The sequence below is a fragment of the Maribacter sp. genome (genome assembly GCF_039968975.1).
Classification (GTDB): Bacteria; Bacteroidota; Bacteroidia; order Flavobacteriales; family Flavobacteriaceae; genus Maribacter.
Window position 1 is genome coordinate 1 of record NZ_JBDVOT010000058.1, and the last position, 43,906, is coordinate 43,906.

Below are 43,906 nucleotides of genomic sequence, written 5' to 3' on the forward strand. Positions count from 1 at the left end.
GTAAACATTTCAGTCCTTGAAACCTTAAAAGCTTTGTTTGGAACAGCTACTGAAAATTCTACTTATTACATTGTTCGGGAATATAGACTGCCAAAAGCAATAACCGCAATTTTAGTCGGTGGCGGATTGTCCTTGAGCGGATTACTAATGCAGACATTATTCAGAAACCCCTTGGCAGGTCCTTACGTACTTGGTATTAGTTCTGGCGCAAGTTTAGGTGCAGCGCTCTTAATCATGGGAACATCGCTATTTTCCGGTGCGTTCACTTTTTCTACATTTAATGATATTACACTAGCTATAGCATCTAGCCTTGGTTCTTTTTTGGTATTATCTTTAGTTCTTGTTGTAGCAGCAAGAGTAAAAGACACCATGGCACTACTGATTATAGGGCTCATGTTCGGGAGTATTACTGCTGCCATTGTAAGTGTACTTTCTTATTTTTCTAAGGCTGAAAAATTACAACAGTATATATTTTGGTCTTTTGGCAGCTTAGGTAATTTATCTTGGGTGCAATTACTTATAGTCGCTATATGCACAATAACAGGTGTTTTTCTTAGCATCATATCCATTAAACCATTAAACGCTTTTTTACTTGGTGAAAATTACGCCAAGAGTTTAGGCATTGGTCTACAAAAATCGCGGTACTTTATTATAGTCGCCACTGGTCTACTTGCGGGATCTATAACTGCATTTGCCGGTCCAATAGCCTTTGTTGGCCTAGCTGTGCCGCATATTACCAAACAACTATTTCATACCACAGATCATAAAGTTCAAATTCCCGCAGTACTTTGCTGTGGTGCCATTTTAATGCTGCTCTGTGACACTATTGCGCAATTGCCAGGCTCAGTTAGTGTCTTACCAATAAATGCCATTACTAGTATTTTTGGAGCTCCGGTCGTAATTTGGCTATTGGTTCGTAAAAGAAAAATGATATTTTAATTTTAAACTGACATCATCACTAAAAACATAGCACATAGCACCCTTTCTATTAACAATTTATCCGTTGGGTATGATGATAAAATTGTTGTGTCTAATATTTCGTTTGAATTAAATAAAGGAGAACTTGCGGCTATTGTTGGTATTAACGGAATAGGAAAATCTACATTGTTAAAAACCTTAGGTAATTTTCAGCCAAAAATTTCTGGCTCAATAACAATTGAAGGAAAAGAATTATCTACCTATAACGAATTACAAATAGCATCTAAAATTAGTGTTGTTCTTACAGAACCAATTGCATCTAAAAATTTATCTGTTTATGAGCTACTGGCTCTAGGCAGACAACCATACACAAATTGGCTAGGTAAATTAGCCGATAAAGATATTTCTATCATAAATAATAGTATTGACATTTTAGAATTGAAACCTTTCTTAGATAAAAAGTGTTTTCAGTTGAGTGATGGACAATTACAACGGGTACTTGTAGCAAGAGCTTTAATTCAAGATACCGATATCATATTATTAGATGAACCAACCACTCACTTAGACCTGTACCATAAGGTTCAGATTTTAAAACTACTGAAATCTATTGCGCGCAAAACAAATAAAGTGATATTGTTCACTAGTCATGAAATTGAACTTGCTATTCAGCTATGTGATAAGATACTTATTTTAGACGGAAAAGAGAATGCATTCAATGAGCCATGTAAATTAATCGAGAACAATAATTTTGACACCCTCTTCCCTGCCGACACCATTTCTTTTGATGCCAAGACAGGCTCTTTTAGAATAAATAAATAGATATTTCTACATTTATAAGATATTCAATTAGGTATGTTAATTAAAAACAGACCGGCTCATTTAAACTTTACTACCCAATCAAGTATCTTTACCAGATTACTCTAATTCAATAATGAACGAAATTTATATTTATTTGATCATTGCTATCCTTTGTCTTGCCATTGGATATTTTTTGGGTAACTATATTCAGCTTCTAAAAACAAAATCTCGTCAAAGCACTTTAGAAGAAAGAGAGCAGCAAATGCTTAATAATCTTTCTGTTTTTCAAGATCGATTAAAAGCGAGTGAGAATCATAAATCACAGCTACAGTCAGATAAAGAACAATTAGGCAATCAGATTGTTCGCTACCAAGCAGACTTAGAAAATTTACAGCAAAAGAATAGAGAACAGAAAGAAGAAGTAGAAAAGCTTCAAGAAAAATTCACGAAAGAGTTTGAAAATCTTGCCAATAAAATATTAGAAGAAAAAAGTTTAAAATTTACCGAACGTAATGAGAAGAACATTAAAAATATTCTTACTCCGTTAAATGAAAAAATACTTCTTTTTGAAAAGAAAGTTGAAGAAAGTCAGAAAGAAAACATTAGCATTCATTCGGCTTTAAAAGAACAATTATTAAATCTACAAACCCAAAATATAAAAATTACCCAAGAGGCAGAAAATTTAACAAAAGCCCTAAAAGGTGATAGTAAAATGCAGGGTAATTGGGGCGAGCTGGTTTTGGAGCGCGTATTAGAAAAATCAGGTTTAGAGAAAGATAGAGAATACACCGTTCAGCAAAGTTTTACTCGTGAAGATGGTAGCCGAGTACTACCAGATGTTATCATAAACTTACCTGATGGTAAAAAAATGGTAGTTGACTCTAAGGTTTCTTTAACCGATTACGAACGTTATGTAAATGCCGAAGATGAACTTAGAGAAAAGTTTATAAAAGACCATATTAACTCGTTAAGAAGACACGTAGATCAATTATCTGCCAAGAAGTATGAAGATTTGTATGAAATGGAGAGTCCTGATTTTGTTTTAATGTTCGTTCCTATTGAACCTGCTTTTGCAATTGCTATAAATCAAGACAACTCTTTGTACAATAAAGCTTTTGAGCAAAATATTATTATTGTTACTCCTTCAACTCTTCTTGCTACCTTACGCACCATTGATAGCATGTGGAATAACGAAAAACAACAAAGAAATGCCATTGAAATAGCACGACAAGCAGGTGCACTTTATGATAAGTTTGAAGGCTTTGTTAGCGACCTCATGAAAGTAGGTAAAAAAATGGACGACGCTAAAGATGAATACCGTGGCGCAATGAACAAACTAGTTGAGGGTCGTGGAAATATTATCACTAGTATTGAAAAACTTAAAAAAATGGGTGCGAAAGCGAAAAAATCAATCCCTGAATCACTTATAAACAGAGCACTTGATGATGATGATTTTGAAGAAGAACCTAAATTAAAATTGTAAAACCAACCATTAAATATTAAACTAAACACATGAAAAAAATAATATCATTACTGTTATTAAGCGTAGTCGTTATTGGCGCGCTTTATTATGCCTTCATTTATTTTGTTACTTTTAGTAAAGGCGTTAGATCAGGAGAACTTATAAAAATAAGCCACAAGGGCGTAATAGTAAAAACTTGGGAAGGAGAAATAAGTCAAGGTATTTCAGGTGCTCAAATATTCTCTTTCTCAGTATTGGATAAAGACCAAGAAGTCATTGATAAATTACAGGAATATCAAGGTCAGTACGTGAAAGTGAGTTATGTAGAACGCTACACCACCTTCTTTTGGCTGGGTGACACTAAATACTTTGTAACTGAGGTACACGCAGAAAAATCACCACATTTTAGAAATTAAAAAAGAAACACAAAGACTATGGAAAAATTTAAAAGTGTAAGGGAGTCTAGAGTTTCCATTACTGAGTTGATGCTACCTTCTCACTCAAACTTTGGAGGAAAAGTGCATGGTGGTCATATATTAAACTTAATGGATCAAATTGCTTTTGCATGTGCATCTAAACACTCTCAACAATATTGCGTAACAGCATCGGTTAACCGTGTAAACTTTCTAAATCCTATTGAAGTTGGCGAACTAGTGACCTTAAAAGCAAGTATAAACTATACAGGTAGAACTTCTATGGTAGTTGGTGTTCGTGTTGAATCAGAGAATATTACATCTGGCACTAAAAAACACTGTAACTCATCTTACTTTACCATGGTGGCTAAGGGAACAGATGGTAAAAATGTTCCCGTACCAGGTTTAATTATTTCTGACGACCAAGGTATTAGAAGATTTGCACGTAGCAAATACCGCAAATTAGAGGCTCAAGAAAGAGACACTAAATTTGAATCCAAAACCTTTAATTCAGAAGAATACATTAAAGAATTGCAATCTGAAAATATTAAGATTGAAATGAAGTAAGAAGCTTTGCTGCGGCAGCATCTAAAAACCAGACCAAGTCTTTTGTTTTAGGTGCTACGTGACTTGCAGGATATTCTAAATATCCTTCTTCCCTATCCACTATTATTTTCACTTTTTCTGCCTTAGTCTCACCTGTTACCAAGAAAGCAACAGTTTTGGCATTATTTATTATTCTACCCGTAAGCGAAACACGTCTTTGACCCGATTCTGGGTGTATAGCAACCTCACAATTATCTGGAGAAACCCAAAGATTAATTTCATGAGGAAAAATTGATGCCGTGTGCCCATCATCTCCCATACCAAGTATCACTAAATCAAATTGAGGTAAACCTAATTCTTTTGGCAACTCTTTATCTAGCAACTCACCATAACGTTTGGCTTCGGTTTTTGGGTCATCTTCACCTTTAATTCTATGAATATTCTCTTCTGGTATATCTACTTTAGAAATTAGGTGTTCTACCGTCATTTTATAGTTACTCTCATCATCGGTAGGTGCTACACATCTTTCATCTCCCCAGTATAAATGGATGTTTTTCCAATCTACATCACCAGAAAATTCCTTTGCGAGGACATCAAATACAATTTTAGGGGTACTACCGCCAGACAAGGCTATATGAAAAGCTTTTTGAGTACCTGATTTTTCAATTAAATACTTAGAAAACTCTTCTGCAACCTTTACTTTATTTTGATAAACTTTTAATTCCATTCTTACTTTTACTTTAATTGTAACGACTACTAATTAGCAAATAACACAATAGCCAGATTCATCTGCCAAGTTTTCACTAGGGTTTCTCCATTCCCCAACACCTTCAATAAGCTCATTGGCATTTTCTGGACCCCAAACACCGGCTGCATAACCGTACATTTTAACATCTTTGCTACTATTCCAATATTCAAGAATTGGATCTACAAAAGCCCATGCCGCTTCAACTTCGTCTGCTCTTGCATATAATGTAGCATCACCTTGCATTGCATCTAATAATAGACGCTCATAGGCTTCCATAACATTTGTCTCTGATAAACTAGAGTAATAGAAATCCATATTTGCACGTTCTACCTCAAATCCTTGTCCCGGTACTTTTACACCAAATTTGATTAGAATACCTTCATCTGGCTGAATTCGAATAACTAATTTGTTATCCTTGTTATTAATTCCAGATTCCTTAAAAATTTGATGATGCGGAGTTTTAAAATGTATAACTACCTCTGTTACTTTTGTAGGCATACGTTTTGCCGTTCTCACGTAAAAAGGAACATCTGCCCAACGCCAGTTATCAACAAAGAATTTAACTGCAGCAAAGGTTTCTGTTGTTGAGTTTTTATCAACCCCCTCCTCTTCTCTATATCCTTTTACTTCTTGCCCGTCAATTTTAGAAGATACATATTGTGCTCTGATTGTATTTTCAAAAAGTGTTTTCTCGTCATTCATAATTCTAAGCGACTTCAATGCTTTCAGCTTTTCATTACGAATTTCTTCTGCATCTGCACTTAAAGGAGGCTCCATTACAATTAACGCAACTATCTGTAGCAAATGACTCTGAAACATATCTCTCAATGCTCCAGATTTATCATAATACCCACCTCTTTTTTCAACACCAACACTTTCTGCATTGGTAATCTCTACATGATGAATATAGTTCCTGTTCCAAAGTGGCTCAAAAATACTATTGGCAAAACGTGTTACCAATAAATTCTGAACTGTTTCCTTACCTAAGTAATGATCTATTCTGAATATTTGACCTTCTTTAAAATAAGTATGTAAACCGTCATTTAATTCTTTGGCAGAATCTAGACTATAACCAAATGGCTTCTCAACAATCAACCTTCTCCAACCATTTTTTTCATTATTTAAACCTTGGTCAGATAAATTTTTTGCAATTGGCTGATATAGACTTGGCGGTGTAGATAAGTAGAACATATGGTTGCCGTCCGTACCGTATTTCTGATCTAAATCTGAAATACGCTTTTCTAAACGCTCATATGATGTATCATAATCAGAACCTAAATCTTCGTAAAAAAGTTTATTTGCGAACTTTTCAATGAAATCATTATCAAACTCTTCTCGTTCTTTCTCTAAATAAGGGCTTTCTAAAACTACCTTACTTCTAAATTGTAAATCGCCTAAATCACTCCTACTCACACCCAACACCACAAAATTATCAGGTAACTCATTTCCCTTATATAAATTGAATATAGCTGGTATAAGTTTTCTTGCCGTTAAATCTCCAGATGCCCCAAAAATTACGAGCATTTGATTTTCTGTCTTTTTCATTATAGGTTGATATTCTTTATTCTTCAAATATCTTAAAAACTAAGCCATTATCGGGCGTTATTAAGATACAATTTGGATTTAAAGTCAATATTTTAAATTATTTTTGATTCACATTATGTTACAAACAATAAATAATTAAAAATTGTAACATTATAATGTATTCTAATTATAAAACATTCAATTTATGTACGATTTTGGTTTAGTAGGTCTTGGAGTAATGGGACAAAATTTTATCCTTAATGTAGCCGATAACGGATTTTCTGCCTATGGATATGATTTAGATGACGAAAAAGTAGAGGCTTTAAAGACTTTAGGAGGAGATTTAGATAAAGTAAGTGCCTCTAGCAACATAAAAACGTTTGTAAAAAACCTTAAGCAACCACGTAAAATTATGCTTTTGGTTCCTGCTGGTAAAATTGTAGATGGCGTAATAGAATCCTTATTACCACATATTGATGAAGGGGATATAATTATTGATGGAGGAAACTCTTTCTTTACAGATACTGACAGAAGAGAAGCTTATTTACAAGAGAAAGGTATCAACTTTTTTGGCGCAGGTGTTTCTGGTGGCGCTAAAGGTGCACGTAAAGGACCTAGCATTATGCCGGGTGGATCAAAATCTGCCTACGAACATATTAAACCAATTTTCGAAGCTGTATCGGCTAAATATAAAGGCGAACCTTGTGTTGCATATTTAGGTCCAAAATCTGCCGGAAACTACGTGAAAATGGTTCATAACGGTATAGAATATGGATTAATGCAATTAACTTCTGAAATCTATGATGTTCTTAAAAAAGGAGGAGATTATGATAATGATGAGTTACACAGCACTTTTGCAAAATGGAACTCAGGAAGGTTACAATCTTTTTTAGTTGAAATAACTTCTGAAATTTTTGAACAAGAAGATGATTTGGTAAAAGGGAGATTAGTTGATCAAATCTTAGATAAGGCAAAACAAAAAGGTACCGGTAAATGGACAAGTCAAAATGCGATGGATTTAGGTATTCCTGTTCCTTCTATAGATGTTGCCGTGAGTATGCGTGAACTTTCTGCACTAAAAGACGAAAGAATTAAAGCCGATGCCCTATATGATAGACCAACAGTAGCCCATATGGACAAAGAGAAGCTAGAAGCCTTAACGGAAAAGGCATTGTACTTCTCATTTATAATTACATACTCTCAAGGTTTACATCAATTAGCAGATGCCTCTAGGGAATATGGTTACGACTTAGACATTTCTGAAATTGCCAAAATATGGAGAGCAGGCTGTATTATTCGTGCTGGCTTATTAGCAGATATTACTGAGGCTTTCAAAGCTGAACCAACACTACCTAATCTGTTGCTTTCACCAAATTTTGTAGATAAAGTAAAAGAAACTGTTGATGCGGCAAGAGAGCTAGTAGCATTTGGTGCGAAAAATGGAATTCCGTTACCTGGTTTATCCAATTCACTTACTTATTTTGATGCCTATACTTCTAGCAAATTGCCTTTGAACCTTATTCAAGCGCAAAGAGATTACTTTGGTTCTCATACGTATGAGCGTTTAGACCGTGAAGGTATTTTTCATACAGAATGGGAAGATTAAACAATATCAATTGAGAAAATTAAATATATCTTTTAGTAGCATTTGCCTTATAGCTGTTTTCGCCACTACAATACTATCTTGTAAGCAAACATCTAAAGAAGAAGTTCCTGTAGAAATACTTGATAACCACACTTTAGACAGAAAGGCAAATGCTACTTTAAACGATTCTCTTACCAGAGAGGTATATGTTCCTATATATTCTGATATCTATAATCAGACAAGAGATTCAAGAACTCTACTTACCGCTACTTTGAGCATTAGAAATACCAGCTTAAAAGATAGTTTATTCGTTAGTAAAATTGATTATTACAATACGGAAGGCGACTTGGTCAGAAGCTATATAGACTCCCCTATTTACCTTACCCCAATGGAATCTATTGATTATGTTATTGAACAACAAGATACCTCTGGTGGTAGTGGTGCTAATTTCTTAATTGACTGGTACTCCAAAAAACAATTAAAACCGTTGTTTCAAGCAGTGATGGTTGGTGGCTTAGGTGCGCAAGCTTTTTCTTTTACCACAGAAGGAATTGAGATTACCGAAGAATAGCCTAAATCAATAAAAATATATTAAAGTCTATTTTTCATACTGCTTCATATGTATTCTATTTACGTTATTGAATTATCTAAAAAAGTGTTTTCCGAGAACAGAAAATTTCGGGAAGCTAACCCACAATTCAATGGAGTATTGGAATGCCTATATGTTGGTATGACCAGCAAAACACCAAAGGAACGTTTTGATCAGCATAAGAACGGCACATTAAGTAAAAAAGGACATAAACTTTCTTCTACAATTGTACAGAAATACGGTTTATATTTACGTGGCAGTCTTTTCAATCATATAGACCCTATTAAATCAAGAACAGAAGCTCTAAAAATGGAAGAGCAGTTAGCACTTGAACTTAGACGTAAAAAGTATGCGGTCTGGTTTAATTAATAACCAATCAACTATTTCGGCACAGGCGTTACAGCATCTAAAAGTTCATCTTCCATACCGTAGTATTTTAATGCAAATCCAAATGCAATAACTGATAATATTACACCTATAATAAATACTGTATACGTCCAGCGTAACAACCTATACTTCTCTTGCAATACTTTACCTAGATAGTATAAATCCATACTTAAAGAGTCATAGATAGATTCTTTGCTTTTTATAATATCTCTTAATTTGGATTTAAAGTCACCCAACTCCATAGCATGAAAATTTCCAAAGAATAAGAAATTGGTATCCTTCTTCTTAATGTCTTCTTCTACCACATCTGTATTATCCACTTTTGGTCTTGTTGCCAGCACCGACATAATCATTGAAGCTATACTAAAGAGAACAAAAATTACCGTTGGATAAATAAGATATGAATTTGATGGTGTATCTAATTTTGGTATAAGATTAGCTAACAATAACGAAATAATTATTGCATTGACCGACAATAGAATGTTTGCTTTGGTATCTGCTATATCACTCAATTTAATATGATTTCTAAGCTCTATACGGTATAAGGATTGAATAGCCCGTTGCGGACTCTCATCTTTTAATTTAGCTTTTAATATTTCTTTCTTTTCTGTCTTTTCAGCTTTCTGTAACCTCGATATTAGCTTTAGAATATTTTCCTCTTTATGCTCTTGCCAATTTCCCTTGGCAAAGTCAGTATAATATCGATGCTCTATTCTAAGTTTTTCAAGATAGTTTAGCCTCCATGTATCTAAATCAGGATTGGTTTCATTGAAATTTTCTAACTCTAACCGCAATAACTGAAGCATTTCTTCAAAATCTTCTGATGAATAAAACCACGTACAAACATCTTTTACAATGGCTTCTGCCTCATTTTTAGGCTTATCGTTTTTCCATGCACTCTCTATTAATTGAACTACAAAAGTAATTTTATCCTGTGGACAATTATTTTCTTGTAAAAAGCTTGTGGCCAAATACACACTCTCTTGAACATGATTATCATAATCTATTGAAAACCCAGCATAAAGAAACCATGAAGCTAATAGCACGCTATTGATATCAATATCTTCATTTGTTGATGATTCTAGTACCTCGTTTGCTTTTGTTACAGTTTTACTAGCATAACTTTGACTATGAAATAGAAAGTTTTTGTTCATCTGTTCCGATAACAAGTTCTTTATATATTTTTCTGCTTTTATTACTGTAATATCCATCATAACTTTAAGTTTATTGATTATAAAATGCTAAGCGTAGACTAATCTATCACACAATTAAAACATGCCATTTGCGCTTTGGTCATTTTCACATCTTCAGACCCTTTTAAAGCTTTGGTCAATTTTTTACTTTTAACCAATTCTTGTTGATACAGTTTTGCATAGTTTACTAGATTATTTCTTCTGCTTTTGATTTTGGTAATAAGCTCTTCTCCATCCAGTTCAAATATATCTTCAGGCCAAACAGAGAAAGATGATTCAATAACTTCATCAGTTAATAATTGCTGTAATTTCTTCGCTTCTTGTTCAAATACAGATGGCGGAATATCTCGCATAAAATAAACATCAAATGGGGAAATGAGACCTGATAAAAAATCAATTTCCTTTTCAAATGATTGCACTTCCGGAAGAAATGCATTGTTAGAAATTATAGTAGGCAAAACACCTTCTAGATTAAAAAAAGCATTATCTCTATCACATGGTAATGGAATTGCATTTATAGAATCGCCAATATTCTCAATTGCCCACCCCCATTGTTTGGCATGACGATCCCAATCACCTATCAACAAATCAAATAAACGTGCTTTAACTAGAGACTTTTCATCAATACCAATCTTGCTAGTATTGTTTATTTTCAGTTCTTGCAAATTATCAGTGTCCACTAATGAATCTACATTTTTAAGTCCTAACCACTTTGCATTACCCTTTGTTTCATACTCCAAAAGAAATAGTCTATTCCCATATTTGTCATTATAACTAGATAACTGCTTATGTTTTGGTACGAATACGACCTTGGGTCTGGTATTAAGGATTTTTACTTTCTCAGATAGTTTTGCTACTACCAATGCCGCATAAGGATGTTGAGCAGAAATACCGTCGACAATTATATTTTCTATACCCAATGTCTTAGCCACTTTTGGCACTAAAGGCGAGGGATCTTTAGAAACACTACGTAAAGTCATTAAAGTACCATCACCTCTCTGAACTTTTAAAGAATGTGTCTGTTTTCCGCCCCCTTCTTCCAACACCTTTACATCATCGTCAATATCAATTAAGTATAAAATAGGAACTTTTACAGGTGTAGACCATGCTTTTCTATACTGCTCTCCCTGCATTACATTTTTTAAACTATTACCCTCATATAAAGTACTTGCAGCAACCAATACCGAATCATACGATTTAAAATCTATTTCCTCTACATCAGAAAGTCCAATAATCTCACAGGTATCAAAAGTTTTATCAGTGCTAGATAATGACCAATACGTCAACCCTAAAAACACCAACATTAATAAAATCACTACTAATAGTACTCTTTTCAATCTCTTATAATTTATTTTTCAACTAAGCAAGTTTACTGATAAACACTAGTCTTGAATTATCTAATAAAATTATTTTTTAATCTTAAAAAAGTATCCATCACATTATCAACTAACTATAACCAATTCACATTTTATAATGTTAAAATTGTGATGAATTCTCATTTTAAATTCATTAAATTTAATGGTCAAACAATTATTATAACTTAAAAGTGTGTTTTTATGAATGGATTAATAATGGATTACCCACTAACCACGACTACCATATTAAATTATGCAAGAAGTGCTTTTCCTGACAAAAAACTAATCTCTTACTTACCAGATGGTAGTAGGCATGAATATAACTACGGTCAATTATACAAAAGATGTTGTCAATTAGCGAATGCCTTAAGAAACAAGCTTGGTATTACTAAAGGTGATATGGTAGGTACCTTTGCATGGAACCATTATCAGCATGTAGAACTATATTATGGAATACCTGGTATTGGAGCGGTATGCCACACTATAAATATTAGATTATCATCTCAACAGACAGAATTTATAATTAACCATTCTGAGGATAAAGTCATCTTTGTAGATGCCACCCTAGTCCCTCTATTGGAAAAAATTGCCCCAAAATTAGAGACCGTAGAAAAGTATATTATCATCAACGCACCTAAAGGTTTCACTACTTCTTTACCAAATACAATACATTATGAAGACTTAATAGGAGAGCAATTAGAAACTATTGAATGGCCTGAGCTAAATGAGAATGATGCAAGTGGTATGTGCTATACCAGTGGTACTACAGGTATGCCCAAAGGTGTATTATACTCACACAGGTCTACATATTTGCATGCTATGACCATTCTCACCCCTAATGCAGGCAATTATAGCAATAAAGACATTGTTTTACTCATTGTACCACAGTTTCATGTTATGGCTTGGGGTTTTCCATACATGTGCCTTTTAACGGGTTCAGATATGGTAATGCCTTCTTTACACCTGAGACCAGATGCTATTATTAGAATTCTGGAAAGCGAGAATATAAATAAAGCTAACGGGGTACCTTCTATTTGGAGAGGTGTTTATGAGGAAATGAAACAAAATCCGCCAAAGAAAAAATTAGCATTAGAAGAATATTTAGTTGGCGGTTCTGCATTATCTGCAAGTCTTATAGAAAATTTTGAAAAGGATTTTGGTATAAAAGGTGTTCAAGCTTGGGGTATGACAGAAACATCTCCACTTGGCACAGCCAGTAGGCTTCAGAAAAAACACGAAAGCCTTAGTAACAAAGAGCAAATTAAAATACGTGCCAAGCAGGGAATCGAGTTTCCAGGCATAGAAATGCGTATTGTCGGCGATGATGGAAAGGTTGCTCCACGCGATGGCAAAACCATGGGAGAATTACAGGTAAAAGGGGCTTGGGTAATAAAGTCTTATTTTAAGACCAATAGTCGTGATAACTTTACAAAAGACGGTTGGTTTAGAACTGGTGATGTGAGTACAATTGATGAAAATGGATACATGGAAATCACAGATCGCACTAAAGACTTAATTAAAAGTGGCGGTGAATGGATTTCTAGTGTAGCTTTGGAATTGGCACTAATGTCACACCCAAAGATTAGAGAGGCTGCGGTAATTGCCATACCTGATAAAAAATGGTCGGAAAGACCTTTGGCTACATTGGTCTTGGCCGATAGCAATAATCATGTTTCTGTTGAAGAATTGAAAGAATACTTAAGTAAAGATTTTGCCAACTATCAAATTCCAGAAAATTATAAGTTCATTGAGGAAGTGCCAAAAACAAGTGTTGGTAAATTTGACAAGAAAGAAATAAGAAGATTATACGCAGAAGGGAAACTCTAAAATAATCAAAGTTTCCCTTCCACCTATAACATAAGTCCTGTTATTGGACTATTTGCTTAAATACATTTTACGTCTAGCATAAAGATTATAAAAATCATCATCTTTTAGGCTATCAATAAATAAAATGCTTTCGCCCGTACTTTTCATTTCAGGACCTAAATTCTTATTTACATTAGGGAATTTATTAAAAGAAAATACAGGCTGCTTAATTGCAAAACCATCCAATTGAGGATTGAAATTAAAATCTTTAACCTTCTTCTCTCCTAACATTACTTTAGTTGCATAATTTACATAAGGTTCTTTATACGCTTTTGCTATAAAAGGAACTGTACGAGATGCTCTAGGGTTGGCTTCAATAATGTATACGATATCATCTTTAACAGCGAACTGTATATTGATAAGACCAACCGTATTTAGAGCCAAAGCAATTTTATTAGTATGATCTTTAATCTGTTGCATTACAAACTCGCCTAAATTAAATGGTGGCAAAGTTGCATTAGAATCTCCGGAATGTATACCACAAGGCTCAATATGCTCCATTATACCAATAATATACACATCTTCTCCGTCGCAAATAGCATCTGCTTCAGCTTCAATAGCTCCATCTAGATAATGATCTAATAGTAATTTATTATTCGGAATTTTTCTAAGAAGATCAACAACGTGTTCTTCCAACTCTTCTTTATTGATAACAATCTTCATTCCCTGACCTCCTAAAACATATGAAGGTCTAACCAATAACGGAAAATCTAACTTATCTGCCAATTCAGAAGCTTCATCTGCAGTTTCTGCAATACCGTATTTTGGAAAAGGAATATTATTCTCTAATAGCATATTTGAGAACCTACCTCTATCTTCCGCTAAGTCTAAAGCATCAAAACTAGTTCCAATAATCTTTACACCATATTTAGATAATTTTTCGGCTAGTTTAAGAGCCGTTTGACCACCTAGTTGAACAATTACTCCCTCTGGTTTTTCATGACGAATAATATCATAAATATGCTCCCAGAATACTGGTTCAAAATACAATTTATCTGCTGTATCAAAATCTGTAGAAACCGTTTCTGGATTACAGTTAATCATAATAGTCTCATAACCACACTCGGCGGCAGCTAAAACACCATGTACACAGCAATAGTCAAATTCAATACCTTGCCCAATTCTGTTTGGTCCAGAGCCAAGAACAACAATTTTCTTTTTGTCGGTTACCACACTATCATTTTCTACATATCGGGTACCATCGGGTTTCTCTATTTCTGCTTCAAAAGTTGAATAATAGTACGGTGTCATTGCCTTAAACTCTGCAGCACAAGTATCCACCAATTTATAAACCCTATTAATATTTAGTTCGGTACGCTTGTTATACACTTCACTTTCATAACAATCCACCATATGGGCTATTTGTCTATCAGCAAAACCTTTTTGTTTCGCTTCTAACAATAAATCTTTTGAAAGTGTGGCAATCGTATACTTAGAAATCTCTTTTTCTAAAAAGTAAAGCTCTTCATATTGCTTTAAGAACCACATATCTATTTTTGTAATCTCATGAATGCGACTTAACGGAATACCCAATTGTATTGCATCGTAAATTACAAACACACGATCCCAACTAGGAATAGTAAGCTTACTAATAATTTGCTCGTAATTACGGTACCCTTTTCCATCAGCCCCTAGACCATTACGCTTTATCTCTAAAGATTGCGTTGCCTTATGAAGCGCTTCTTGAAAAGAACGCCCTATTCCCATTACTTCACCTACAGATTTCATCTGAAGACCTAAAGTACGATCAGAACCTTCAAATTTATCAAAATTCCAACGTGGTATTTTTACAATTACGTAATCCAAAGTAGGCTCGAACAATGCCGATGTAGATTTAGTAATTTGATTATCTAATTCATCAAGTGTATAACCAATAGCTAATTTGGTAGCCACTTTAGCGATAGGGTAACCAGTAGCTTTAGAAGCTAATGCAGAAGACCTAGATACTCTTGGGTTTATTTCAATTGCTATAATTTCCTCTTCTTCGTCAGGACTAACAGCAAACTGTACGTTACAACCACCTTCGAAATCACCAATACTACGCATCATATGTATTGCCATATCACGCATTTTCTGGTAAATTCTATCTGAAAGTGTCATTGCTGGCGCTACAGTTATAGAATCACCGGTATGTATACCCATTGGATCCATATTCTCAATAGCACATATGATAACAACATTGTCGTTTTTATCCCTAAGTAGCTCTAACTCATATTCTTTCCAACCCATAAGGGCTTTATCGATCATCACCTCATGAATAGGCGAAATCTCTAGACCATAACTTAACTGTTCGTCAAAATCTTCTGGCTTATAAACAATTGATGCTCCCGCACCACCTAATGTATAAGAAGCTCGTATTACTAATGGAAAACCAAATTCTTGAGCAATCTCCTTACCCTTTAAAAAAGATGTTGCCGTTGCTTGCGGTGCCATGCCAACACCAATTTTCAACATTAGTTCCCTAAACTGCTCTCTATCTTCAGTAATATTAATAGCATCGATATCAACACCTATTAACTCTACTCCAAAATCTTCCCAAATTCCTTTTTTATCTGCTTCGATACAGAGGTTTAATGCCGTCTGTCCTCCCATGGTTGGTAAAACCGCGTCTATTTGAGGATGAGCCTTCAAAATCTCTAATATTGATTTTGTAGTCAAAGGTTTTAAATACACATGATCCGCCATTGAAGGATCTGTCATAATTGTTGCAGGGTTACTATTTATCAAAATAGTTTCTATACCATCTTCACGTAAGGAACGTAGAGACTGACTACCTGCATAATCAAATTCACATGCTTGACCGATAACTATAGGACCTGATCCTATTAGCAAAATGGAGTTTAAATCTTTTCTTTTTGGCATTTTATAACAATTTAATATGGGAATTGGACAAAAAAAAGGTGCTACTTTCAGAAAAGTAACACCTAAATATTTTTAAAACAATGAAATCATTATTTTTTATGGCTTGGTTCAGAGGAAACAGTTAATTTCTTTCTTCCTTTTGCTCTTCTTCTTGCAAGAACTTTTCTTCCATTAACGGAAGCCATACGCTCACGAAAACCGTGTTTGTTCTTTCTTTTTCTCTTTGATGGTTGAAACGTTCTCTTGCTCATCGCCTATATAATTAAATGCTTTGTATTAATTTTGAAATTTGCCCCTTTCATTTGGACGGGTAAAACTGGGCGCAAATATACAAAGAGTTTTTGCTTTAGCAAGGGTTATGAAAAAAAATATTTTTATAAATCCGTACGTCACAAAACCAAGCTTTTGATTAATTTTGCCCGGATTGAAATTTAGCGCTGTAATCGCTTTATTTTAATAGGGTTTCAATAAAAACTAAAAAACCTTTTTAACCATCAACTAGATTAATAAACTCAAAATATGTTCAATAAAAATTTAAAATTAATCATAGCCGGACTAATAATCGCCTATTCTGTGTATCAATTTATAGAAGGTAATATTGGAAATGGCATATTTCTAATATTGTTATCCTTAATTTTTATCTTTCTTTATTTTAGAAACGAAATTATTCTTTTGGCATTTTTAAGAATGCGAAAACAAGATTTAACCGGAACTAAAAACTGGTTAGATAAAATTAAAAATCCTGAAGCTGCATTGACTGTTAAACAACAAGGCTACTATAATTACTTACACGGTATCATTTTTTCTCAAACCAATTTAACCCAAGCAGAGAAGTACTTTAAGAAAGCACTAAAGCTTGGATTAACTATGGATTATGATGTTGCTATGGCAAAATTAAGCTTAGCTGGCATATCTATGCAGAAACGCCGTAAAAGAGAAGCAACAATGCTACTTAACGAGGCTAAGAAATTAGATAAAAATAATATGTTGACTGATCAAATAAAAATGATGCAACAACAAATGAAGAAAATCTAATACTATTCAGCTTCTCTATAATATCCTTTATTAGGAATTTCTATAGTATATTTTTTACGAGAACTATTATTTAAATGCGCCTCTCTCAACCAAGGATTGTGGCGCTTTAATATTTTGTAGTTGATTTCATATTCTTGTGCAAAATCAGCAAAATCACTTACCGGTTTATCTATTTCAACATTAAAAGTAGGTACAGCCTCGTACATATCTTCTTTCTCGATATGAAAACCATACTTTTCTGGATTAGACAGAATTTCTTTGATAGCCATAATTCTAAATACATACCTACCAGTTTCACTACCTAACAAAAGATCCCAATAATTATCTACCTGCTGAATGCCCATGTACTTATTTATAGCACCAGGACCTGCATTGTAAGCCGCAGCAGTCAAAGCCCAGCTACCATACTTATTCTTCCATCTATTTAAATATTTACAAGCAACCTCTGTTGACTTTTCTAAATGGTAACGTTCATCTACATTTGAGTTCACTTCTAAGCCATACTCCCTACCCGTTTCTCTCATTATTTGCCAGAACCCGGTTGCTCCTGCTGGAGAAACCACATTGGTTAAACCACTTTCTGCCACCGCTAGATATTTAAAATCATCAGGAATGCCATTTTTAGCCAAAATTGGTTCTATAATGGGAAAAAACTTATTCGCCCTTTTTATCAATAATACTGCATTTGATTGCCAATAGGTATTTACCAAAAATTCACGGTCTATACGCTCCAATATCTCCGGATCTGACTGTGGCACCACCTCTCCTGCAAAATTTAAGTTCTCAGGTATATCTATAGATGAAATTTTATAAGATTTAGATACATTTTTCTGAACACTGTCATTAACAACAACCTTATCATTACCTACTACAACACTTTCTGTATTTCCTACAGCAAATATCAATGTACCTGCAACGAATAACACACCCAACAACATCAATATATTTTTAATAGCCTTCATGTATTTTATCTTTATTTTATTTCTTTAAATTTTCTTTCCTTCCAAAGGTATATATAGAACTATTTTATTCCAAAATAATTGTTGGCAAGTTCTCGTTAAACCACTTTGCCCTGTGTATTATCATTGTATGTGTTCCATTAGGTACAGAAATACAGTTCCTAATATTTTCTATTGGAAAAACAGCATCTTTTTCACCTTGTATATGAACTAATTTATCACACGGTACCTCTTGCCTCCAATTTACCAACTCATTTATGGACCAATCTATATAGCTTTTATCTCTTACGGATAAATACTTTTCATATAAAGAAAGTCGTTTGACTACACTTTCTCCAAAAGCATACTTAGCAAGTAATTCTACATTGTTGACCAAACCTGTGGGAAGTAGTTTATGCACGCTGGTATATCTTGCAAATAACATACGTTTTGGCAACTCATATCTTGTTTTTACACTAGAAATAATTATTACTTTTCTAACATCGATAAATTTGGTCATTTCTTGAACTAGAAGTCCACCTAAAGACACCCCAAGCAACACTATATCTTCATGCTGTATTTTACTACACATATTTTTAGCATATTCTTTAAATGAAATACCTTTTCCAGCAATATTCCATTCTAACAAATGAAGCTCAAAACTTTCTTTTGGTAGTTTAATATACTCAAAAATAGCAGGACTTGCCGCCATGCCAGGCATACAATAGATATGAATCATAACGGCTAGTATAGACACGAAACGTAGTAAAAACTAGGAAATTAAGTAATATTTAACTACTTTTATAGGATAATGCGAAAAACACATTAAATTTCATGTGTTATATTTTGTACAGCATTTATTAAAGACTAATTACGATATGAGAACGTCGTAATTTTTTTGTCTAATAACAACACTAAAATTACCTATATGAACGATGTTATCATTAATGACAATTCTTTTCTGCGTCAATTCGAAACTACCGTAGATGGACATTTAGCCAGAATTGAATATTCTTCTCAAGAGCGAAAAGTGTTCCTTACTAAATTAGTGGTTCCAGAAGAAATTACAGATGAAGATTTCAAAGAAAACTTCATCAAAGCCGTTCTAAGTATTATTCAAGAAAGAAATCTTAGAGTTGTTCCAACAAGTCCTCATATAGCAGGATTTCTTCGAAAGAACAGAAGACAGTACAAAGAGATGTTACCTATCGGTATTCGAATCTAAAAAATTTAAAAGCCTTTCATTTGAAAGGCTTTTTTTATGCTTCTACTTTCTCGTTCACAAAATTAAAACGAACCAGACCATCCTTATCAATCTCGGTCAGCCTTACTTTGTGCAGCGTATTTACTAATTCAGGATTCCAAGGAGATTTTACTTTTACGTAATTCTCGGTAAACCCATGAATATAACCTTCTTTGTTTTCACCTTCAAACAATACAGTCAACTCATTCTCTAGCTGACTCTCATAAAACGCACGTCTTTTCTTAACTGATAGTCCACGTAACATTTTACTTCTTTTGCTTCTTACTTTATTAGGTACTACGCCATCCATAGTAGCTGCGGGTGTGTTATCTCTTTCTGAATAAGTAAAAACATGGAGATATGAAATATCCAAATCATTTAAAAAATGATATGTCTCAAGAAAATGTTCTTCGGTTTCTCCTGGAAATCCTACTATCACATCTACACCAATACAGCAGTTTGGCATCACCTCTCTAATCTTTTCTACTCGTTCCTTATAAAGATTCGTCATATAACGACGCTTCATTAATTTTAGAAGATCATCACTACCACTTTGTAAAGGAATATGAAAATGGGGTACAAACGATTTACTTTGAGAAACAAACTCTATTGTCTCGTTTTTTAAAAGATTAGGCTCTATTGATGAAATTCGTAAACGATGAATACCATCCACATCATCTAATGCCTCAACTAATTCTAAAAAAGTATGTTCGTGTTTTTTATTACCGAACTCGCCTTTACCATAGTCGCCTATATTTACGCCGGTTAAAACAATTTCTTTAATTCCTTGTGCAGATATATCTGCCGCATTCTTTAGTACATTTTCTAAAGTATCACTTCTAGATATACCACGCGCTAAAGGAATGGTACAATAAGTGCATTTATAATCACAACCGTCTTGAACTTTCAAGAAAGCCCTTGTTCTATCGCCAATAGCGTAGCTACCTACGTAAAAATCAGCATCGGCTATTTCACAAGAATGAACCTTACCATGATCATTCTTGGTTAAATCATTTATATAATCCGTAATCTTGAATTTCTCGGTAGCACCTAAAACCAAATCTACACCGTCTACATTAGCTAATTCTTCAGGTTTCAGCTGAGCATAACAACCAACAGCTGCAACAAAAGCATCAGGATTTATCTTTTGTGCTTTTTTTACTATAGTTTTAAATTTCTTATCGGCATTATCGGTTACAGAACATGTATTGATTACATACATATCTGCTTCTTCTGAAAAATCTACCCTATCAAACCCTTCGTCCGCAAAACTACGAGCTATAGTAGAGGTTTCTGAAAAATTCAACTTACACCCCAAAGTGTAAAAAGCCACCTTCTTCTTCATCTAAATAATCTATTTGAGTGCGCAAAAATACTTAAACTAATCTCAGCCATAAAATTCCAATTAGCTGAATTTCAGACTTAACTACTTAATACTTTCTCCATTTTTTTGTTAATTCGAAAACGTGGGTAAGGATATCTGCTTCAACTTCGTTAAACTCCACTCCCCTTCTTGCCATCATTACTTTTGCCGCATCAAATGCCTTTGCCGGCTGATACGCAGTAAACCCAGACGCTCCGCCCCAACTAAAACTTGGAACAAAATTTCTAGGAAATCCTGGAACATATATATTAGAATTCACCCCAATTACGGTACCCGTATTAAACATGGTATTAATAGCCGTTTTACTGTGATCACCCATCATTAGTCCACAAAACTGTAATCCTGTTTGCTCAAAACGCTCTGTTGCGTAGTCCCACAAACGAACTTTTGCATAATTATTTTTTAGGTTAGAGTTATTGGAATCTGCACCAATATTACACCACTCCCCTAGTACGGCATTACCTAAGTAACCTTCATGTCCTTTACTTGAATACCCAAATATTACCGAGTTACTGACTTCTCCACAAACTTTACTAAAAGGACCAATAGTCGTTGCTCCGTAAAGCTTACCTCCCATTTTAATAATAGCATTATCACATAGCGCCAAAGCACCACGCACAAGGCTACCCTCCCAAATTTCAGAATTCTTCCCTAAGTAAATAGGTCCGTCAGTAGCATTTAAAATACTAAACTCAACCTTTGCCCCTTCTTCAAGAAATATACGCTCTGGATGTATTAATTGATTCGTATCTGAAATGGGTTGACTTTCTCGTCCTTTGGTTATAAAATCGAAATCGGACTGTAAGATATCTGCATTTTTGTCGAAAATATCCCAAGTGTTATTGATTTGCACCAAATCACTTTTGAATTCTATAGTATTAAAACTACTTAACTCATCAGAATTTTTAACCGACGGGCTTGAATAAGCTACAACTAAATCACCTGACTTTACAACTTCACCCTCTTTTAAAGCATTGACCGTTTTTATTAAACTATCAGATGGCAAAATAGATGCATCTATAAATATATTGGAGCCCTCTAATTTAACAGGATACTTAACACTCAAATACTCTTCTGTCAAAGAAGTTACAGAAACCTTTAAATAAGCCTCCCATCGTTCTTTCAAGGTCATTATACCTACACGAATTTCAGAAACGGGACGCGTAAATGTAAAAGGTAATAGATGATTCCTACGTGGACCATCAAAAAGTATAAAGTTCATACAAGATGATTTTTTTTCAAAATTAACAATTATCCACAGAGCATCTATACATAATAGATAACTTCCTTATTTTAAAAGTTAAATACAAAAAGAAACGCCTTCGAAAATTTCGAAGGCGCTATATTTATTAGAAGAAATAAAAATACTATTCTTCTTTTTTCTCTTCTTTAACAAACTTCTTGTACTTGTTCTTGAACTTGTCAATACGTCCTGCTGTATCCAACAATTTCGATTTACCTGTGTAAAAAGGGTGAGAAGTTCTTGAAATTTCTAATTTTACTAATGGATATTCAACTCCATCAACTTCTAAAGTTTCTTTAGTATTGGCTGTTGATTTTGTTAAAAAAACTTCTTCATTAGACATGTCCTTAAAGGCCACGATTCTATAATTTTCTGGGTGTATGTCTTTTTTCATTTTAAAAACTTTAACGCACCCATTCCGACGGGCACTCATTTTAAGGCTGCAAAAATAGTGAAATTCTACTAACAGACTATTACAAAATCAAAAAAAATATTAAAAATAAATTTTACCACTTTTGTAACAATATATATTTATACCATACTAATATACAAAACAACCTATAATCACTATATATAATGGAAGAAAATCAACCAAAAACAGGAAAATTTGCATTGAATTACGGATTACTCACCGGATTAGTTGGTGTGGTATTTGGAGTAATGCTTTTTGTAATGGAAATGCACTATGAGCAAAGTGCTGCTATTCAAATTACCCAGACCTTAATTTTAGCCGCAGGTATCATTGTTGCTATAATTCAATTTAAAAAAGCAGGTGGCGGATTTTTAACTCTTTCCAATGCTTTAAAAGTAGGTGCTGGCGTAGCATTGATAGCCGGCATAGTCGGTCTACTATATTTCTTCATTTTATCTAATGTAATTGAACCTGGTTATTTAGATAAGGTATATGAGATTGGAAAAATAAAAGCAATGGCAGAAAATCCTAGTCTTACTGAAGAACAAGTTGACCAAGGTATAGAAATGCAAAAAGGATTTGCTTGGATTATGTATCCTGTTGGCATCGTAATCAATGTGCTTATCGGTTTATTCTTTTCTTTAATCACCGGTTTAATCTTGAAAAAAGAAGAAGCTGCTTATTAATGCTAAGTAATTGTAGTATTTTTGGAGACAATACCAGAAGTCGCGCATGCAATTATCAATAGTAATTCCTTTACTTAACGAAGAAGAGTCACTTAAAGAACTTCATGATTGGATTGTGTCTGTAATGCAATCCAATCATTATACATATGAAATACTATTCGTTGATGATGGCAGTACAGACAATTCTTGGAAGATAATTTCAGAATTATCCAATCAAAATCCTTCAGTAAAAGGTATTCACTTTTTACGCAACTTCGGTAAATCACAAGCACTACATGCTGGGTTTAAAGCTGTAAGTGGTGATGTCATCATTACTATGGATGCCGATTTACAAGATAACCCTGAGGAAATTTCGGAATTATATAATATGATTACCAATGAAGGTTATGAATTGGTTTCTGGCTGGAAAAAGAAACGCTACGATTCTATTATCTTTAAAAACACACCATCTAAATTATTTAATTGGGCAGCAAGACGTACATCTGGTGTTAGTCTTCATGACTTTAACTGTGGCTTAAAAGCATACGCAAAAGATGTTGTAAAAAATATTGAAGTATCTGGCGAAATGCATAGATACATACCTGTACTTGCCAAAAATGCAGGCTTTTCAAAAATTGGCGAAAAAGTCGTACAACACCAAGCTCGTAAATATGGTAAAACAAAATTCGGAATGGAGCGTTTCATTAATGGATTTCTAGATTTATTGACCATTTGGTTTGTATCTAGATTTGGTAAACGACCTATGCACTTATTTGGTGCATTGGGCGTTTTAATGTTTTTTATCGGTTTTGGGTTTGCTATCTATTTAGGTATAGATAAACTATTCATCAACAAGCATGGAAGACTAATTACAGACCGTCCACAATTTTATATTTCACTGATAGCAATGGTCATAGGAACACAGTTGTTCTTAGCCGGTTTTATTGGGGAAATATTAATACGTTCTAAGAAAGAAGAAAAAAGATATATCGTTTCAGAAGAAATAAACACAGCACTTTTAGAATAGTAAAATTCTTACTAACTTAATTGCACATAAAACTATAAACCAAATGGATAACATCCTTGATACTGCTAAAACCTGGTTAACCGATTTTTTCGACCCAGCTGTAAAAAAAGAAATTGAACATCTTATTGCTAACGATAAAGAAGAACTGAACGACCGTTTCTACAAGAATATGGAATTCGGCACTGGAGGTATGAGAGGCGTTATGGGCGTTGGCACCAACCGTATTAATAAATATACCTTGGGCAAAAGTACACAAGGTCTAAGCAACTATTTAAACAAAGTTTACAAGGGCGAAGAAATTAAAGTAGTAATCGCTTTTGATTGCCGTCATAATAGTGACACGCTTGCAAGAACTGTTGCAGAAGTATTTTCTGCCAACAATATAAAAGTATACTTATTTTCAGATTTGCGAACTACTCCGGAGCTTTCGTTCGCGGTAAGGCATTTAAATTGTCATGCCGGTATCGTATTAACGGCATCACACAACCCGCCAGAATATAATGGTTATAAAGTGTATTGGACCGATGGCGGACAAATTGTACCACCACAAGACGGAGAGATTATTTCTGAAATAAACTCCCTTGATTTTGAAGATATAAAATTCACCCCAAACGATAGTTTAATTGAAGTAATAGATAAAGAAGTCGATGAGGCTTTTATTTCACAATCTGTAGCTGCAGGTAATTTTAATGCTGCAGGAAAAGATGACTTCAAAATTGTTTTCACTTCTCTACATGGAACATCTATCACGGCTATTCCAGAAGTATTGAAACGAGGAGGGTATGAAAATGTGACTATTATAGAAGAGCAAGCTAAACCAGATGGAAATTTCCCAACGGTAAAGTCTCCTAATCCAGAAGAATCCGAAGCACTTTCTATGGCCGTAAAAAAATCCGAAGAAATAGGTGCGGATATGGTTGTGGGTACAGATCCTGATAGCGACCGTTTAGGTATTGCCGTTCGTAATCTTGATGGAGAAATGGAAATTGTAAACGGAAACCAAGCTATGGTTCTGATGACAAAGTTTCTTCTTGAAAAAAGAAAAGAAAAAGGATTTAAAGGCAATGAATTTATTGCGACAACAATAGTATCTACCCCAATGATGGAGGCTATGGCTAAGGCATACGGAGTAGAATTTAAAACATCCCTTACCGGATTTAAATGGATCGGTAAAATGATCAAAGATTTCCCAGAATCTGACTTTATTGGTGGTGGTGAAGAGAGCTTTGGTTACATGGTTGGTGATTTTGTTCGCGATAAAGATGCGGTTACCTCTACCCTATTGGCTTGTGAAATTGCTAGCCAAGCAAAAGCTAACGGCAGCTCTTTCTATAAAGATTTAATTCAATGTTATGTTGATTATGGTTTCTATAAGGAACATTTAGTCTCTATTACTAAAAAAGGTATTAGTGGTGCCGAAGAAATTAAGCAAATGTTGAAGGATTTCAAGGAAAACCCTGTAGAATCCGTTGCTGGCTCTAAAGTGAAGTGGATTGAAGATTATAATACTTCTATTGCCAAAAATGTATTGACAGGTGAAGAAAAAACAATTGATATTCCAAAATCTAACGTTTTAATCTATGAGACTGAAGATGGTACAAGAATAGCCGCAAGACCAAGTGGAACTGAACCTAAGGTAAAGTTTTACATTAGCACCAATACAAAATTGGAAAAAACTGAAGATTATAAAAAAGTGGCAGCAGAGCTTGACAATAAAGTCAAAAGTATTCTTGCTGAGCTTAATTTAGCTTAATGAACTATTTCAAAAAGATTCTTCGCTTTGCGAAGCCTTACAAGATATATGCAATTTTAAACATTATATCTAACATCTTTTACGCACTGTTTTCAACATTGGCAATGATTTCATTATTTCCAATGTTAACAGTGTTATTTGACAAAACAGAAGAAGTATACACTAAACCGAAATGGAAAGGTTTTTTTGAATTAAAGGATTATGGTATAGATTATCTAAACTATTTCGTAACGGAAAAAAGTAAAGATAATGATCCCGGCGAAATACTAATGTTTATGGTTATTTTAATCATATCCATGTTCTTACTTAAAAATTTATTTAATTATCTAGCCATGTATTTCATTACATTTTTACGTAATGGCGTACTCAAAGACTTACGTAATGAACTTTATGACAAAACCGTAGAGCTACCCATTTCCTATTATTCTGAAAAAAGAAAAGGAGATACCATTGCACGTATAACCTCAGATGTTTTAGAAATTCAACATTCATTTTTATCCATTTTAGAATTAATTGTACGAGAACCGTTGACCATAATTTTTACAATTATTGCCATGCTCTCTATTAGCCCTAAATTAACCCTGTTTGTATTTCTATTTCTTCCTCTTTCCGGATTTTTAATTTCATTGATTGGTAAATCATTAAAACGCAAATCTGATAAAGTTCAAAATGAGCAAGGTTACTTTTTATCTATTTTAGAAGAAACTTTAGGGGGATTACGAGTTATTAAAGCTTTTAATTCTGAATCTGTATTTTCCAAGAAATTTCAAGCTTCCACTAAACGTTTTTTTAATTTTTCTAACAGCCTGCTCAACCGACAAAATCTAGCATCCCCTACAAGTGAATTTTTTGGTATTGCAGCTATTGGCGTTATTCTATGGTATGGCGGACAAATGGTTTTAGTGGAAAAAACTCTTGAAAGCGGTTTGTTTATAACTTACATGACATTGTCATATCAAATATTAACTCCCGCAAAGGCTATTAGCAAAGCCTCCTATAGCGTTAAAAAAGGAAATGCTGCGGCAGAACGTGTTATGGAGATTTTGGAAACTAAGAACCCTATTGCCGAAATAGAAAATCCAATTCATCAAAAATCATTCAATACTGCCGTCAACATTAATAATATCTCATTTAAATATGAAGATGATTATGTGCTGAAGGATTTCAACTTAACCGTTGAAAAAGGTAAAACAGTTGCGCTAGTAGGTCAATCTGGTAGTGGAAAAAGTACTATCGCTAATCTTGTAACTCGTTTTTACGATGTTAATGAAGGAGATATCAGTATTGATAGCAACAACATTAAAGACCTTAGTAAAAAGTCTTTACGTGGATTATTAGGTTTGGTTACTCAAGATTCTATCTTATTTAATGATACGGTTAAAAACAACATTGGATTAGGAAAAGAGAATGCCACCGACGAGGAAATCATTGAAGCTGCAAAAATTGCAAATGCTCATGATTTTATAATGGATTTACCCAAAGGTTATGACACCAACATTGGTGATAGCGGTAATAAATTAAGTGGCGGACAAAAACAACGTTTGTCTATTTCAAGAGCGGTATTAAAGAATCCGCCTATAATGATTTTGGACGAAGCTACTTCTGCTTTAGATACCGAAAGTGAACGTTTGGTACAAGATGCACTTGAAAAGATGATGATGAATAGAACTTCTATTGTTATTGCTCACAGACTTTCTACCATTCAGAATGCAGATACCATTGTTGTACTTCAGAAAGGAGAAATTGTTGAGCAAGGTACTCATGCTGAACTTTTAGAGTTAAATGGCACATACAAGAAATTAGTGCAGATGCAATCATTGGCATAGTAACTGTAGATTACTATAAATAAAACGGTTTAATTTATTAGTTGATTAAACCTTTCTTTAACTTCATAGTCTAATCATAAACAAACCTCAATTCTAGGTGATCGAAGAGGAAACATTAGTATTAGATTTAAAAACAAAAAGCAAGCAGGCGAAAGCTTTTGAGGTATTAGTAAATACCTACAAAGAACGGTTGTATTGGCAAATAAGAAGTATTGTACTAAATCACCAAGATGCAGATGATGTTTTACAAAACACATTCATTAAAGTTTATAAAAACATAGACGGATTTAAAGGAGATAGCAAACTGTTTTCTTGGATGTACCGCATTGCAACTAACGAGGCGTTGAATTTCATAAAAAAGCGAGCTAAACTGCAAGGAGTTTCCGATACAGATTATCAAGACAAATTGGTATCTAATTTAGAAGCTGATGTATATTTTGAAGGAGATGAAATTCAACTTCAACTTCAAAAAGCTATTGCTACGCTTCCTGAAAAACAGAAGTTAGTTTTTAATATGAAATACTTTCAGGAGTTAAAATATGAAGAAATTTCAGAAATACTAGACACTTCTGTTGGAGGTCTTAAAGCTTCTTACCATCTAGCTGTAAAAAAACTAGAACAATATTTGAAAGAAGACTAAACCTTTTATACAATTGATTGTCAAACTTATATCATGAACAAAAACAAAAAAAATCCATTTAAAACTCCAGAAGGCTATTTCAATAGCTTTGAGGATAAATTAATGGATAGATTATCCGAACCAGAAAGCACCTTCTCAAAAGATAGCGCATTTAAAGTACCTGATAATTATTTTGAATCGTTTAATGAGACGTTAAATGAACAGTTGAATACCGAACCTAAGGTTATACCTCTATTTTCTATAAAGAAGGTTTTTGCCGTAGCCGCATCTATTGCTGCAATAGCAGTAATTGCATTTAATTACGACTGGAACTCTTCTAACGAGTTAAGCTTTGAAGATCTTGCCAATACTGATATTGAAGCTTATTTTGAAAATAATGATTTTGGTTTATCTCCGTATGAAATTGCAGAAGTATTACCAGTAACGAATACCGAATATTCAGATTTTTTGAGCTCACCTTTAGAAAATGACAACCTTCTAGACTACTTAAATGAAAATGTGAGTGATTTTGATGAATTAAATTTTGAAGACAATGAATAAATTTATAATAATCATATTTCTATGCGCAACTAGTTTTTCTTTTGCCCAAAAAAAGCAGGATTGGGAAAAAATAAATACTTTAAAAGTAGCTTTCATAACAGAAAAACTTTCTTTTAGCACTAAAGAAGCACAAGACTTTTGGCCTGTTTATAACGAGTACCAAGAAAAAAGAAATACACTACGCAAAAAAAGTTATAACCAAGTAAGAGGCAAAATAAAAGATGTGGATACTCTAACAGAGAAAGAAGCCGAAAATCTTTTGGCATTGCACATTCAAATTGAGGAGGAAGAAGAAGCTCTAGACACTAGTTTTTTAAATAAAATCAGCAAAGTGATAACTGCTAAAAAAACGCTTTTGTTATTACGTTCAGAAGATGAATTCAAACGCCAATTAATGAAACAATATCGCCAAAACAAAGGCGGTAAGTAATTACTTGAACGCTAGTTTAGAAATACGATTTTTACCGGCAGCATATGCTACAGAATCATTTTGAAAACGCAAGGTATAGAAAGATTCTTTTGATAATTCTCTCCAATTAACCCCCATATCCGAAGAATACGATATTCCTGTAAACCCTAAAGCCACTAAACCCATTCCATTTGATCCTGGAACAAACTGAACGCAACTTTTATAACCAGGCTCTTTTCCGTCTGCAATTAAATCCCAAGTTTTTCCACCATCCTTAGTAATTGCTTTGTTTGCTTTAGAGTCATCTGGTTTGGTATAATCACCACCAATTGCAAATCCTAAGTTCTCATCAAAAAAATCAATTGAATAAATACCCTCAGTTGGTTCATTATTTTTCATAGGAGTTTTAAATACTTCCCATGATTTTCCCTTATCAGAGGAAAATAGAATTCTACCAGATGTAGTCGCTACCCAAATGTTATCATTAAGTGTTTCAATATTTGTGTTACTAGCTGCAAATGCACCCTCACCTTCAATTCCATCCGGCAATTGTGAACAAGGCATTTTAGACCATGTTTTTCCTCCATCTGAAGTTATAATGATACTTAAACATCCGTTTACAGAATCTCCTATTGCAATTCCGTCTTTATCATTCAAAAATTTCATAGCATCATAAAACACCCCTTCTCCTTCCTCCTTATAGACCAGTTCCATTCGCCCATCTTCTCCGGTTTTGTACAATAACGCCGGCGACTCAATTGAAAACATAAAAAAATCGGTGCTCGTATGCGCTACCGCCCTGAAAGCTGGTATACTCGTATGGTACTTTTCAACATTGGCACGAACTTTCCCTGTAGTTAAGTCAACCGTACCAAATGTGCCATTGTTCGCAGCAAAAGCCAAACTATTACCCATCAACTCTATTGCTCTAATACTTAATGAATCTGTATATAACGTTTCAATATCCACAGAATTAAAAGGAGATTTTGGAACACTTTTAGCACATGAAATCATCAAAACAATCAAAAGAAAGGTGTAACGCATAGTATTCTGGTATAAAGTTCATCAAAAATAAATGGAATCGCTTCTAAAACAATACCTTTGCAGCCATAAATTTTTGGAGGACAAAAGCCTATCTAATCGATAATCAATACAATGACGGCTTAAAACCTTCTGACAAAGTAATAATAGCTATTCTAATGAAATTACACAGAAATTTGGTGTTTGCCGTGATAGACGCCCTAAACCTCATCTTCAACGAAAACGAATATGCCGATAAGGTAGTTCAAAAAGTATTACGATACGATAAACGCTGGGGTTCTAGAGACCGTGGTTTTATTGCCGAGACTACCTATGAAATGGTACGTTATAAGCGTTTATATACTGAAATAGCAGAGGTAAAAGCTCCTTTTAGCAGACCTGATCTTTTTCGTATGTGGGCTGTTTGGGCAGTTTTAAAAGGCATTAAACTGCCAGACTGGAAACAGATTGAGCCTACACCTGAGCGAAGAATAAAAGGTAAATTTGACGAACTTTCTCAAATTAGAAAGTTTAGAGAAGCTGTACCAGATTGGATAGATGAATTATGCGAAAAAGCTTTAGGCGAAAAATTATGGACCGAAGAGCTTGCTAAACTTAATCAGCCTGCAGAAGTAATTCTACGTACCAATACTTTAAGAACTAACAAAGAAGAATTACGCAAAGCGTTATTGGACGAAAATATTGTTGCCGAGCCAATTAGAGGATATTCCTCTGCCCTAAAATTGGTTGAAAGAGCAAACGTTTTTGTTACTCAAGCATTTAAAAACGGAATGTTTGAAGTGCAAGATGCTTCTTCTCAACTGGTTGCAGAGTTCTTAGATGTGGAACCTGGGCAACGTGTTGTTGATACTTGTGCCGGTGCCGGTGGTAAATCATTACACTTAGCAGCACTAATGGAAAACAAAGGTCAATTGATTTCTATGGATATTTACGGCAGTAAATTGAAAGAACTTAAGAGACGCGCCAGACGTAATGGAGCACACAATATTGAAGTACGTGAAATAGATTCAACTAAAGTTTACAAGAAGCTTTATGGTAGTGCCGATAGAGTTCTTATTGATGCACCTTGTACAGGACTTGGCGTTTTAAGAAGAAACCCAGATTCTAAATGGAAAATGAAACCGGAGTTTCTTGACAAAATTGTAAAAACACAACATGAAATCATTAGAAACTATAGTAAAATAGTTAAACCAGGCGGTAAAATGGTTTATGCTACGTGTTCCATTCTTCCTCAAGAAAACAGCCATCAAGTACAGTCTTTCTTGAAGTCTGAAGAAGGAAAAGATTTTACTTTAATAAGAGACAAAAAGATATATGCTTCCAAAAGCGGTTATGACGGCTTTTATATGGCTTTACTAGAGAAGAGCATATAATTAATTTACTAAAAAATTAAAAGCCTTTCAATTCCTAGAATTGAAAGGCTTTTTTGATGGATAATATTTAATTGCCTAATCTTTTAAAGTTGGGTATTCAATACCCAATTGTTCCAAATAGGTATCATACTTTGTTTCATCATAATAGTATTTTTCCAATTCTGATCTAAACTTATCTTGCTTATCCTTATTCAAATAAATTGGAGGTAAGTCGCTTTCAGAAATCATAGGTCGGTACTTTGTTTCTTTTTGCTGTTCGTTATTAAAATAATCCCAAGCATCTTCCAATAATTCAGGCTTCAATAAAAAGTCTATTATGGTCATAGCCTCTACTTTTGCACCGGCTACAACGCCTTTGTGGGCAATTGGCGTTGCCATTGTTATGGCGTTGCTCCAATGATGTCCCTGCAATCCTGGAATATTAGATGGGTACCTCAACGTTACCGTTGGCACCTTCCAAGAAATATCACCTATATCATCTGACCCTCCACTAACTGGTTCTAAGACCGGCAGTCCTAATTCCGCCAGTTCTAGTGGCAAACCTTCTATTTTTTCTGAGTTCACTTCTTTTTGCACTGCTTTTGCCAGTTGCTGATCTGCTTCAGACCAATCTGGCAAGCCTACTTCCTTGATATTGGAATACATGGTTTCAGCAATTACCTTATTATAATGCCTTGGCCAAGCCGTACCTAGTACTTTCGAAGTCATTGTAGTCCCCGTCATTAATGCTGCGCCTTTTGCCATATCATTAGCCATAGCGTACATTTCCATAATCCCTTCATACTTAATATCTCTAAAATAGAACCATACTGCAGCTTTTGACGGCACTACATTAGGCTGATCACCAGCATCTGTAAAAATAGAATGAGAACGCTTTAAAGGATGTAAATGCTCACGCTTATAATTCCACGCTATATTCATTAACTCTGCAGCATCTAACGCACTTTTACCTCTCCACGGAGAGCCTGCAGAGTGGGCTGCCTCACCATCAAAAGAATATTCTACAGATATTAATCCCGTACCCCGTGTTGGTCCATAAGAGACACCAAGGTTATTACCAACATGAGTAAAAATACACATATCAATATCATCAAAACGACCATCTCTTACATACCAAGCTTTAGCAGCTACAAGCTCCTCTGCAATACCTGGCCAGACCATTAACGTGCCGCCAATATTCTCGCGTTCCATTATTTTTTTAACCGCTAAGGCGGAAGTTATATTCATGGGAATACCAGAATTGTGACCTTCACCATGCCCCGGAGCTCCTTCAACTATTGGTTTATGATAAGCAACACCTGGATATTGCGATGCCTTAGGAATACAATCCACATCACTACCTAAAGCAATTGTTGGTCCTTCTCCATTGCTCCAGGTCGCGAACCAAGCAGTAGGAATTCCCGAAATTGAATTCTCTATTTCGAATCCGTTTTCTTCTAAAATTCCAGTTAAGTATTTAGAAGATTCCACTTCTTGAAACCCTAATTCCGAGAAGCTAAAAATCTTATCGACCATTACCTGAGCCAACTTTTTGTTGTCATCGACCAACCCAGCTACCTCGGTTTTTAACTTTTCAATTTGTTTTTTTGATTTTTTCTGCTTCGCATACGTAAAGCTTAAGGAAAATAAACAGCATGCGACTGCCAATAGCGTAGTTCTTTGTTTCATGTTGGTTTTTTGAATTAGTTGCTAGAAGTTACATAAATTGATTGTTACGTGAGCGTAAACTATCAATTTTTATCTAATTCAAAACCTAAGTAAACTATTTTAAAATAAAATGGATTTTACATGGCGCTAAAATCCATATTTGAAAACATACAGAATTATATAGTAAATACTAAAAAAGTGGCAACTGCTGATTTTGTGGAACTTTTGGAGCTTCCTCAACTTCTTGGTCTTTTTTAATTTCAGGATCTTTTTTAACTTCTAAAATTTCTTCTGCTTTAGGCGCTTCTTTTATTTCTGGAATTTTTTCGACTTCTACAACTTCAGAAATCACTACAGTCTCAGCTATTTGTTTCTGTCCCCAGTCTGTTATAGCCTGAACAACCGGAAGTAGTGATTTACCTAACGGTGTCAATGTATATTCTACACGTGGCGGAATTTCACCGTATAAGGTACGATCCAAAATACCTGAACGCTCTAAAGACTTTAATTGCTTGCTCAACATTTGACGATTGATACTTTCTATTTCGGAAAAAAGTTTATTAAATCTGTTGGTACCTTTATTGACGTGATGTATAATAATTGGTTTCCACTTACCCCCTATCATTTCCATACTATAGTCAAGTGCCTGAGTCTCATTATTTGCTTTCGCCATGCTTATTACATTTTAACAACAACCAAAATTTGCCGTAAATTTTATAATTAATTAAAGTCTAACAAACATACTGTTTATATGTTTATTGCAAAAATCTAATTTTCAGACTTTAAAGTGTTTCTTTACTAATATTACAAATCTAGACAATAAAGGTATAACAAAATCTTACTTATTTCATTAACAATTACTGTTTAAAAGTGTTTCAGATTAGCGTAAATAGTTACTAGTAAAGTCTTAATTTTGTAATTCAAAATCAATACCAGACACACTACAATGATTCACTTTTTTGGGGAACCTAGCAAAAAGGTTTTTGCGGTACAGACTGCTAAAGAACTTTCATCTGAAGATATAAGTAAACTTATATGGTTGTTCGGCAACCAACCTAAAATAAATGCGGCGTCTCTTGACGCCTTTTTTGTTGGTCCTAGAGCCGCAATGATTACTCCTTGGAGTACCAATGCAACTGAGATCACTCAAAATATGGGCATTTCTAGCATTATTAGAATTGAGGAGTTCAATGCTGTAGAAGAAAAATTTACAGGATTTGACCCCATGATTTCTCAAAAATACGGTTCGCTAAATCAAGAGGTTTTTGATGTTCATGTAGAACCTAAACCTATATTGAATATTGAAGATATAGCTGCTTTTAACCAGCAAGAAGGCTTAGCGCTTAACGATGAAGAAGTTGATTACTTGGAAAACCTAAGTAAAAAGCTCGGTAGAAAACTAACTGATTCTGAGGTTTTCGGGTTCAGCCAAGTAAACTCTGAACATTGTAGACACAAAATATTCAATGGCACTTTTGTTATTGATGGCGAAGAAATGCCTTCCTCGTTATTTAAACTAATAAAGAAAACTTCTCAAGAATTCCCTAACGATATTGTATCCGCCTATAAAGACAATGTTGCCTTTGTAAAAGGACCTAGAGTAATGCAATTTGCTCCAAAAACTGCCGATAAGCCAGATTTCTATCAAGAGAAAGAGTTTGACTCAGTAATTTCCATAAAAGCGGAAACACACAATTTCCCTACAACAGTAGAACCTTTTAATGGCGCCGCAACTGGTGCGGGTGGTGAAATAAGGGATCGTTTAGCTGGTGGCAAAGGCTCTTTACCTCTTGCCGGTACAGCTGTTTACATGACCGCTTATTCTCGTTTAGAAAAAGAAAGACCTTGGGAAAAAGGGATGCAAGAGAGAGATTGGTTATACCAAACTCCTATGGACATCCTTATAAAAGCTTCTAATGGTGCTTCTGATTTTGGAAACAAATTTGGACAACCTTTAATCTCTGGATCGGTGCTTACATTTGAATATGATGAAGCTTCTACTCCGTTCGATTCAACAGAAAACGATGCTTCAAACACCAACAACAATCGCAGACTAGGCTATGATAAAGTAATTATGCAAGCTGGTGGCATTGGTTACGGTAAGGTGGAGCAAGCAATTAAAGACAAACCTGAAACAGATAATAAAATTGTAATTCTAGGTGGCGACAATTACCGTATTGGTATGGGCGGTGCCGCTGTTTCTAGTGCAGATACCGGAGAATTTAGCTCTGCAATAGAATTAAATGCAGTACAGCGTTCTAACCCTGAAATGCAAAAAAGAGCTGCCAATGCCATACGTGGTATGGTAGAAAGTGATGAAAATACTATTGTATCTATCCATGACCATGGTGCAGGCGGACATTTAAATTGTTTATCTGAATTAGTGGAAGAAACCGGTGGAAAAATAGATTTAGACAAATTACCTGTTGGTGATCCTACTCTTTCTGCCAAAGAAATTATTGGTAACGAATCTCAAGAACGTATGGGGCTTGTTATCGGAAAGAAAGATATTGACTTGTTACAACGTATTGCTGACCGTGAGCGTTCACCAATGTATGAAGTGGGTGATGTTACTGGTGACGACAGATTTACATTTGAATCTAAAACCAATGGTGCCAAGCCAATGGACCTAGAATTATCTGATATGTTCGGTAGTTCTCCTAAAACGGTAATGACAGATTCTACGGTAAAACGTGATTATAAAAATGCAGAGTATTCATTAGAGTTTTTCCATGATTACTTAGATGCCGTTCTTCAATTAGAAGCCGTAGCCAGTAAAGATTGGCTTACAAATAAAGTTGACCGCTGTGTTGGTGGTCGTGTGGCAAAACAACAATGTGTTGGCCCATTACAATTACCATTGAACAACTGTGGTGTAATGGCCTTAGATTTTAAAGGAAAAGAAGGTATTGCCACAAGTATTGGGCACTCCCCTATTTCTGCATTAATAGACCCTGCTGCAGGTAGCAAAAATAGTATTGCAGAATCGTTGACCAATTTGGTTTGGGCACCGCTAAAAGATGGCTTGGCTTCCGTATCACTTTCTGCCAACTGGATGTGGCCTTGTAAAAACGAAGGTGAAGATGCCCGTTTATACAAAGCCGTACAGGCAGTTTCTGATTTTGCAATTGATTTAGGAATAAATGTCCCTACAGGAAAGGATTCGCTTTCCATGAAACAAAAATATAAAGATGGTGATGTTATCTCTCCTGGTACCGTAGTTATTTCTGCTGCCGGTAACTGTAGCGATATTACTAAGGTTGTTGAACCGGTTTTACAGAAAGATGGTGGTTCAATTTATTACATCAATCTATCTAAAGACAATTATAAATTAGGTGGTTCTTCTTTTGCACAGACTAGAAATAGTATTGGTAATGAAACTCCTACTATTACTGACTCAGCTTACTTTAAAACTGTTTTTAATACGATTCAATCTTTAATTAAGGAAGATAAAATCGTTGCCGGACATGATGTAGCTTCTGGCGGATTGATTACTACACTCTTAGAATTATGTTTTGCAGACACCAATTTAGGAGCAAATCTTGACCTTACAAGTTTAGATGAAGCCGATACCATTAAAGTATTGTTCTCTGAAAATGCTGGTATTGTTTTTCAAGCCAGTGATGATAGCATTGAAGCTATATTGAAGTCTAAGAATATTGATGCTAAGAAAATAGGAACCGTTACTAATGAAGCTACCCTTACCGTTAAAAACAATGGTATGGAAATGGGACTCAACATTGATACCTTACGTGATACTTGGTTTAAAACTTCTTATTTATTAGACAGTCAGCAAACTGCAAATGGTTTAGCAAAAGATAGATTTGATAACTATAAGGTTCAACCTTTACAATATCAATTTCCAAGTACAACACCAATAACCCTGGCAAACTGCTCAGAAACTACAAGTAACGGAAGACCAAAAGCAGCTATTCTACGTGAAAAAGGTAGTAACTCTGAACGCGAAATGGCAAATGCAATGTATTTAGCAGGGTTTGATGTAAAAGACGTTCACATGACCGATTTAATCTCCGGTCGAGAAAATCTTGAAGATATTCAATTTTTAGGCGCTGTTGGCGGCTTCTCTAATTCAGATGTACTTGGTAGCGCAAAAGGATGGGCAGGAGCTATTAAATACAATGAAAAAGCTAACACGGTCATTAAAAACTTCTTTGCCAGACCAGACACCTTATCAGTAGGTATTTGTAACGGATGCCAATTGTTCATGGAGTTAGATTTAATTAACCCTGAACACGAAACTCACGGTAAAATGACCTACAATGAATCTCATAAGCATGAGAGTAACTTTACATCGGTTGAAATACAAAAAAACAACTCTGTTATGCTTTCTTCTTTAGAGGGCAGTAAACTTGGTGTATGGATTTCTCACGGTGAAGGTAAATTTGCTTTACCGCTATCAGAAGACAATTATGATATTGTAGCCAAGTACGGTTATGAAGGTTACCCGGCAAACCCAAATGGTAGTGATTTCAACACTGCTATGCTTTGTGATAAAACTGGTAGACACCTAGTTACAATGCCACATATTGAGCGTTCTATTTTTCCATGGAATTGGGCACATTACCCAACGGATAGAAATGATGAAGTATCACCCTGGCTAGAAGCTTTCAAAAACGCTAAAGCTTGGGTAGACGATCAGAAATAATACTTTTAATTCATTAAAAAGCAAAAGCTGTGCACTCCCATGTCTGGGGTACACAGCTTTTTTTACAACCAAAACGTATTATCTAACTAAAAGCCTTCCGCTCTATATTTTTTCATTGGAGTTTTGCAACTTATAGAGGTATAACCCTGGAGCTAAATCTTTTCTTTCTACAACTTTTTCATTTTGTTCAACTGTATTTTCATTTGATTATTTCGTGGTTATTTACCTAATCAAAAAAATAATACACAACTGATATAACCAAGTTTTTCATTCTCCAAGCAAAATGTAGTTAATCTATGTAATTAAAAATAATTTGGAGGTTTTCTCGTAATCATCATCTTAAAAAGATAAAATTTTATTTATAAACTTACAATACATATTAAAGAAATTTCTTACAAATATTTAAAATACGCATCTAACCCGCTCAATTACAATTTATTGTAGTTAAATGATTGAAATCGATGTTACACAAGCCATCATTAAAAATTAAGAATATTGTAATGAGATGCTATTTTATTTAACAATACAATTTTAAAATATCGAGTTCTTTCACTATTTTGCAATACCTATTAGAATTTAAGTATGCATAAAGTAACCCGTCTTTTTGATTTTCCATATTACCAACTTGAAAAGCACTCCTTAAAAGAGTCATTGGTTTCGAAAACAAATGGAGAGTGGATAAAAACATCTACTCAAGAATATATAGATAGAGCAAACGCTATTAGTCGCGGGCTTTTACGCCTTGGTGTAAAACCTAATGACAAGATTGCCGTAATATCCCTCACCAATAGAACCGAGTGGAATATTATGGATATTGGCATTCTTCAACTTGGCGCTCAAAATGTTCCCATTTACCCAACTATTTCTGAAGATGATTATGCTTATGTATTAAATCATTCTGAAGCAAAATTCTGTTTTGTTTCTTGTAATGAAGTACATGAAAAAGTAACTGCAATTAAAGATCAAGTAAAAAGTTTAGAAAATGTCTTTTCATTTGATGAACTATCTAATTGCGATAATTGGGAAAAGGTTATTGAATTAGGTACAGATACATCTAACCAAGACGAAGTAGAAAGACTAATGAATGCCGTTACACCTAATGATTTGGCCACATTAATTTACACTTCTGGCACAACCGGCAGACCTAAAGGTGTTATGCTATCTCACAATAATTTGGTAACCAATGCTATTGAAAGCTCAAAACGCTTTCCTATAGAAGATGGTAAAACAAAGGCATTAAGTTTCTTACCACTTTGCCATGTGTATGAGCGTATGTTAATATATCTATACCAATATAGAGGTGTATCTATTTACTATGCAGAATCATTAGATAAAATTAGCGACAACCTTAAAGAAACTAGTCCGCATGTAATGACAGCGGTACCAAGACTTTTAGAAAAGGTATATGATAAAATTTATGCCAAAGGAACAGAACTTACCGGTATTAAAAAGAAACTTTTCTTTTGGGCAGTTGACCTAGGGCTTAAATATGAACCATACGGACAAAACGGATGGTGGTATGAAAAAAAATTATCTATTGCTAGAAAATTAATTTTCAGCAAATGGAAAGAAGGCCTAGGTGGTAACCTAGGATTAATAGCATCTGGTAGCGCAGCTTTACAACCGCGATTATCTCGAATTTTCAATGCAGCCGAATTCGGACTTATGGAAGGGTACGGATTGTCTGAAACTTCACCGGTTATATCAGTAAACGATATGCGTGAAGGCGGCTTTAAAATTGGAACAGTAGGTAAACCTATTGGACAAACCGAAGTTAAGATTGCGTCTGACGGTGAAATTTGCATTAAAGGTCCACAAGTAATGTTGGGCTATTACAAAGATGAAGAAAAAACTAAAGAGGTAATCGTAGATGGTTATTTCTTAACAGGAGATATAGGCGAACTAGATAGTGAAGGTTTCTTAAAAATTACCGATCGTAAAAAAGAAATGTTCAAAACCTCGGGCGGCAAATATGTAGCGCCTCAGCTTTTAGAAAATCGTTTTAAGCAATCAAGGTTTATAGAACAGATTATGGTCGTTGGTGAAGGTGAAAAAATGCCTGCTGCATTGATTCAACCAGATTTTGAATTCTTAAAAGATTGGGCTGCTTTACACAATATCAATGTTACTGGTAATGATAACCTTATAATGAATGAAGAAGTCTTAGAACGTTACCAACAAGAAATTAACGAAGCAAATGAAAAATTTGCCAAATGGGAGAAAGTAAAACAATTTAGACTTACTCCTGATGTTTGGAGTATGGAAGATGGGCACCTTACCCCTACCATGAAATTGAAAAGGAAAATTATTAAAGAGAAATACATGACTCTTTATAATGATATTTATGAGCACTAAGAAGAGTATATAAAAACATACTTTTATTAATAACACCCAACTAAGGCTCAGAAATGATATTTAGTTGGGTGTTAATGATTTTATCTATTATTCATGAGTAGCTGTAAAATACGCAACCCATGTATGATTAAGCATATTCAACACCCATCTACTTAAAGTAGAATGTTATACGCAATAGAACTAACCTAAAAGCAAAACTTAAAAAAGAATAGCGCAAATTACCTTAGCACACCTGATTAGCTAAAATATAAGAAAATTTATTATGCATGCATAATAAATTTTCTTATATTTGAGAACCAACTAAAGGAGAGTATGAGAGAAGCGACGATAGATTATGCGTTGAGAGCTACATGGCAGGCAGTAGCAAGAATGTATAATGAAGAAGCAAAGAATTTTGATTCTACTATGGCTGTTGGGTTTACATTATTGAGTATTGACCCGAAAACAGGTACACCTTCTACTTCGCTGGGTCCAAAAATGGGAATGGAAGCCACTAGCCTTTCAAGAATTTTGAAAAGCATGGAACTAAAAGGTCTTATTTTAAGAAAACCGAACCCAAAAGATGGTAGAGGTGTTCTTATTTATTTAACTGATTTCGGTTTAGAAAAAAGAAACGATTCTAAGAATACCGTTATCAGATTCAATGAAGCTGTGAAGGAGAATGTAACAGAGGAAAAGCTAGAAAGTTTTTTTGAAGTAACAGATGTCATCAACAAGCTTATTTCGGATAAAAAATTATTTTAATACAACTTATCAAATTAATACAGCATAAAGTACATGAACAAGCACATTAAAAAAGTAGCAGTAATTGGCTCAGGAATAATGGGTAGCGGTATAGCCTGTCATTTTGCAAATATTGGCGTAGAGGTTTTATTGTTAGATATTGTTCCTCGTGAACTAAATGACAAAGAAAAAGCGAAAGGTTTAACCTTACAAGATAAGGTAGTTCGTAACAGAATGGTGAACGATGCTCTAAAAGCAGCGTTAAAATCTAAACCATCTCCTATTTACCATCAAAAATTTGCAAATCGTATTACTACAGGAAACTTAGAAGATGATATTGCAAAAGTATCTAAGGTAGATTGGATTATTGAGGTCGTAGTTGAACGTTTGGATATTAAAAAACAAGTGTTTGAAAACTTAGAGAAGTATCGTACACCTGGCACACTTATTACCTCTAACACCTCTGGTATTCCTATCAAATTTATGTCTGAAGGAAGAAGTGAAGATTTCCAGAAGCATTTCTGTGGTACACACTTTTTTAACCCAGCACGTTACCTTAAACTTTTTGAAATAATTCCTGGTCCAAAAACAGATGCAGATGTACTTGAGTTTTTAAACGGATACGGTGAAAAGTTTTTAGGAAAAACTTCTGTTGTAGCTAAAGATACTCCAGCATTCATTGGTAATAGAATTGGAATATTCAGTATTCAAAGTCTTTTTCATATGGTAAAAGATATGGATATGACCGTTGAGGAAGTAGATAAATTGACTGGTCCTGTGATTGGTAGACCAAAGTCTGCTACATTTAGAACTGTTGATGTTGTTGGTTTAGATACATTGGTACACGTTGCCAATGGTATTTATGATAACTGTAAAGATGACGAACGTCACGATTTATTTAAACTACCAGGTTTCATCAATACAATGATGGAAAACAAATGGTTAGGAAGTAAAACGGGACAAGGTTTTTACAAGAAGTCAAAAAACGATAAAGGTAAAACTGAAATATTGACGCTTGATTTAGAGACGATGGATTATCGTTCTAAAAAGAGTGCAAAATTTGCCACCTTAGAGTTAACAAAAACGATTGACAAGGTTGTTGATCGCTTTGCTGTTCTTTGTGGAGGAAAAGATAAAGCAGGCGAATTCTACCGTAAAAGTTTTGGGCAGTTGTTCGCTTACGTATCGCATAGAATACCTGAAATAACAGACGAGCTTTACAAGATAGATGATGCCATGAAAGCTGGTTTTGGTTGGGAACATGGTCCTTTCCAAATTTGGGATGCTGTTGGTCTAGACAAAGGTCTTGAGTTTATTAAAGCAGAAGGTTTAGAAGCTGCTGCTTGGGTTCAAGAGATGAAAGATGCCGGTGTAGACTCTTTCTATTCAGTAAAAGAAGGAAGCACTTACTTTTACGATATACCGAAAAAATCTATGGAAAAAATTCCTGGACAAGATTCATTTATCATATTGGATAATATTAGAAAATCTAAAGAAGTATTCAAAAATGCTGGTGTTGTTGTTGAAGATTTAGGTGAAGGAATTTTAAATGTAGAATTCCAATCTAAAATGAATACCATTGGCGGTGATGTATTGAATGGCCTGAACAAGGCTATAGACATGGCCGAAAAAGATTATAGAGGTTTGGTTGTTGGTAACCAAGCTGCCAATTTCTCTGTAGGTGCAAATATTGGTATGATTTTCATGATGGCCGTTGAGCAGGAATATGATGAGCTTAATATGGCTATTAAATTCTTCCAAGACACGATGATGCGCATGCGTTACTCTTCTATACCTACCATCTCTGCTCCACATGGTATGGCTTTAGGTGGTGGATGTGAAATTTCATTACATGCAGACAAAGTTGTTGCGGCGGCAGAAACCTATATGGGTCTGGTTGAATTTGGCGTTGGTGTTCTTCCTGGTGGAGGTGGCTCTAAAGAAATGGCCTTACGTGCACAAGATACTTTCAAGAAAGGTGATGTTGAATTAAATGTATTACAAGAATATTTCTTGACCATTGGTATGGCAAAAGTATCTACTTCTGCTTATGAAGCGTTTGATTTAGGATTACTTCAAAAAGGTAAGGATGTTGTTGTAGTCAACAAGGATCGCCAAATAGCAACTGCGAAAGCACACGCTATTTTAATGGCAGAATCTGGTTATACACAACCAGCAGCCCGAAATGATATTAAAGTATTGGGTAAACAAGCATTAGGCATGTTTGTAGTTGGTACTGACTCTATGGAGGCTAGCCATTATATTAGTGAACATGACAAGAAAATTGCTAACAAACTTGCTTATGTAATGGCAGGTGGTGATTTATCAGAACCTACTCGAGTATCCGAACAATATTTATTGGATATAGAACGTGAAGCTTTCTTATCATTATGTACGGAAAGAAAAACTTTAGAACGAATTCAGCACATGTTGAAAACGGGTAAGCCGTTACGTAATTAAAATTACGTAGCTGTAAGCCTATAGCAATTAACTAGTAGGCTATTTAAAACAACAATTAAATGCTAGTAGCTTAAAGCTAATAGCCAAAAGCATAAAAAATGAAAACTGCATATATAGTAAAAGGATATAGAACTGCTGTAGGAAAAGCTCCGAAAGGTGTTTTCCGTTTTAAGCGTACCGATGAATTGGCTGCCGAAACCATAGAATATATGATGAAGGAATTGCCGCAGTTCGATAAAAAACGTATTGATGATGTGATCGTAGGTAACGCGATGCCAGA

At 34.5% G+C, this 43,906-nt stretch carries 37 protein-coding genes and 1 pseudogene; 24 read left to right on the forward strand and 14 right to left on the reverse strand.

Translation table 11 applies throughout. The annotated features are described in order from the left end of the window. The 5 genes from ABJI11_RS03835 to ABJI11_RS03855 all read left to right on the forward strand — a co-directional run. Window positions 1-939, forward strand: a 939-nt coding sequence (locus tag ABJI11_RS03835) for an iron ABC transporter permease (protein ID WP_348349582.1), incomplete at its 5' end; no start/stop codon positions are given. Window positions 940-1,026: 87 nt separating this feature from the next. Further along, window positions 1,027-1,737, forward strand: a complete 711-nt coding sequence (locus ABJI11_RS03840; protein WP_348349584.1) for an ABC transporter ATP-binding protein — start codon at window positions 1,027-1,029, stop codon at window positions 1,735-1,737. Between the two features lie 112 nt (window positions 1,738-1,849). Next, complete coding sequence (gene rmuC / locus ABJI11_RS03845) at window positions 1,850-3,199, forward strand: DNA recombination protein RmuC (RefSeq protein WP_348349586.1); 1,350 nt, start codon at window positions 1,850-1,852, stop codon at window positions 3,197-3,199. A gap of 29 nt (window positions 3,200-3,228) precedes the next feature. Continuing rightward, on the forward strand, window positions 3,229-3,594 hold the full coding sequence (locus ABJI11_RS03850; RefSeq protein WP_348349588.1) for a 6-phosphogluconate dehydrogenase: 366 nt from the start codon (window positions 3,229-3,231) through the stop codon (window positions 3,592-3,594). Between the two features lie 18 nt (window positions 3,595-3,612). After that, window positions 3,613-4,158 carry an acyl-CoA thioesterase gene (locus ABJI11_RS03855; RefSeq protein WP_276492613.1) on the forward strand — a complete coding sequence of 182 codons (546 nt, stop codon included), beginning with the start codon at window positions 3,613-3,615 and terminating at the stop codon, window positions 4,156-4,158. Here the strand turns inward: ABJI11_RS03855 and pgl are convergent. After that, the gene (gene pgl / locus ABJI11_RS03860) at window positions 4,139-4,864 is read right to left on the reverse strand and encodes a 6-phosphogluconolactonase (protein ID WP_348349590.1); all 726 of its coding nucleotides are present in this window, start codon (window positions 4,862-4,864) and stop codon (window positions 4,139-4,141) included. The genes ABJI11_RS03855 and pgl overlap by 20 nt on opposite strands. 33 nt (window positions 4,865-4,897) lie before the next feature. After that, window positions 4,898-6,430, reverse strand: coding sequence for a glucose-6-phosphate dehydrogenase (gene zwf, locus ABJI11_RS03865; RefSeq protein ID WP_348349592.1), 1,533 nt, complete (start codon window positions 6,428-6,430; stop codon window positions 4,898-4,900). 184 nt (window positions 6,431-6,614) lie between these two features. Between zwf and gndA the strand changes: the two genes are divergently transcribed. From gndA to ABJI11_RS03880, 3 genes are read left to right on the forward strand one after another with little or no spacing between them, the layout of a single operon-like run. Further along, window positions 6,615-8,015 (forward strand): NADP-dependent phosphogluconate dehydrogenase, encoded by a 1,401-nt coding sequence (gene gndA / locus ABJI11_RS03870; RefSeq protein WP_348349594.1) that lies wholly within the window; start codon window positions 6,615-6,617, stop codon window positions 8,013-8,015. 10 nt (window positions 8,016-8,025) lie between these two features. Continuing rightward, window positions 8,026-8,565 (forward strand): DUF3124 domain-containing protein, encoded by a 540-nt coding sequence (locus ABJI11_RS03875; protein WP_348349596.1) that lies wholly within the window; start codon window positions 8,026-8,028, stop codon window positions 8,563-8,565. Window positions 8,566-8,613: 48 nt separating this feature from the next. Continuing rightward, on the forward strand, window positions 8,614-8,952 hold the full coding sequence (locus ABJI11_RS03880; protein WP_348349598.1) for a GIY-YIG nuclease family protein: 339 nt from the start codon (window positions 8,614-8,616) through the stop codon (window positions 8,950-8,952). An 11-nt stretch (window positions 8,953-8,963) separates the two neighbouring features. On the opposite strand, the gene ABJI11_RS03885 is transcribed toward ABJI11_RS03880, so the two are convergent. Continuing rightward, a complete protein-coding gene (locus tag ABJI11_RS03885; protein WP_348349599.1) occupies window positions 8,964-10,184 on the reverse strand; it encodes a Pycsar system effector family protein in 1,221 nt (406 codons plus the stop codon). Window positions 10,185-10,222: 38 nt separating this feature from the next. Beyond that, window positions 10,223-11,500: a hypothetical protein gene (locus tag ABJI11_RS03890; RefSeq protein WP_348349601.1), complete on the reverse strand. Its 1,278-nt coding sequence runs from the start codon at window positions 11,498-11,500 to the stop codon at window positions 10,223-10,225. 219 nt (window positions 11,501-11,719) lie between these two features. Here ABJI11_RS03890 and ABJI11_RS03895 point away from each other — a divergent pair, with 219 nt between their 5' ends. Beyond that, on the forward strand, window positions 11,720-13,345 hold the full coding sequence (locus ABJI11_RS03895; protein WP_348349603.1) for a long-chain fatty acid--CoA ligase: 1,626 nt from the start codon (window positions 11,720-11,722) through the stop codon (window positions 13,343-13,345). 48 nt (window positions 13,346-13,393) lie between these two features. On the opposite strand, the gene carB is transcribed toward ABJI11_RS03895, so the two are convergent. Both carB and rpmH read right to left on the reverse strand, forming a co-directional pair. Continuing rightward, window positions 13,394-16,246 (reverse strand): carbamoyl-phosphate synthase large subunit, encoded by a 2,853-nt coding sequence (gene carB, locus ABJI11_RS03900; RefSeq protein WP_348349605.1) that lies wholly within the window; start codon window positions 16,244-16,246, stop codon window positions 13,394-13,396. Between the two features lie 89 nt (window positions 16,247-16,335). Beyond that, window positions 16,336-16,497 carry a 50S ribosomal protein L34 gene (rpmH, locus tag ABJI11_RS03905; RefSeq protein ID WP_036155072.1) on the reverse strand — a complete coding sequence of 54 codons (162 nt, stop codon included), beginning with the start codon at window positions 16,495-16,497 and terminating at the stop codon, window positions 16,336-16,338. A 268-nt stretch (window positions 16,498-16,765) separates the two neighbouring features. Between rpmH and ABJI11_RS03910 the strand changes: the two genes are divergently transcribed. Then, window positions 16,766-17,281, forward strand: coding sequence for a hypothetical protein (locus tag ABJI11_RS03910; protein WP_036155074.1), 516 nt, complete (start codon window positions 16,766-16,768; stop codon window positions 17,279-17,281). Between the two features lie 2 nt (window positions 17,282-17,283). On the opposite strand, the gene ABJI11_RS03915 is transcribed toward ABJI11_RS03910, so the two are convergent. Both ABJI11_RS03915 and ABJI11_RS03920 read right to left on the reverse strand, forming a co-directional pair. Then, complete coding sequence (locus ABJI11_RS03915) at window positions 17,284-18,243, reverse strand: lytic transglycosylase domain-containing protein (RefSeq protein ID WP_348349606.1); 960 nt, start codon at window positions 18,241-18,243, stop codon at window positions 17,284-17,286. Window positions 18,244-18,307: 64 nt separating this feature from the next. After that, on the reverse strand, window positions 18,308-18,958 hold the full coding sequence (locus ABJI11_RS03920; RefSeq protein ID WP_348349608.1) for an alpha/beta hydrolase: 651 nt from the start codon (window positions 18,956-18,958) through the stop codon (window positions 18,308-18,310). A gap of 189 nt (window positions 18,959-19,147) precedes the next feature. On the opposite strand from ABJI11_RS03920, the gene ABJI11_RS03925 reads away from it, so the two are divergent. Then, window positions 19,148-19,444: an N-acetyltransferase gene (locus tag ABJI11_RS03925; RefSeq protein WP_276492600.1), complete on the forward strand. Its 297-nt coding sequence runs from the start codon at window positions 19,148-19,150 to the stop codon at window positions 19,442-19,444. A 34-nt stretch (window positions 19,445-19,478) separates the two neighbouring features. On the opposite strand, the gene mtaB is transcribed toward ABJI11_RS03925, so the two are convergent. From mtaB to ABJI11_RS03940, 3 genes are all read right to left on the reverse strand, one after another. Then, complete coding sequence (mtaB, locus tag ABJI11_RS03930; protein ID WP_348349610.1) at window positions 19,479-20,807, reverse strand: tRNA (N(6)-L-threonylcarbamoyladenosine(37)-C(2))-methylthiotransferase MtaB; 1,329 nt, start codon at window positions 20,805-20,807, stop codon at window positions 19,479-19,481. 85 nt (window positions 20,808-20,892) lie between these two features. Continuing rightward, entirely contained in the window at window positions 20,893-22,068 is a 1,176-nt protein-coding gene (locus tag ABJI11_RS03935; RefSeq protein ID WP_348349612.1) for a GlmU family protein, read from the reverse strand. 145 nt (window positions 22,069-22,213) lie between these two features. Next, entirely contained in the window at window positions 22,214-22,483 is a 270-nt protein-coding gene (locus ABJI11_RS03940) for a type B 50S ribosomal protein L31 (protein ID WP_276492597.1), read from the reverse strand. 182 nt (window positions 22,484-22,665) lie between these two features. Between ABJI11_RS03940 and ABJI11_RS03945 the strand changes: the two genes are divergently transcribed. The 7 genes from ABJI11_RS03945 (at window position 22,666) to ABJI11_RS03975 (ending at window position 29,382) form a co-directional block, all read left to right on the forward strand. Then, window positions 22,666-23,187, forward strand: a complete 522-nt coding sequence (locus tag ABJI11_RS03945; RefSeq protein WP_348349615.1) for a DUF4199 domain-containing protein — start codon at window positions 22,666-22,668, stop codon at window positions 23,185-23,187. 46 nt (window positions 23,188-23,233) lie between these two features. After that, window positions 23,234-24,193 carry a glycosyltransferase family 2 protein gene (locus ABJI11_RS03950; RefSeq protein WP_348349617.1) on the forward strand — a complete coding sequence of 320 codons (960 nt, stop codon included), beginning with the start codon at window positions 23,234-23,236 and terminating at the stop codon, window positions 24,191-24,193. A gap of 43 nt (window positions 24,194-24,236) precedes the next feature. Next, window positions 24,237-25,946, forward strand: coding sequence for a phospho-sugar mutase (locus ABJI11_RS03955; protein WP_348349619.1), 1,710 nt, complete (start codon window positions 24,237-24,239; stop codon window positions 25,944-25,946). After that, window positions 25,946-27,772: an ABC transporter ATP-binding protein gene (locus tag ABJI11_RS03960; RefSeq protein ID WP_348349621.1), complete on the forward strand. Its 1,827-nt coding sequence runs from the start codon at window positions 25,946-25,948 to the stop codon at window positions 27,770-27,772. Before ABJI11_RS03955 ends, ABJI11_RS03960 begins: the two co-directional genes overlap by 1 nt. A 97-nt stretch (window positions 27,773-27,869) precedes the next feature. Continuing rightward, window positions 27,870-28,412, forward strand: coding sequence for an RNA polymerase sigma factor (locus ABJI11_RS03965; protein WP_348349623.1), 543 nt, complete (start codon window positions 27,870-27,872; stop codon window positions 28,410-28,412). 33 nt (window positions 28,413-28,445) lie between these two features. Next, window positions 28,446-28,952: a hypothetical protein gene (locus ABJI11_RS03970; protein WP_348349625.1), complete on the forward strand. Its 507-nt coding sequence runs from the start codon at window positions 28,446-28,448 to the stop codon at window positions 28,950-28,952. Next, window positions 28,945-29,382, forward strand: coding sequence for a hypothetical protein (locus ABJI11_RS03975; protein ID WP_348349627.1), 438 nt, complete (start codon window positions 28,945-28,947; stop codon window positions 29,380-29,382). The genes ABJI11_RS03970 and ABJI11_RS03975 overlap by 8 nt, the downstream gene beginning before the upstream one ends. Here the strand turns inward: ABJI11_RS03975 and ABJI11_RS03980 are convergent, their stop codons facing one another. Beyond that, window positions 29,383-30,405, reverse strand: a complete 1,023-nt coding sequence (locus tag ABJI11_RS03980; protein WP_348349629.1) for a YCF48-related protein — start codon at window positions 30,403-30,405, stop codon at window positions 29,383-29,385. It lies immediately after the preceding gene. Window positions 30,406-30,560: 155 nt separating this feature from the next. On the opposite strand from ABJI11_RS03980, the gene ABJI11_RS03985 reads away from it, so the two are divergent. Further along, window positions 30,561-31,775, forward strand: a complete 1,215-nt coding sequence (locus ABJI11_RS03985; RefSeq protein WP_348349631.1) for a methyltransferase domain-containing protein — start codon at window positions 30,561-30,563, stop codon at window positions 31,773-31,775. Window positions 31,776-31,850: 75 nt separating this feature from the next. Here the strand turns inward: ABJI11_RS03985 and ABJI11_RS03990 are convergent, their stop codons facing one another. Next, the gene (locus tag ABJI11_RS03990) at window positions 31,851-33,443 is read right to left on the reverse strand and encodes an amidohydrolase (protein WP_348349633.1); all 1,593 of its coding nucleotides are present in this window, start codon (window positions 33,441-33,443) and stop codon (window positions 31,851-31,853) included. A 169-nt stretch (window positions 33,444-33,612) separates the two neighbouring features. Continuing rightward, a complete protein-coding gene (locus ABJI11_RS03995) occupies window positions 33,613-34,095 on the reverse strand; it encodes a helix-turn-helix domain-containing protein (RefSeq protein ID WP_348349635.1) in 483 nt (160 codons plus the stop codon). Window positions 34,096-34,368: 273 nt separating this feature from the next. Between ABJI11_RS03995 and purL the strand changes: the two genes are divergently transcribed. From purL to ABJI11_RS04020, 5 genes and pseudogenes are all read left to right on the forward strand, one after another. Further along, window positions 34,369-38,088, forward strand: a complete 3,720-nt coding sequence (gene purL / locus ABJI11_RS04000) for a phosphoribosylformylglycinamidine synthase (RefSeq protein WP_348349637.1) — start codon at window positions 34,369-34,371, stop codon at window positions 38,086-38,088. A gap of 582 nt (window positions 38,089-38,670) precedes the next feature. Further along, window positions 38,671-40,443, forward strand: a complete 1,773-nt coding sequence (locus tag ABJI11_RS04005) for an AMP-dependent synthetase/ligase (RefSeq protein ID WP_348349639.1) — start codon at window positions 38,671-38,673, stop codon at window positions 40,441-40,443. Window positions 40,444-40,755: 312 nt separating this feature from the next. Continuing rightward, a complete protein-coding gene (locus ABJI11_RS04010) occupies window positions 40,756-41,187 on the forward strand; it encodes a MarR family transcriptional regulator (RefSeq protein ID WP_348349641.1) in 432 nt (143 codons plus the stop codon). 33 nt (window positions 41,188-41,220) lie between these two features. Next, window positions 41,221-43,626: a 3-hydroxyacyl-CoA dehydrogenase NAD-binding domain-containing protein gene (locus ABJI11_RS04015; protein ID WP_348349643.1), complete on the forward strand. Its 2,406-nt coding sequence runs from the start codon at window positions 41,221-41,223 to the stop codon at window positions 43,624-43,626. A 98-nt stretch (window positions 43,627-43,724) separates the two neighbouring features. Continuing rightward, window positions 43,725-43,906, forward strand: a pseudogene (locus ABJI11_RS04020) (acetyl-CoA C-acyltransferase); the annotation flags it as partial.

What these genes read in the sequence shown, in the direction of transcription:
- ABJI11_RS03995 (WP_348349635.1), bottom strand. Translation starts at nt 34,095, where the DNA reads ATGGCGAAAGCAAATAATGAGACTCAGGCACTTGACTATAGTATGGAA.
- ABJI11_RS04005 (WP_348349639.1), top strand. Translation starts at nt 38,671, where the DNA reads ATGCATAAAGTAACCCGTCTTTTTGATTTTCCATATTACCAACTTGAA.
- ABJI11_RS04010 (WP_348349641.1), top strand. Translation starts at nt 40,756, where the DNA reads ATGAGAGAAGCGACGATAGATTATGCGTTGAGAGCTACATGGCAGGCA.
- purL (WP_348349637.1), top strand. Translation starts at nt 34,369, where the DNA reads ATGATTCACTTTTTTGGGGAACCTAGCAAAAAGGTTTTTGCGGTACAG.
- zwf (WP_348349592.1), bottom strand. Translation starts at nt 6,430, where the DNA reads ATGAAAAAGACAGAAAATCAAATGCTCGTAATTTTTGGGGCATCTGGA.
- ABJI11_RS03895 (WP_348349603.1), top strand. Translation starts at nt 11,720, where the DNA reads ATGAATGGATTAATAATGGATTACCCACTAACCACGACTACCATATTA.
- gndA (WP_348349594.1), top strand. Translation starts at nt 6,615, where the DNA reads ATGTACGATTTTGGTTTAGTAGGTCTTGGAGTAATGGGACAAAATTTT.
- ABJI11_RS03925 (WP_276492600.1), top strand. Translation starts at nt 19,148, where the DNA reads ATGAACGATGTTATCATTAATGACAATTCTTTTCTGCGTCAATTCGAA.
- ABJI11_RS03955 (WP_348349619.1), top strand. Translation starts at nt 24,237, where the DNA reads ATGGATAACATCCTTGATACTGCTAAAACCTGGTTAACCGATTTTTTC.
- ABJI11_RS03855 (WP_276492613.1), top strand. Translation starts at nt 3,613, where the DNA reads ATGGAAAAATTTAAAAGTGTAAGGGAGTCTAGAGTTTCCATTACTGAG.
- rmuC (WP_348349586.1), top strand. Translation starts at nt 1,850, where the DNA reads ATGAACGAAATTTATATTTATTTGATCATTGCTATCCTTTGTCTTGCC.
- ABJI11_RS03950 (WP_348349617.1), top strand. Translation starts at nt 23,234, where the DNA reads ATGCAATTATCAATAGTAATTCCTTTACTTAACGAAGAAGAGTCACTT.
- ABJI11_RS03910 (WP_036155074.1), top strand. Translation starts at nt 16,766, where the DNA reads ATGTTCAATAAAAATTTAAAATTAATCATAGCCGGACTAATAATCGCC.
- ABJI11_RS03945 (WP_348349615.1), top strand. Translation starts at nt 22,666, where the DNA reads ATGGAAGAAAATCAACCAAAAACAGGAAAATTTGCATTGAATTACGGA.
- carB (WP_348349605.1), bottom strand. Translation starts at nt 16,246, where the DNA reads ATGCCAAAAAGAAAAGATTTAAACTCCATTTTGCTAATAGGATCAGGT.
- ABJI11_RS03935 (WP_348349612.1), bottom strand. Translation starts at nt 22,068, where the DNA reads ATGAACTTTATACTTTTTGATGGTCCACGTAGGAATCATCTATTACCT.
- ABJI11_RS03920 (WP_348349608.1), bottom strand. Translation starts at nt 18,958, where the DNA reads ATGATTCATATCTATTGTATGCCTGGCATGGCGGCAAGTCCTGCTATT.
- ABJI11_RS03940 (WP_276492597.1), bottom strand. Translation starts at nt 22,483, where the DNA reads ATGAAAAAAGACATACACCCAGAAAATTATAGAATCGTGGCCTTTAAG.
- ABJI11_RS03970 (WP_348349625.1), top strand. Translation starts at nt 28,446, where the DNA reads ATGAACAAAAACAAAAAAAATCCATTTAAAACTCCAGAAGGCTATTTC.
- ABJI11_RS03915 (WP_348349606.1), bottom strand. Translation starts at nt 18,243, where the DNA reads ATGAAGGCTATTAAAAATATATTGATGTTGTTGGGTGTGTTATTCGTT.
- ABJI11_RS04015 (WP_348349643.1), top strand. Translation starts at nt 41,221, where the DNA reads ATGAACAAGCACATTAAAAAAGTAGCAGTAATTGGCTCAGGAATAATG.
- ABJI11_RS03885 (WP_348349599.1), bottom strand. Translation starts at nt 10,184, where the DNA reads ATGATGGATATTACAGTAATAAAAGCAGAAAAATATATAAAGAACTTG.
- ABJI11_RS03980 (WP_348349629.1), bottom strand. Translation starts at nt 30,405, where the DNA reads ATGCGTTACACCTTTCTTTTGATTGTTTTGATGATTTCATGTGCTAAA.
- ABJI11_RS03880 (WP_348349598.1), top strand. Translation starts at nt 8,614, where the DNA reads ATGTATTCTATTTACGTTATTGAATTATCTAAAAAAGTGTTTTCCGAG.
- pgl (WP_348349590.1), bottom strand. Translation starts at nt 4,864, where the DNA reads ATGGAATTAAAAGTTTATCAAAATAAAGTAAAGGTTGCAGAAGAGTTT.
- ABJI11_RS03990 (WP_348349633.1), bottom strand. Translation starts at nt 33,443, where the DNA reads ATGAAACAAAGAACTACGCTATTGGCAGTCGCATGCTGTTTATTTTCC.
- mtaB (WP_348349610.1), bottom strand. Translation starts at nt 20,807, where the DNA reads ATGAAGAAGAAGGTGGCTTTTTACACTTTGGGGTGTAAGTTGAATTTT.
- rpmH (WP_036155072.1), bottom strand. Translation starts at nt 16,497, where the DNA reads ATGAGCAAGAGAACGTTTCAACCATCAAAGAGAAAAAGAAAGAACAAA.
- ABJI11_RS03985 (WP_348349631.1), top strand. Translation starts at nt 30,561, where the DNA reads ATGAAATTACACAGAAATTTGGTGTTTGCCGTGATAGACGCCCTAAAC.
- ABJI11_RS03850 (WP_348349588.1), top strand. Translation starts at nt 3,229, where the DNA reads ATGAAAAAAATAATATCATTACTGTTATTAAGCGTAGTCGTTATTGGC.
- ABJI11_RS03960 (WP_348349621.1), top strand. Translation starts at nt 25,946, where the DNA reads ATGAACTATTTCAAAAAGATTCTTCGCTTTGCGAAGCCTTACAAGATA.
- ABJI11_RS03975 (WP_348349627.1), top strand. Translation starts at nt 28,945, where the DNA reads ATGAATAAATTTATAATAATCATATTTCTATGCGCAACTAGTTTTTCT.